At 68.1% G+C, this 55,373-nt stretch carries 61 protein-coding genes and 1 pseudogene (1 of these 62 cut by a window edge); 47 read left to right on the top strand and 15 right to left on the bottom strand.

Features of this window, described 5'->3' with window-relative positions:
• From ACFWU2_RS17260 to ACFWU2_RS17235, 6 genes are all read left to right on the top strand, one after another.
• Positions 1-606, top strand: the 3' portion of a protein-coding gene (locus ACFWU2_RS17260; protein ID WP_378608735.1) for an MFS transporter. It extends 576 nt beyond the left edge of the window; only the last 606 of its 1,182 coding nucleotides appear in the window; its start codon lies beyond the left edge, outside the window; the stop codon is at positions 604-606.
• A gap of 5 nt (positions 607-611) precedes the next feature.
• On the top strand, positions 612-1,442 hold the full coding sequence (locus ACFWU2_RS17255; RefSeq protein ID WP_378608336.1) for an alpha/beta fold hydrolase: 831 nt from the start codon (positions 612-614) through the stop codon (positions 1,440-1,442).
• An 82-nt stretch (positions 1,443-1,524) separates the two neighbouring features.
• Entirely contained in the window at positions 1,525-2,859 is a 1,335-nt protein-coding gene (mshA, locus tag ACFWU2_RS17250) for a D-inositol-3-phosphate glycosyltransferase (protein WP_378608333.1), read from the top strand.
• Positions 2,856-3,407 (top strand): YbjN domain-containing protein, encoded by a 552-nt coding sequence (locus ACFWU2_RS17245; protein WP_378608330.1) that lies wholly within the window; start codon positions 2,856-2,858, stop codon positions 3,405-3,407. Before mshA ends, ACFWU2_RS17245 begins: the two co-directional genes overlap by 4 nt.
• A 374-nt stretch (positions 3,408-3,781) precedes the next feature.
• The gene (locus ACFWU2_RS17240) at positions 3,782-4,111 is read left to right on the top strand and encodes a transglycosylase family protein (protein ID WP_378608328.1); all 330 of its coding nucleotides are present in this window, start codon (positions 3,782-3,784) and stop codon (positions 4,109-4,111) included.
• Between the two features lie 208 nt (positions 4,112-4,319).
• Positions 4,320-5,906: a 4-coumarate--CoA ligase family protein gene (locus ACFWU2_RS17235; RefSeq protein WP_378608325.1), complete on the top strand. Its 1,587-nt coding sequence runs from the start codon at positions 4,320-4,322 to the stop codon at positions 5,904-5,906.
• Positions 5,907-5,982: 76 nt separating this feature from the next.
• Here the strand turns inward: ACFWU2_RS17235 and ACFWU2_RS17230 are convergent, their stop codons facing one another.
• Complete coding sequence (locus tag ACFWU2_RS17230; protein ID WP_378608732.1) at positions 5,983-7,788, bottom strand: FAD-dependent oxidoreductase; 1,806 nt, start codon at positions 7,786-7,788, stop codon at positions 5,983-5,985.
• A gap of 141 nt (positions 7,789-7,929) precedes the next feature.
• On the opposite strand from ACFWU2_RS17230, the gene ACFWU2_RS17225 reads away from it, so the two are divergent.
• From ACFWU2_RS17225 to ACFWU2_RS17215, 3 genes are all read left to right on the top strand, one after another.
• Positions 7,930-8,679 carry a phosphoglyceromutase gene (locus ACFWU2_RS17225; protein ID WP_378608322.1) on the top strand — a complete coding sequence of 250 codons (750 nt, stop codon included), beginning with the start codon at positions 7,930-7,932 and terminating at the stop codon, positions 8,677-8,679.
• Between the two features lie 151 nt (positions 8,680-8,830).
• On the top strand, positions 8,831-10,009 hold the full coding sequence (locus tag ACFWU2_RS17220) for a sensor histidine kinase (protein ID WP_378608319.1): 1,179 nt from the start codon (positions 8,831-8,833) through the stop codon (positions 10,007-10,009).
• A 58-nt stretch (positions 10,010-10,067) separates the two neighbouring features.
• Positions 10,068-10,757, top strand: coding sequence for a response regulator transcription factor (locus tag ACFWU2_RS17215; RefSeq protein WP_169619400.1), 690 nt, complete (start codon positions 10,068-10,070; stop codon positions 10,755-10,757).
• An 18-nt stretch (positions 10,758-10,775) separates the two neighbouring features.
• Here ACFWU2_RS17215 and ACFWU2_RS17210 read toward each other — a convergent pair whose 3' ends face one another.
• Positions 10,776-11,576: a hypothetical protein gene (locus tag ACFWU2_RS17210; protein WP_378608730.1), complete on the bottom strand. Its 801-nt coding sequence runs from the start codon at positions 11,574-11,576 to the stop codon at positions 10,776-10,778.
• Positions 11,577-11,621: 45 nt separating this feature from the next.
• Here ACFWU2_RS17210 and ACFWU2_RS17205 point away from each other — a divergent pair, with 45 nt between their 5' ends.
• The 10 genes from ACFWU2_RS17205 (at position 11,622) to ACFWU2_RS17160 (ending at position 20,278) form a co-directional block, all read left to right on the top strand.
• Positions 11,622-12,575 carry a hypothetical protein gene (locus tag ACFWU2_RS17205; RefSeq protein WP_378608317.1) on the top strand — a complete coding sequence of 318 codons (954 nt, stop codon included), beginning with the start codon at positions 11,622-11,624 and terminating at the stop codon, positions 12,573-12,575.
• A complete protein-coding gene (locus ACFWU2_RS17200) occupies positions 12,572-13,825 on the top strand; it encodes a hypothetical protein (protein WP_378608314.1) in 1,254 nt (417 codons plus the stop codon). Before ACFWU2_RS17205 ends, ACFWU2_RS17200 begins: the two co-directional genes overlap by 4 nt.
• A gap of 7 nt (positions 13,826-13,832) precedes the next feature.
• Positions 13,833-14,789, top strand: coding sequence for a sugar phosphate isomerase/epimerase family protein (locus ACFWU2_RS17195; protein WP_378608312.1), 957 nt, complete (start codon positions 13,833-13,835; stop codon positions 14,787-14,789).
• Positions 14,790-14,881: 92 nt separating this feature from the next.
• Positions 14,882-15,574 (top strand): MerR family transcriptional regulator, encoded by a 693-nt coding sequence (locus ACFWU2_RS17190; RefSeq protein WP_378608309.1) that lies wholly within the window; start codon positions 14,882-14,884, stop codon positions 15,572-15,574.
• On the top strand, positions 15,571-16,413 hold the full coding sequence (locus ACFWU2_RS17185) for a thioesterase family protein (protein ID WP_378608307.1): 843 nt from the start codon (positions 15,571-15,573) through the stop codon (positions 16,411-16,413). Before ACFWU2_RS17190 ends, ACFWU2_RS17185 begins: the two co-directional genes overlap by 4 nt.
• Before the next feature lie 79 nt (positions 16,414-16,492).
• On the top strand, positions 16,493-17,329 hold the full coding sequence (gene proC / locus ACFWU2_RS17180) for a pyrroline-5-carboxylate reductase (RefSeq protein ID WP_169619412.1): 837 nt from the start codon (positions 16,493-16,495) through the stop codon (positions 17,327-17,329).
• 156 nt (positions 17,330-17,485) lie between these two features.
• Complete coding sequence (locus tag ACFWU2_RS17175; RefSeq protein WP_378608305.1) at positions 17,486-17,722, top strand: helix-turn-helix domain-containing protein; 237 nt, start codon at positions 17,486-17,488, stop codon at positions 17,720-17,722.
• Between the two features lie 198 nt (positions 17,723-17,920).
• On the top strand, positions 17,921-18,022 hold the full coding sequence (locus ACFWU2_RS17170) for a 30S ribosomal protein bS22 (protein WP_003402602.1): 102 nt from the start codon (positions 17,921-17,923) through the stop codon (positions 18,020-18,022).
• Positions 18,023-18,215: 193 nt separating this feature from the next.
• Entirely contained in the window at positions 18,216-19,289 is a 1,074-nt protein-coding gene (locus ACFWU2_RS17165) for an NAD-dependent epimerase/dehydratase family protein (RefSeq protein ID WP_378608303.1), read from the top strand.
• Positions 19,286-20,278 carry a lysophospholipid acyltransferase family protein gene (locus ACFWU2_RS17160; RefSeq protein ID WP_378608301.1) on the top strand — a complete coding sequence of 331 codons (993 nt, stop codon included), beginning with the start codon at positions 19,286-19,288 and terminating at the stop codon, positions 20,276-20,278. Before ACFWU2_RS17165 ends, ACFWU2_RS17160 begins: the two co-directional genes overlap by 4 nt.
• Before the next feature lie 31 nt (positions 20,279-20,309).
• On the opposite strand, the gene ACFWU2_RS17155 is transcribed toward ACFWU2_RS17160, so the two are convergent.
• A complete protein-coding gene (locus tag ACFWU2_RS17155) occupies positions 20,310-21,263 on the bottom strand; it encodes an HAD family hydrolase (RefSeq protein WP_378608299.1) in 954 nt (317 codons plus the stop codon).
• Between the two features lie 208 nt (positions 21,264-21,471).
• Between ACFWU2_RS17155 and ACFWU2_RS17150 the strand changes: the two genes are divergently transcribed.
• The 9 genes from ACFWU2_RS17150 (at position 21,472) to ACFWU2_RS17110 (ending at position 29,328) form a co-directional block, all read left to right on the top strand.
• Complete coding sequence (locus ACFWU2_RS17150; RefSeq protein WP_378608297.1) at positions 21,472-21,762, top strand: glutaredoxin family protein; 291 nt, start codon at positions 21,472-21,474, stop codon at positions 21,760-21,762.
• Between the two features lie 158 nt (positions 21,763-21,920).
• Positions 21,921-22,766: a redox-sensing transcriptional repressor Rex gene (locus ACFWU2_RS17145; protein ID WP_378608295.1), complete on the top strand. Its 846-nt coding sequence runs from the start codon at positions 21,921-21,923 to the stop codon at positions 22,764-22,766.
• Positions 22,763-24,187: a glutamyl-tRNA reductase gene (locus tag ACFWU2_RS17140; protein ID WP_378608293.1), complete on the top strand. Its 1,425-nt coding sequence runs from the start codon at positions 22,763-22,765 to the stop codon at positions 24,185-24,187. Before ACFWU2_RS17145 ends, ACFWU2_RS17140 begins: the two co-directional genes overlap by 4 nt.
• Positions 24,184-25,194 carry a hydroxymethylbilane synthase gene (gene hemC / locus ACFWU2_RS17135; protein WP_378608291.1) on the top strand — a complete coding sequence of 337 codons (1,011 nt, stop codon included), beginning with the start codon at positions 24,184-24,186 and terminating at the stop codon, positions 25,192-25,194. Before ACFWU2_RS17140 ends, hemC begins: the two co-directional genes overlap by 4 nt.
• A 63-nt stretch (positions 25,195-25,257) precedes the next feature.
• Positions 25,258-26,823 (top strand): uroporphyrinogen-III synthase, encoded by a 1,566-nt coding sequence (locus ACFWU2_RS17130; protein ID WP_378608289.1) that lies wholly within the window; start codon positions 25,258-25,260, stop codon positions 26,821-26,823.
• 44 nt (positions 26,824-26,867) lie between these two features.
• Positions 26,868-27,845: a porphobilinogen synthase gene (hemB, locus tag ACFWU2_RS17125; protein ID WP_169619428.1), complete on the top strand. Its 978-nt coding sequence runs from the start codon at positions 26,868-26,870 to the stop codon at positions 27,843-27,845.
• Entirely contained in the window at positions 27,842-28,375 is a 534-nt protein-coding gene (locus tag ACFWU2_RS17120) for a hypothetical protein (RefSeq protein ID WP_378608287.1), read from the top strand. Before hemB ends, ACFWU2_RS17120 begins: the two co-directional genes overlap by 4 nt.
• Before the next feature lie 213 nt (positions 28,376-28,588).
• Positions 28,589-29,080, top strand: a complete 492-nt coding sequence (locus ACFWU2_RS17115; protein WP_378608285.1) for a hypothetical protein — start codon at positions 28,589-28,591, stop codon at positions 29,078-29,080.
• 44 nt (positions 29,081-29,124) lie between these two features.
• Positions 29,125-29,328, top strand: coding sequence for a heavy-metal-associated domain-containing protein (locus ACFWU2_RS17110; RefSeq protein WP_378608283.1), 204 nt, complete (start codon positions 29,125-29,127; stop codon positions 29,326-29,328).
• Here ACFWU2_RS17110 and ACFWU2_RS17105 read toward each other — a convergent pair.
• Positions 29,310-31,256 (bottom strand): acyl-CoA dehydrogenase, encoded by a 1,947-nt coding sequence (locus tag ACFWU2_RS17105; protein ID WP_378608281.1) that lies wholly within the window; start codon positions 31,254-31,256, stop codon positions 29,310-29,312. The two genes, ACFWU2_RS17110 and ACFWU2_RS17105, sit on opposite strands and share 19 nt — an antisense overlap.
• Before the next feature lie 125 nt (positions 31,257-31,381).
• Here ACFWU2_RS17105 and hemL point away from each other — a divergent pair, with 125 nt between their 5' ends.
• From hemL to ACFWU2_RS17070, 7 genes and pseudogenes are all read left to right on the top strand, one after another.
• On the top strand, positions 31,382-32,707 hold the full coding sequence (hemL, locus tag ACFWU2_RS17100; RefSeq protein ID WP_378608279.1) for a glutamate-1-semialdehyde 2,1-aminomutase: 1,326 nt from the start codon (positions 31,382-31,384) through the stop codon (positions 32,705-32,707).
• A gap of 67 nt (positions 32,708-32,774) precedes the next feature.
• Complete coding sequence (locus ACFWU2_RS17095; protein ID WP_378608277.1) at positions 32,775-33,425, top strand: histidine phosphatase family protein; 651 nt, start codon at positions 32,775-32,777, stop codon at positions 33,423-33,425.
• A complete protein-coding gene (locus tag ACFWU2_RS17090) occupies positions 33,422-34,024 on the top strand; it encodes a TlpA disulfide reductase family protein (protein ID WP_378608275.1) in 603 nt (200 codons plus the stop codon). The genes ACFWU2_RS17095 and ACFWU2_RS17090 overlap by 4 nt, the downstream gene beginning before the upstream one ends.
• Before the next feature lie 33 nt (positions 34,025-34,057).
• Positions 34,058-34,894 carry a cytochrome c biogenesis CcdA family protein gene (locus ACFWU2_RS17085; protein WP_378608727.1) on the top strand — a complete coding sequence of 279 codons (837 nt, stop codon included), beginning with the start codon at positions 34,058-34,060 and terminating at the stop codon, positions 34,892-34,894.
• Positions 34,891-36,630 (top strand): cytochrome c biogenesis protein ResB, encoded by a 1,740-nt coding sequence (locus ACFWU2_RS17080; RefSeq protein ID WP_378608272.1) that lies wholly within the window; start codon positions 34,891-34,893, stop codon positions 36,628-36,630. The genes ACFWU2_RS17085 and ACFWU2_RS17080 overlap by 4 nt, the downstream gene beginning before the upstream one ends.
• Positions 36,627-37,598: a c-type cytochrome biogenesis protein CcsB gene (gene ccsB / locus ACFWU2_RS17075; RefSeq protein ID WP_378608270.1), complete on the top strand. Its 972-nt coding sequence runs from the start codon at positions 36,627-36,629 to the stop codon at positions 37,596-37,598. The genes ACFWU2_RS17080 and ccsB overlap by 4 nt, the downstream gene beginning before the upstream one ends.
• A 7-nt stretch (positions 37,599-37,605) precedes the next feature.
• Positions 37,606-38,634, top strand: a pseudogene (locus tag ACFWU2_RS17070) (MinD/ParA family protein); the annotation flags it as partial.
• A gap of 94 nt (positions 38,635-38,728) precedes the next feature.
• On the opposite strand, the gene ACFWU2_RS17065 reads toward ACFWU2_RS17070, so the two are convergent.
• Both ACFWU2_RS17065 and ACFWU2_RS17060 read right to left on the bottom strand, forming a co-directional pair.
• On the bottom strand, positions 38,729-38,938 hold the full coding sequence (locus tag ACFWU2_RS17065; protein WP_378608268.1) for a hypothetical protein: 210 nt from the start codon (positions 38,936-38,938) through the stop codon (positions 38,729-38,731).
• A 210-nt stretch (positions 38,939-39,148) separates the two neighbouring features.
• Complete coding sequence (locus tag ACFWU2_RS17060; protein ID WP_072704338.1) at positions 39,149-39,358, bottom strand: BldC family transcriptional regulator; 210 nt, start codon at positions 39,356-39,358, stop codon at positions 39,149-39,151.
• A 264-nt stretch (positions 39,359-39,622) separates the two neighbouring features.
• Here ACFWU2_RS17060 and ACFWU2_RS17055 point away from each other — a divergent pair, with 264 nt between their 5' ends.
• The 5 genes from ACFWU2_RS17055 to ACFWU2_RS17035 all read left to right on the top strand — a co-directional run bounded on the left by ACFWU2_RS17055 (position 39,623) and on the right by ACFWU2_RS17035 (position 42,372).
• The gene (locus ACFWU2_RS17055) at positions 39,623-39,958 is read left to right on the top strand and encodes a DUF4229 domain-containing protein (protein ID WP_378608724.1); all 336 of its coding nucleotides are present in this window, start codon (positions 39,623-39,625) and stop codon (positions 39,956-39,958) included.
• The gene (locus ACFWU2_RS17050; protein WP_378608265.1) at positions 39,955-41,067 is read left to right on the top strand and encodes a PLP-dependent cysteine synthase family protein; all 1,113 of its coding nucleotides are present in this window, start codon (positions 39,955-39,957) and stop codon (positions 41,065-41,067) included. Before ACFWU2_RS17055 ends, ACFWU2_RS17050 begins: the two co-directional genes overlap by 4 nt.
• A 69-nt stretch (positions 41,068-41,136) precedes the next feature.
• Positions 41,137-41,352, top strand: a complete 216-nt coding sequence (locus ACFWU2_RS17045) for a helix-turn-helix domain-containing protein (RefSeq protein ID WP_378608263.1) — start codon at positions 41,137-41,139, stop codon at positions 41,350-41,352.
• 5 nt (positions 41,353-41,357) lie between these two features.
• Positions 41,358-41,936: a Clp protease N-terminal domain-containing protein gene (locus tag ACFWU2_RS17040; RefSeq protein WP_378608261.1), complete on the top strand. Its 579-nt coding sequence runs from the start codon at positions 41,358-41,360 to the stop codon at positions 41,934-41,936.
• Positions 41,937-41,979: 43 nt separating this feature from the next.
• A complete protein-coding gene (locus ACFWU2_RS17035; protein ID WP_378608259.1) occupies positions 41,980-42,372 on the top strand; it encodes a phage holin family protein in 393 nt (130 codons plus the stop codon).
• 46 nt (positions 42,373-42,418) lie between these two features.
• On the opposite strand, the gene ACFWU2_RS17030 is transcribed toward ACFWU2_RS17035, so the two are convergent.
• The 6 genes from ACFWU2_RS17030 to ACFWU2_RS17005 form a co-directional block, all read right to left on the bottom strand.
• Positions 42,419-43,288: a 1,4-dihydroxy-2-naphthoate polyprenyltransferase gene (locus tag ACFWU2_RS17030; protein ID WP_378608257.1), complete on the bottom strand. Its 870-nt coding sequence runs from the start codon at positions 43,286-43,288 to the stop codon at positions 42,419-42,421.
• Positions 43,289-43,350: 62 nt separating this feature from the next.
• Positions 43,351-44,499 carry an o-succinylbenzoate--CoA ligase gene (menE, locus tag ACFWU2_RS17025; RefSeq protein ID WP_378608255.1) on the bottom strand — a complete coding sequence of 383 codons (1,149 nt, stop codon included), beginning with the start codon at positions 44,497-44,499 and terminating at the stop codon, positions 43,351-43,353.
• Positions 44,500-44,512: 13 nt separating this feature from the next.
• A complete protein-coding gene (locus ACFWU2_RS17020) occupies positions 44,513-44,812 on the bottom strand; it encodes a DUF3349 domain-containing protein (protein WP_169619460.1) in 300 nt (99 codons plus the stop codon).
• Positions 44,813-44,956: 144 nt separating this feature from the next.
• Positions 44,957-45,220 (bottom strand): hypothetical protein, encoded by a 264-nt coding sequence (locus tag ACFWU2_RS17015; protein WP_378608253.1) that lies wholly within the window; start codon positions 45,218-45,220, stop codon positions 44,957-44,959.
• Positions 45,217-46,398: an anion permease gene (locus ACFWU2_RS17010; protein ID WP_378608251.1), complete on the bottom strand. Its 1,182-nt coding sequence runs from the start codon at positions 46,396-46,398 to the stop codon at positions 45,217-45,219. Before ACFWU2_RS17010 ends, ACFWU2_RS17015 begins: the two co-directional genes overlap by 4 nt.
• Positions 46,399-46,517: 119 nt before the next feature.
• The gene (locus ACFWU2_RS17005; protein WP_378608249.1) at positions 46,518-46,934 is read right to left on the bottom strand and encodes a VOC family protein; all 417 of its coding nucleotides are present in this window, start codon (positions 46,932-46,934) and stop codon (positions 46,518-46,520) included.
• Between the two features lie 272 nt (positions 46,935-47,206).
• Between ACFWU2_RS17005 and ACFWU2_RS17000 the strand changes: the two genes are divergently transcribed.
• Entirely contained in the window at positions 47,207-47,485 is a 279-nt protein-coding gene (locus ACFWU2_RS17000; RefSeq protein WP_378608247.1) for a DUF4193 domain-containing protein, read from the top strand.
• A gap of 101 nt (positions 47,486-47,586) precedes the next feature.
• Here ACFWU2_RS17000 and ACFWU2_RS16995 read toward each other — a convergent pair whose 3' ends face one another.
• The gene (locus tag ACFWU2_RS16995) at positions 47,587-48,480 is read right to left on the bottom strand and encodes a 1,4-dihydroxy-2-naphthoyl-CoA synthase (RefSeq protein ID WP_378608245.1); all 894 of its coding nucleotides are present in this window, start codon (positions 48,478-48,480) and stop codon (positions 47,587-47,589) included.
• Between the two features lie 63 nt (positions 48,481-48,543).
• On the opposite strand from ACFWU2_RS16995, the gene ACFWU2_RS16990 reads away from it, so the two are divergent.
• The 3 genes from ACFWU2_RS16990 to ACFWU2_RS16980 all read left to right on the top strand — a co-directional run bounded on the left by ACFWU2_RS16990 (position 48,544) and on the right by ACFWU2_RS16980 (position 50,712).
• Positions 48,544-49,206: a PaaI family thioesterase gene (locus ACFWU2_RS16990; RefSeq protein WP_378608243.1), complete on the top strand. Its 663-nt coding sequence runs from the start codon at positions 48,544-48,546 to the stop codon at positions 49,204-49,206.
• Positions 49,203-50,186, top strand: a complete 984-nt coding sequence (locus ACFWU2_RS16985) for an o-succinylbenzoate synthase (protein WP_378608241.1) — start codon at positions 49,203-49,205, stop codon at positions 50,184-50,186. The genes ACFWU2_RS16990 and ACFWU2_RS16985 overlap by 4 nt, the downstream gene beginning before the upstream one ends.
• Positions 50,187-50,271: 85 nt before the next feature.
• The gene (locus ACFWU2_RS16980) at positions 50,272-50,712 is read left to right on the top strand and encodes a DUF6918 family protein (protein ID WP_378608722.1); all 441 of its coding nucleotides are present in this window, start codon (positions 50,272-50,274) and stop codon (positions 50,710-50,712) included.
• Positions 50,713-50,821: 109 nt separating this feature from the next.
• On the opposite strand, the gene ACFWU2_RS16975 is transcribed toward ACFWU2_RS16980, so the two are convergent.
• Positions 50,822-51,685, bottom strand: coding sequence for a siderophore-interacting protein (locus tag ACFWU2_RS16975; RefSeq protein WP_378608239.1), 864 nt, complete (start codon positions 51,683-51,685; stop codon positions 50,822-50,824).
• A gap of 72 nt (positions 51,686-51,757) precedes the next feature.
• The gene (locus ACFWU2_RS16970; protein WP_378608237.1) at positions 51,758-52,348 is read right to left on the bottom strand and encodes a flavin reductase family protein; all 591 of its coding nucleotides are present in this window, start codon (positions 52,346-52,348) and stop codon (positions 51,758-51,760) included.
• Between the two features lie 104 nt (positions 52,349-52,452).
• Here ACFWU2_RS16970 and menD point away from each other — a divergent pair, with 104 nt between their 5' ends.
• The 3 genes from menD to ACFWU2_RS16955 are packed head-to-tail and all read left to right on the top strand — an operon-like array spanning position 52,453 to position 55,273.
• Positions 52,453-54,072: a 2-succinyl-5-enolpyruvyl-6-hydroxy-3-cyclohexene-1-carboxylic-acid synthase gene (gene menD / locus ACFWU2_RS16965; protein WP_378608235.1), complete on the top strand. Its 1,620-nt coding sequence runs from the start codon at positions 52,453-52,455 to the stop codon at positions 54,070-54,072.
• Positions 54,069-54,521 carry a DUF3592 domain-containing protein gene (locus ACFWU2_RS16960; RefSeq protein WP_378608233.1) on the top strand — a complete coding sequence of 151 codons (453 nt, stop codon included), beginning with the start codon at positions 54,069-54,071 and terminating at the stop codon, positions 54,519-54,521. Before menD ends, ACFWU2_RS16960 begins: the two co-directional genes overlap by 4 nt.
• 53 nt (positions 54,522-54,574) lie before the next feature.
• Positions 54,575-55,273, top strand: a complete 699-nt coding sequence (locus tag ACFWU2_RS16955) for a demethylmenaquinone methyltransferase (RefSeq protein ID WP_378608231.1) — start codon at positions 54,575-54,577, stop codon at positions 55,271-55,273.
• Positions 55,274-55,373 lie beyond the last annotated feature (100 nt).

Below are 55,373 nucleotides of genomic sequence, written 5' to 3'. Positions count from 1 at the left end.
ACCGAACCGCCTGTGCACCGGCACCGGTCGGACACGCCCGGCGTCAAGCTGCTCCGCTTGCCCGCGTTGCTGGCGATCATCGCGATGATGGTCGCGATCGGTGTGGTCTTCGCTGTGATCGACGTCGTTGCGGTCGCGTTCACCGCCGAGCAGGATGCGCCCGGCGCCGCGACCTTTGTGATCGCGCTGTTCGCAACGGGCTCGGCCCTGAGCGGCCTTGTGTTCGGGTCTCGGGTGGCGCATTCCGCGCCGGCACGGCAGTTGCTGATCGCGACGGCGGCACTGTCCGTCCTGCTGTGGCCTCTGCTGCTCGCCGGCACGGTTCCCGTCCTCGCGGTGCTCTATCTGATGGCGGGCTGCGCGATCTCGCCGGCCATGATCGTCGCCACCTCCCTCACCCAGCAGATCGTGCCCGCGCGTCAGCTCACCGAGAGCATCACGTGGACCGTGGCGGGCCTCGGGGTCGGCGTGGCCCTGGGGTCGGCGGCGGTCGGCCAGGTGATCGATCACGTCGGCGTCACCGCGGGGTTCGGAGTCGGTATCGCCGCAGGTCTGATCGCTGTGGCCTGCGCCACGGGGATCTATCTGCGGGCCCGGATACAGTGACGCGCATGACAGTCCGCGAAGTTCTCAGCGCCGACGGCACCCCCCTCGTCTACCGCGCGTTCGGCCCCGCCGATGCGCCGCCGCTCGTGCTCCTGCACGGCTGGGCGCAGTCCTCGAAATGCTGGGGGGACGGCGTCCTCGACGCGCTCGCCCAGAACTTCCGGGTGATCGCCGTGGACCTTCGCGGCCACGGATACTCGGGGGCACCCGAGAGCGGCTACGACGACAGCAAGGCCTGGGCCGCCGACGTCGATGCGGTGTTCGCTGCGGAGGGCGTGTCCGAGCGCAACCCCGCCGTCCTGCTCGGGTGGTCTTACGGCGGCCTCGTGATCTGCGATTATCTCGCTGCGCACGGTTCCGCTGCCGTCGGTGCCGTCATCTTGGTCGGCGCGGTCACGAGCCTCGGCCGAGGCGAGAAAGGCGGGCGGGTCGGCCCCTCGATGCGTGCTGCGATTCCCGGCGCGATGTCGGAGGACCCGCACGAAGCGGTGAGCGTGCTGGGCTCGTTCGGGAACGCGCTGACCGGTACGGCCGAAGGCACGGGAGTTGCGTCGCAAGCCCTGTTGGGCGCGAGCCTGAGCACCCCGCCGCGCGTTCGCGCCGCACTGTTCGCCAGGACGGTGAGCAACGACGACCTGCTGTCGGACCTCGACGTGCCGGTGCTCGTGCTCCACGGTTCGGACGATTCGGTGGTCGATGTCTCCGCCGCACATCATGTCGCTTCGCTGGTGCCGCGCGTGACCACCTCCATCTGGGACGGAGTCGACCACGGACCGTTCGTCGAGGATCCGGACCGGTTCGTCGACGAGGTCACGCGGTTCGCGCAGTCCGGATAGCGGCAGTGCCCGGAGGGGCGCCGACGCCTCGTGTGCACGAGGTCGCTGCTCGCGTCGATCGGCCGCAGGGCAGTATGGAGGGGTGACCTCCCAGCCCAGCCGTCCGCAACGCGTGGCCGTGATCTCGGTTCACACCTCCCCGCTGGCGCAGCCCGGCACAGGGGACGCGGGAGGCATGAACGTATACGTTTTGCAGACCGCGATCCAGCTTGCGCGTCGCGGTATCGAGGTGGAGATCTTCACTCGGGCCACGTCGTCGTCGGATCCTGCCGTCCAGCAGGCCGCGCCCGGCGTTCTGGTCCGCAACATCGCGGCGGGGCCGTTCGAGGGCCTCGACAAACATGACCTGCCCACCCAGCTGTGCGCGTTCGCGGCGGGAGTGCTGCGTGAGGAAGCGCGTCACCCGCAGGGGTACTACGACCTCGTCCACTCCCACTACTGGCTCTCCGGTCAGGTGGGCTGGCTCGCGCGCGACCGGTGGGGCGTGCCGCTGGTCCACACGGCGCACACCTTGGCAGCGGTCAAGAACGCTTCCCTCGCCGCCGGCGACACCCCGGAGCCCGCAGCCCGCCAGATCGGCGAACAACAGGTTGTCGCCGAAGCCGACCGCATGGTCGCGAACACCGCCGACGAAGCGGCCCAGCTCGTGCGGATCTACGGGGCCGACCCGTCGCGGATCGACGTGGTGGCTCCGGGTGCCGATCTGTCGCGCTACCGACCCGGCGACCGTGACGCGGCCCGTGCGGAACTCGGGCTCGATCCTCGTGAGACCGTCGTGACCTTCGTCGGACGCATCCAGCCGCTCAAGGCGCCGGATGTGCTCCTCCGGGCGGCCGCGCGTGCCGTCGCCGACGCCCCGGATCTTCCGCTGCGGGTGCTCGTCGTCGGCGGACCGTCGGGTACCGGGCTGGAACGTCCGGATGCGCTGATCGAGCTCGCCTCCGAACTGGGCATCTCCTCTCGCGTCACCTTTCTGCCACCCCAGCCGGCCGACCGCCTCGCGCAGGTGTATCGAGCGTCGGATCTCGTTGCGGTGCCGAGCTATTCGGAATCCTTCGGCCTCGTGGCCATCGAAGCGCAGGCATGCGGCGTTCCGGTGCTCGCGGCGAACGTGGGCGGACTCGGCGTCGCGGTTCGCGACGGGCAGACAGGTGTGCTCGTCGACGGGCACCGCACCGACGACTGGGCCACGGCCCTACGGTCACTCGTGGGCGACCCCGGGCGGTTGCGAACTCTCGCGGCCGCAGCGCCGAAGCATGCTGAGGGCTTTTCGTGGGAACACACGGCAGAAGGATTGATCGACAGCTACCGGAAGGCAGGCATGAGACGCAACCGGGCGTTCGGGACGAGCGAGCACGCACTGCGACGGCAGCGCGGGCTGTGGAAGTTGCGGCGCACCGGGGGAGTCAAGGCATGACCGACCAGTTGATCGAACGCATCGAATCCACCTTGCGGGACCGGGAAATCGAGTTCTCCCGCAAAGAAGGCGGTCACGTCGTCGTCGACCTTCCGGGCGAGAACAAACTCAAGACCACGGTTCTGCTCTCGGCAGGCAACCACGGTGTGCGCGTCGAGGCGTTCGTCTGCCGCAAGCCCGACGAGAACTTCGAAGAAGTCTTCCGGTATCTGCTGCGCCGGAACCGCCGCCTCTACGGGGTGGCGTACACGCTCGACAAGGCGGGCGACATCTACCTCGTCGGGAGGATCGCCGAGCACGCCGTGACCCCCGACGAGCTCGACGCGGTACTCGGGCAGGTCCTCGAAGCCGCGGACTACGACTTCAACATCATCGTGGGTCTCGGTTTCGTCTCGTCGATCAAGCGGGAGTGGGAGTGGCGCGTCTCGCGCGGTGAACCATTGCGCAATCTGGAGCCTTTCCGGCACCTGATCGAGGAGCAGACCGGTACTCCCTTCGACCCCGCACCGCGCAACAACGAGGCCGGAACCGACTCCACCGAGCCGTGATCCATGCCCGGTTTGCGAGGCGTGCGATGGTCCGTTCTGTGACGCTGCTCACATAACAGCGGCTCGAGCTGCATCTCCGGGCGGCGCAGTTTTTCGCTCGACCTGGAAAGTTACCCTCCTGTGTCCGAATTTCCTGGACGCCCGTGCAGGAAAAGTGGTCCGTGACCGATAAGTGATCAGCGCTTACCGTCGTTGTTGGCCCGAAATCAACGGGCGTTTACGTACCGGCCCCGCCGCCGCTTTTGCCCCGCGGGTTGTTCGGATTCACAAGCTCAGGGCAGAGCGAGACACGCGATCACCGGAGCGGCACCGACCGACCGGATCGCCCGGCATATTCCGTCTCGCGAGCAACGCCAGGAGAGGATTCACTTCACATGGCCAAGTTCGACATCAAGCGCACCCTCGGTACCGTTGCTGCCACCGCAGCACTCGTCGCCACCCCCTTCGCCTTGGGCACCGGAACGGCGAACGCAGCCTCCGGTAACTGGGATGCCGTCGCGCAGTGCGAGAGCGGTGGAAACTGGGCGATCAACACCGGAAACGGCTACTACGGCGGTCTGCAGTTCTCGCAGAGCACCTGGGAGGCCTACGGAGGTACGGGCTACGCGCACAACGCGTCTCGCGAGGAGCAGATCCGGGTCGCGGAGAACGTGCTTGCGGGCCAGGGTCCGGGCGCATGGCCGACCTGCGGCCAGTACCTCTGATCCTCGGATCGAGAGCGCACAACCTCGGTTGTGACCAGCCCTGCACGCGAGATCGTTCGCGTGCAGGGCTTTTCGTCCTTTTACAGCCCTCGGCTCTTCCGGTGATCAGGGGCACGATCGTGCTGTGAGGTCCCTCACAGTCGTGCGGTATCGTTGCCCCGACCGTACGGCACCCGCGTGCCCTCGAGATCCGCTCGGAGGAGAACAGATGAGTTTCCGCAGCCCTTTTCCCGATGTCGAGATACCCGACCTGAGCGTCTACGACTTCCTCTTCGGGTCCATCGACGAGGCCGATCTCGATCGGCCGGCGCTGATCGACGGCCCGTCCGGGGCCGTGACCGACTATCGCACCCTCGTCGGCCAGGTTGACGGGGTCGCCGGCGCGCTCGCCGCCCGGGGTATCGCGGTCGGAGACGTCGTGGGTCTGCTCTCACCCAATGTTCCGGCGTTCGCGGCCGTATTCCACGGCATCCTGCGTGCCGGTGCGACCGCCACCACGATCAACGCGCTGTACACCGCCGCGGACATCGTCAAGCAACTCGAAGACTCCGAGGCCAAGGCTCTTGTGACGGTCTCGCCGCTCCTGCCGCAGGCCGCGGAAGCGGCGAAGGCTGTGGGAATCCCCGACGACATGCTCATCGTTCTCGATGGCGCAGAGGGGCATCCGTCGCTCAGGGACCTGCTCGCCGAGCGCGCTGCGGCTCCCGACGTGAGCTTCGACCCGGCGACGCATCTTGCGGTGCTGCCGTATTCCTCCGGCACCACCGGCCGCCCCAAGGGCGTGATGCTGACACATCGCAACCTCGTCGCCAATGTGTGCCAGATCAATCCGCGCATGGGAATCGGGGCGCAGGACAGGGTGCTGGCGGTGCTGCCGTTCTTCCATATCTACGGCATGACCGTGCTCCTCAATGCGGCCTTGTCGAATCGGGCAGCGCTGGTGACGATGCCGAAGTTCGACCTGGTCCAGTTCCTCGGTTTCATCGCCGAGCGCAAATGCACTTACGTGTTCATCGCCCCGCCGGTCGCGGTGGCGCTCGCGAAGCATCCGCTGGTGGATCAGTACGACCTTTCGAGTATCCACACCGTGTTCTCGGGCGCGGCGCCGCTCGACAAGGCACTGGGTGGTGCGGTCGCTGCGCGGCTCGGCTGCAACGTCCGGCAGGGTTACGGAATGTCCGAGATGAGCCCGGTGTCACACGCAATCCCGTTCTCGGACAACGACACCGAACTGGATTCTGTCGGACCGGCGGTTGCCAACATGGAATGCAAGATCGTCGATCCCGTAACCGGTGAGGAAGTCGAATACCCCACCGGCGAAGGAGTCTCCGAGCCGGGCGAACTGTGGTGCAAGGGCCCCAACATCATGGCCGGATACCTGAAGAACGACGAGGCGACCGCCGAGACTCTCGACGCGGACGGTTACCTGCACACCGGGGACATCGCGACCGTGGATGCGCAGGGAGCCGTCAGGATCGTCGACCGGCTGAAAGAACTCATCAAGTACAAGGGCTATCAGGTACCGCCCGCCGAACTCGAGGCGCTGCTGCTCACCCATCCGCAGATCGCGGATGCTGCCGTGATCGGTGTCACCGACGACGAGGGCGAAGAGATTCCGAAGGCGTTCGTTGTGCGGCAGCCCGATTCGTCCCTGACCGAGCAGGACGTGATCGAGTTCGTCGCCGAGCGCGTGTCTCCGCACAAGAAGGTCCGGCAGGTGCAGTTCATCGACCTGGTGCCGAAATCTGCTGCGGGCAAGATTCTCCGCAAGGATCTGCGCACCCCGTCCGCGTAGGGACCGGAACGGGACAGGATCCGGACGCGAGTGCGACCCGTCGCCTCCGCGTCCGGATCCTGTCCGACGACCTCCGTCACCCCGCGAGGATGTGCGGCAACCCGGCGTGAAAGCGGTCCGCATCGACGCGGCGGAACGGCTCGAGTTCCGGAGGTTCGTGCAGGCGGTGCATGGCCGGGGGCTGTGCCGTGGATCCCGAGGCGACGAGCATGGCCGAGACGGCGGCGCGCGCGGACTCGTTCGCGGACTCCATGGTGGCCAGGTCGATGTCGGTCCGCACGTAGTCGCCGGCGAGAAACAGGTTGGGAATCGCCGTGTGGGCGTCCGGCCTGTTCTTCCACGACCCGGCGGTGTTGATGAGCAGCGGCGTGTCGTTGGTGTTGCGTCCGCTCGCGGCGTTCCAGCGGACCCCCGGATCGAGAAACCACGAGACGAGGTCGTCGTCGCGGAGCACGGGTTCGCCGACGTCGTTGAGGCAGCGCTGCATCTGCACCCACGTCTCGCGGGCGATCTCTTCGGGGCTGCACTCCTTGGCGGTTTTCCCGTAGAGGATTCCGGGAGTGTCCCAGTCGGAGATGTCGACGGACAGGCAGTCGTGGGCGCTCCCGTCGCCGTATCGCGCGGCGAAATCCCCTCGCCAGAACTGCGCCTGGCTGATCGAGGTGAGTGCCCACGGGGTGCGGAGATAGGCCACGTGCCCCTGCGCGATCCGGGTGGGTGCACGCAGGAAGTACTGGATGCCGACCATCCAGTCCGTCGTGAGGTGGCGCATGAGTTCGAGGCGGGGATCGGCGTCGAGGATGGCCGGAGACCACAGCGGCACCGCGCGCTCGACCGGCATCGCCGCGACGAACCAGTCGGCGTCGGCGACGGCACGATTTCCCGAGGAGTGCGCAACCCGGGCCGCAGTGACCCTGCCGCCGGAAAGGTCGAACTGTTCTGCGCGCCAGCCCATTTCGAATTTCACTCCGCGCTCGCGCAGGAGCGCTGCCCACGGGTCGATCCAGGCTTCGTTCGTCGGTGCCGAGAGCAGACGGTCGAGGTGCCCGTAGGACGGTACGGTCCCCAGCGCGTTCCAGACGAACGCCTGGCCCATGATGCCGATCGTGCGGGTGGACACCGTCTGCGGTCGGGCCGCGACGAGTTGCCGCGTCAGCGCGGAGACGAGGATGTCGCGGTAGCCCTGCGACTTGCCGTCGGCTTCCAGGGTCTGCGACCAGGTCTGGTGTTCCCACTCGTCGTTGCGGCGTTCGAGGCAACTGGTCAGGAACATCACGAGTTTGCGTGAGAAGAGCGCGAGTTCGTGCGGGGGAATGGCACCGCCGAGGGAGAATGCGGCACCGAGCGACTGCTGCAGTGAGTCGAGATCGTAGACGTCGAGTCGCAGTGGGCTGATCGAAGCGGGTGCGGTGAGGTCCGGGCCTTCCGGCATCGACATCCGGAAGGCCGGCCCCGACACGAGGTTGTCGAAGACCCCGTTCGGGTTGCCGGGAAACGGGATTCGCCGCATCGTCTCCGGGATGTGCTGATAGAAGCCGGGGAAGAAGCGGAACCCGTGCTCTCCCGGCAGGTCGAGGCGGCCGCCGCTGCCGGTGCCGGGGGACGGGATGCTGCGCGCCTTGCCGCCCAGTGCCGTCGGTTCGTAGACGGTCACGTCGAATCCACGCTCGACGAGTTCGTGTGCGGCGGTGAGCCCGGCCATTCCGCCGCCGAGGATCGCGACGCGACGGCCGGTCGAATGGACCGCGGGCGCCCTCCGCACCGGATGGGTCGCCCCCGCAGGCGGTGGTCCGGCCCCGGCGGCGGACGGGAGCGCGGCGGCGGCGCCGAGTGCGCCCAATGCGGTGAGGACGGAGCGACGGGACAGGCGTGCGTCGGACATGGAACCCCCCAGTTCGGCGACGACGGCGACAGCCGTGCGGTGCGTTCCCGTGACGAGAATGGCAACGCACGTTGTCAAATATGGCCGATGATTGCCCCTCCCGTGGGCGAAATCGACGTCGCACCGTGTCAGGATTGGACCATGAGTATCGGAACACTGGTCCTGCTCCGCCACGGCGAGAGCGAATGGAACGCGATGAACCTCTTCACCGGCTGGGTGGACGTGCACCTCACCGACAAGGGCGTCGCCGAGGGCAAGCGTGCCGGCGCGCTGCTCGCGGAACAGGGTGTCCTGCCCGACATCGTCTACACGTCGCTGCTGCGCCGTGCGATCAGCACCGCGAACTTCGCCCTCGACGTTGCGGACCGGCACTGGATCCCCGTCGTCCGGGACTGGCGACTCAACGAGCGTCATTACGGCGCGTTGCAGGGCAAGAACAAGTCCGAGATCAAGGACGAGTTCGGTGAAGAGCAGTTCATGCTGTGGCGCCGCAGCTACGACACGCCGCCGCCGCCGATCGAGCCGGGCTCGAAGTACAGCCAGGACACCGACGTCCGGTACGCGAATCTCGACGAGGTTCCGCTGACCGAGTGCCTGAAGGATGTCGTCGAGCGGTTCATCCCGTACTGGGAGTCGACGATCTCGCAGGACCTGCTCGCCGGAAAGACGGTGCTGGTCACCGCGCACGGCAACTCGCTGCGTGCGCTCGTCAAGCACCTCGACGGTATTTCCGATCAGGACATCGCGGGCCTGAACATCCCCACCGGCATCCCGCTCCGCTACGACCTGGACGAGAACCTCCGCCCCCTCAACCCGGGTGGTACCTACCTCGACCCCGAGGCCGCCGCTGCCGGTGCCGCGGCAGTCGCCAACCAGGGCGCGAAGAAATAATGCCGGCGCCGTGCCCGCGCGAAACCTCTCGTGCGGGCACGGTGAACGGTGGACGAACAACCGGACAATGCCCGCAAAAAAGGGTGTGACGTGCAATGAACGTCACTGACCCGGTGTCGTCCGCCGTGCCGGTGTCACTACGATTCTCATCGTGAGTGTTACGCAGGCGGTCCTGCTGGCAATCGTTGCCGCGGTCCTCGGCGCCGTTCTCGCCCTGGCGGTGTCGCGATCGACCCGGCGGCGCCGCGCCGCCGAGCGCGACGACGCGGGTCCCACCATGGCGGATGTTCTCGATCGCGTGGTCTACGGGTCCGCGACCGGTATCGCCGTCGTGGACAAATTCCACGACGTGATCCTGTTCAATCCCCGCGCAGAAGAACTCGGGCTCGTCCGCAACCGCCTCATCGAAGATCGCGCATGGGCGGTGGCCACCCGGGTCCTCGAGACGGGTGCGCCCCTCGAACTCGACCTCGGTCCCAAAACTCCCCACGGCCGCGACCACATCGCAGTGCGCTGCGCGGCACGGATACTCCTCGACGACGACCCCCGGTTCGTCGTCCTCTACGCATACGACGACTCCGAGCACGTGCGCATGGAAGCGACCCGCCGTGACTTCGTCGCCAACGTGAGCCACGAGCTGAAGACGCCGGTCGGGGCGATGGGACTCCTGGCCGAGGCTCTGCTCGAATCCGCCGACGACCCGGACAGTGTCCGGCATTTCGGCCGGCGGGTACAGAGCGAGGCGATCCGCCTCGGCAACCTGGTCACCGAACTGATCGCCCTGTCGAAGCTGCAGGGCGCCGAGAAACTCCCGGACCTCGAGGTCGTCGATGTCGACACGGTCATCGAGGAGTCTCTCGCGCGCACCCGTCTGACCGCAGAGAACGCCGACATCGACATCACCACCGACAAGCCCTCCGGATACGAGGTGCTCGGCGACCGGACTCTCCTCGTCACCGCGCTGACCAATCTCATCGCGAATGCGATCGCCTACTCGCCGCCGGGCTCGCCCGTGTCGGTGAGCCGTTCGCTGCGCGACGGGAAGGTCGCCATCGCGGTCACCGACCGCGGAATCGGCATCGAGAAGGACTACCAGGAGCGCGTGTTCGAACGATTCTTCCGGGTCGACAAGGCCCGGTCGCGCGCCACAGGCGGCACCGGTCTGGGTCTCGCGATCGTCAAGCACGTCGCCGCGAACCACAACGGCGAGATCACCCTGTGGAGCAAGCCCGGCACGGGGTCGACCTTCACCCTGCTCATCCCCGCCCACGTGGAGGGGGACGACGACGAGGATTCGATGGCGGACCGAGAAAGTGGAGTCGGCCAGTGACGTACAACGCCACCCGGGAACCCGGGTGGCCCCAACGGAACGTACGGAGGACCAGGCAGTGACGCGTGTGCTGATCGTCGAGGACGAGGAATCGCTGGCGGATCCACTCGCCTTCCTGCTGCGCAAGGAAGGATTCGAGGCGACGATCGTGGGCGACGGGCCTTCCGCACTCGCGGAATTCGATCGCGCGGGGGCGGACATCGTCCTGCTGGACCTGATGCTGCCCGGCATGAGCGGCACGGACGTGTGCAAGCAATTGCGCAGTCGCTCCGGCGTCCCGGTGATCATGGTGACCGCTCGCGACAGCGAAATCGACAAGGTCGTCGGTCTCGAACTCGGAGCCGACGACTACGTCACCAAGCCGTATTCGGCCCGCGAGTTGATCGCCCGGATCAGAGCGGTCCTGCGGCGGGGCGCCGAGGCCGAGGTCGAGAGTGGACAGCCCGACGGAGTGCTCGAGGCAGGACCGGTGCGCATGGACGTCGACCGCCACGTCGTGCAGGTCAACGGCGAGCCGATATCGTTGCCGCTCAAGGAATTCGACCTCCTCGAATACCTGTTGCGAAACTCGGGCAGGGTGCTCACCCGGGGGCAGCTCATCGACCGGGTGTGGGGCGCCGACTACGTAGGCGACACCAAGACGCTCGACGTCCACGTCAAGCGTCTGCGGTCGAAGATCGAAGCCGACCCTGCGCGGCCCCAGCACCTGCTCACGGTTCGCGGACTCGGCTACAAGCTTGAGGAGTGACGAGCACCCCGCACGCCGTCAGGAATGGTTGTGCGCGGCGGTCGTCGCGGGGTGGACTGCGACGAGTCCCAGACCCTGACGTCGCCGGCACAGACGTGCCAGCTCGTCGTAGGCGGCCGCACCGAGGAGTTCGGTGAGCTCGGGCGCATAGGACTGCCACACCGGACGTTCGCCGACGTGGGCGTCGGGGGAGCCGGAGCAGTACCAGTCGAGGTCGTGCCCGCCCTCGCCCCAGCCACGCCGGTCGTACTCGGTGATGACGGTCCGCAGGACGTCGGTTCCGTCGGGACGCTCGATCCAGTCCTGGGTGCGCCGGATCGGGAGCTGCCAGCACACGTCCGGCTTCATCTCGAGCGGTTCGATCCCGCGCCGCAGGGCCATCTTGTGCAACGCGCACCCGACTCCACCCTCGAAGCCGGGCCGGTTGAGGAAGATGCACGCGCCCTTGTACCGGCGAGTCCGGAGCGCAGGTTCGTCCTCGAGTTCGTCCTCTTCGAGGAAGCCCTTCTTGCCGAGCCCTTTGTCCATGAACTGCCAGTCGTCGGGCGTGAGATGTTTCACTGCCTTCACCAGCTTGACGCGGTCGTCCTCGTCGGACATGAACGCGCCGTGCGAGCAGCACCCGTCGTCCGGGCGCTCGGCGATGATCCCCTGGCAGGCAGGTGTGCCGAAGACGCACGTCCATCGGGACAGCAACCAGGTCATGTCTGCTGCGATGAGGTGGTCGTCGTTGTCGGGGTCGTAGAACTCGACCCACTCCCGCGGGAAATCGAGGGGAACCTCCGGGGCCGGATCGAGCTTGCGTAGGGCGCCGGGCATACCTGCTGTCACAGGTCTCGACGGTAGACCCAGTAACGTGTTGATGTGCGCTTAGGGGTACTCGACGTCGGAAGCAATACCGTTCACCTACTAGTGGTGGACGCCCATCGTGGCGGCCATCCCACACCCATGAGTTCGACCAAGGCGACACTGCAGTTGTCGGAGAACATGAACGACCAAGGCGACATCACCACCCGGGGTGCCGATCGGCTGGTGGAGACGGTCGCCGAGTTCGCAAGCATCGCCCGGACCTCGGGGTGCGGCGAGCTCATGGCGTTCGCCACCTCGGCGGTGCGCGACGCCGGAAACTCCGACGACGTGCTGGACCGCGTGCGCGGCGAAACCGGGGTTTCTCTCGACGTGCTGTCGGGCGAACAAGAAGCGCGGCTCACCTTTCTCGCGGTGCGGCGCTGGTACGGGTGGAGCGCCGGCCGCATCCTGAACCTCGACATCGGCGGCGGCTCGCTCGAGCTGTCGTTCGGTGGGGACGAGGACCCGGACGTGGCGTATTCGCTCCAGATGGGCGCCGGGCGCCTCACCCGTGACTGGTTCCGCGAGGATCCGCCCGGCAAGCGACGGATCGCCGCGCTCCGCGACTGGCTCGACGCCGAACTCGTCCAGCCCACCAAGCACCTGCGCCACGCCGGCGATCCCGACCTGTGCGTCGGCACCTCGAAGACGTTCCGGACGCTCGCGCGGCTCACCGGGGCTGCGCCGTCGTCGGCGGGTATGCGGGTGCAGCGCACACTGACCGCGAGCGGCCTACGGCAGCTCATCGCGTTCATCTCCCGGATGACCACAGCCGACCGCGCCGAACTCGAGGGTGTGAGCGCGGATCGGTCCCAGCAACTCGTCGCGGGAGCGCTGGTCGCCGAGGCCAGCATGAGAGCACTCGGCGTGGAAACATTGCAGATCTGCCCGTGGGCATTGCGCGAAGGCCTGATTCTGCGGAAGCTCGATACCGACATGGGGGGCGAACTGGTGGTGACTGCCGGATGACCGAGAATCGGAGAAACGACACGGGGCAGGTCTCCGTTGCCGAACTGCTGGCCCGTAACGGCCAGAAGGTGAACTCGCGTAGTGGTGGACGCCGTCGGCGTGGCACGAGCGGCGGAATCTCCGTCGCCGAGTTGACCGGCGAAATCCCCATCACGCGGGCCGACGACTCCGCGTCCGCCGGGACACGATCGGCCGACCCGGCTCCACAGGTGCCGAAGGTCGAGCCGGTGGCGCCGTCCGTCCCCCGGGTGGAATTCGTCGTTCCCGAAACTCCGCGCGTCGAGCCCGTCCTGCCGGTCACTCCCCAGGTGGAAGTGCCCGAACTCGTCACCCCCGCACCGCCGTCGGCGACGGAGCTGACCACCGTGACCGCGCGCCCCGAATTCGGCTCGCCCACCGTGACACCCAAGAGTGGCGTCGGAGCCAAGCCCACCATTGCTTCCCGTTCGACCTCCGCCCCGCGAGGCGCGACGTCCGGCTCCCGCGGCTCGGCGCCGTCGGCAGCCGCGGTGCGGGAAGCGCCGAAGGTCGAGTCGCCTACAGAAGTGATCCGGCCTGCCGCACTTCCGCGCCGTGCCCGCGCGCACCTGGGCATCTCGGCACCGGACACCCAGAGTGCGCCCGTGCCGACGCCGAGGGGTGGGGACGTCGCCGAGCCGCGACTGCTCTCCGGTCCCGCCAGCGACCTGCAAGGCACCGGCACCGAGGACGAGAACGACCCGACCGACACCTACGGCTTCGCCGAGCCGGTCGGGGACGCGCGCAAGGGCGCGCCGGCCTCCGCGACCGGCGAGGGTGCCGACGCTCCCGCGCGTGGCAAGCGTCGCCGGAAGAACACCGACGACGGCACCGAAAAGGCATCCCCCCGAAAGGTTGCCCCGGCGAACCCGTCCGACGCGGACGAGCGGGCACGTGAGCGCACCTCCCGGGACGACCGGACGGACGACGACGCCTCACGGGACGGTGCAGACGACGAGTCCGGCGGCAGCAGCCTCAAGCAATGGGCCCTGCTGATCACGGAAAGCGTTGCTGCGGTCGCCGCCGGAGCACTGTTGTTCAAGGGTTTCGAGAAGCTCTGGGACATGATGCCGTGGGTGGCATTCGGGCTCGCGTTGGTGGTGATCGTGGGTCTGGTCGCGCTGGTGCGGATTCTGCGCCGGACCGACGACATCGCCAGCCAGCTCATCGCTCTGGCGGTGGGCGCGTTCGTTGCGTTCGGACCGCTTCTGTTCCTGATGCCCAACGGGTGATGATCCGATGATGACGGCGAACGGCATACGGGTAGGGCTGTCGACCGCGTCGGTGTATCCGGAGAACACGGAAGCGGCCTTCCGATTCGCGGCGGACCTCGGATACGACGGTGTCGAACTCATGGTGTGGGCCGACCCCGTCAGCCAGGACCTCGGTGCAGTCGAGCGACTGGTGCGCAAGTACGGAGTGCCGGTCCTGGCGGTCCATGCGCCGTGCCTGCTCATCTCCCAGCGAGTCTGGGGTGCCGACCCGGTTGCGAAGCTGGAGCGATCGGTGCGGGCCGCGGAGATCCTCGGCGCGGCCACGGTGGTGATCCATCCACCGTTCCGCTGGCAGCGTCGATACGCGGACGGTTTCCCGGACCAGGTCGCGGCGCTCGAGGACAGCAGTCACGTGTCCGTCGCGGTGGAGAACATGTTCCCGATGCGTGCCGACGTCCTGCTCGGCGGTCGTGAGCGTGGAGCCGAACGGCTCCGGCGCCGGGGACCGGGCCGGGCGGTGTCGACTTTCCGGCCGTCACTCGATCCGACGGACACCGGATTCCCGCATTACACGCTCGACCTGTCGCACACCGCGACGGCCGGAATGGATCCGATGGCGTTGGCCGACCGGATGGGCGACGGGCTGACCCACCTGCACCTCGCGGACGGCCGCGGATCGCCGGTGGACGAGCACCTCGTCCCGGGGGACGGCACCCAGCCGTGCGCGGACATGTGCCGTCGACTCGCGGACAGCGATTTCGCCGGGCAGGTCGTGCTCGAGGTGAGCACACAGAGTGCGCGCACCCGGGCGGAACGCTCGGCCATGCTCGCGCGGTCTCTCGAGTTCGCGCGCCGGCACCTCGCCCGGCCGGCACGTCGCGCACTGACCTCGGGTCCGGAGCGCCCGCGTCCCACGGAGGTCGCCCGGATTCCTGCGCAGTCGGACGGCGCCGACACCGGCGACCCGCAGGGCGACGCCTGACACGACTTCCCACCCGCTGTCGGGTAGTGCTGTCCGACGATATTGGATAGCTGTAGTATCCGTTATCGACCGAGGCCGAAGGGGGTCGATGCATGCGCATCTCGGAACTCGCCTCGCGCGCCCGCGTGCCGCTCCCCACGGTGAAGTACTACCTGCGCGAAGGGTTGCTCATGCCCGGCCGGGCGACCAGCGCGACGCAGGCTCAATACGACGACCGGCACGTCCGGCGACTCGGTCTCGTCCGCGCCCTCGCCGCCCAGGGCCTTCCGCTCGACAGGATCAAGACGATCGTCGCGCTCGCGGACCACCCCGGAGACGATCTGTTCGAGGCGCTCGGCAAGGCGATCGCCACGCTCCCGCCCTACGTCCACGAGGAACCCGGAACCGCCGGCGGCCCGACCCGTGGCGAGGATCCCGAGTATCCCCGCGCCCGGCGTGTGCTCGAGCGTCTCGGTCAGCTCTACGACCCCCGGTTCGCCGCCGTCGCGCAGCTCGAACATGCGCTTGCGGCTCTCGACGCCGCCGGGCTCCCGATGTCCGGTCGCCGCATCGATGCGTACGGCGAGCACATCCGCGAGGTCGCGCGTTTCGAGGTCGGAGCCCTGCCCACGACCTCGCCCCACGAGACCGTGGAGGTCGCGGTGCTCGGCACCGCGCTGTACGAGCCCGTCCTCACGGCGATGCGCCGTCTCGCCCATCAGCACCTTGCGGCGGGACTCTTCGTGCCTCCGCACGAGACCCCGAGTAGAACCACCGGCAAGTCGAACACCGAGGAGAACCCGTGAGCACGGCCCATTCCCACCCTTTCCGCGACCTGGTCACCGTCACCGCGACGGGAGAGAACGCATGGCAGGCGCATATCGACCCCCTGTGGACGATCGGGCCCAAGGTGCACGGTGGCTGCATGCTCGCGGTGTGTGCCGCCGCTGCACGCCGGGAAATTCTCGCCGCGGGTGCGGATACGGCCGTGCAACCGCTCGCCGTCAGCGCCTCGTTCGTCTCGGCACCCGATCCGGGCGAGGTGGACCTCACCACGACCCTGCGCAAGAACGGCCGGCAGGTCGGGGTCGTCGACGTCGAACTCGCGCAGGGCGGCCGTGTCGCGGTCCGTGCGAGCGTGACCCTCGGTGTCCCGGACGGCGGTGAGCCGCTCCACACCGTGCCCCATCGCACGAGTTCGCTGCCGGTGGAGCCGGTCGCTGACGCGGTGGTCGTGACCCCCGACCATCCGATGGGCCAGATCGTCAAGTTCGCCGGGCTCGCGAATCTGCATATCGACGGGTCGACAGCACATTTCCTGTCCGGGAAGGAGGGGGAGCCGTCGGTGTCGATGTGGACGCGCCCCGGTCCGGACGACGAGACCGATATCGACACCGCCGTGCTGTTCGCACTCATGGCAGGCGACATCTCCGCACCCGTCACGATGAACCGGGGCATGTTCGGCTGGGCACCCACCGTGCAGCTCACCGCATACCTGCGCCGCGTGCCCGCCCCCGGATGGCTGCGGGTGACGGCGGAGAGCAGCGTGCTGGGCAACAAGTGGTTCGAGGAAGACCACACCGTGGTCGACTCCACGGGCGCGGTCGTCGTGCAGTCACGTCAGCTCGCAATGATCCCGCGCTGAGGCAGCGCCACAAGGCGGTGGTTGCCGCCACACGACCTGCGATACCGGACGGGTGGCGCGTCGTGGCAGGCTGTCACCTATGACGAGAATTGCTGTGATCGGTGGCGGAAAGATCGGCGAGGCCCTGATCTCCGGACTGCTGCACAACGGCTTTGCGACGAAGGATCTCGTCGTGGCCGAGAAGTACCCGGAACGTGCACAGGAACTGGCCGCGGAGTACTCGATCCGCGTCACCGACAGCACATCCGACGCAGCCGAGGGTGCGGACGTCGTGGTCGTGGCCGTCAAACCCAACGACGTCGACGCGGTGGTCACGGCGTTGTCGTCGGCCGACCTCGACAGTGAGAACGAACAGATCCTTGTCTCCCTCGCTGCCGGAGTCACCACGGCGCGTTACGAGAAGAAGCTTCCGGCGGGCTTCCCCGTCGTCCGGGTGATGCCCAATACGCCGATGCTCGTCGGGCAGGGCGCGAGCGTTCTGGCCGCGGGCCGGCACGCTCGGCCGCAGCACCTCGACACCGTCCGGGAACTCCTCTCCACGGTGGGCACCGTGTCGGTGGTGCCGGAAGCACAGATCGACGCCGTCACCGCTGTCTCGGGTTCGGGTCCCGCCTACTTCTTCCTCGTGGCCGAAGCCATGATCGACGCGGGTGTCGCGGTCGGGCTCACGCGCGCGGTCGCCACCGAACTCGTCGTCCAGACGATGACGGGCTCGGCGGCCATGCTCGCGCAGTCGGGGGAGAACGCCGCAGACCTGCGTGCGGCGGTCACCTCACCCGGCGGGACCACCGCGGCCGCTGTCCGGGAACTCGAACGCGGGGGCGTCCGCAACGCCTTCTACGAGGCGATCGACGCCGCGCGTGCCCGCTCGCAACAGATCGGCAGTGCGCCCGAACCGGGGCCGGGCACCGCGTAAACCCTTCATTATGGGGTGTACCGGATTCGGAGTCCGGGAAAATACCGGTCGTCATCGTCGCACAGGAACCATTCGTCACGCTAAGCTCGAAACAGCACGTGCGTGTCTGTTCCGCCGGAGGGGAAGCCGGCGGCGCGGACGTGCCGGAGGTGTGTAATGGCTACAGGAAACACACCGTCGAAGGGGCAACCCCAAGACGGACAATCGGTTCTCGCCGGTACCCAATTCCTGACGGTCGCCGAAGTGGCGGCGTTGATGAGGGTGTCGAAGATGACCGTCTACAGGCTGGTTCACAGTGGTGAACTGCCCGCGGTGCGCGTCGGACGCTCGTTCCGAGTGCATGCGAAGGCGGTTCACGACTACCTGGAGACATCGTATTTCGACGTCGGGTGACGGATCGTCGAAGGCAGTCGCGTCACGGAGCGGACCTCGGTTTCACCAAGGCGTACCCGCCCCGGTACGATTGCTTTTCGTCGTACCGGCGGCCGGTGTCGTGAGGCGCTGAACTCAACGAGGGCCAGCGTCGACATACATCAGGCGTACGTCACCGGCGTGCGTAGGAACGCTATAAGAAACGTGAGGGATGCCCACATGGGTTCTGTGATCAAGAAGCGCCGCAAGCGCATGTCCAAGAAGAAGCACCGCAAGTTGCTCCGTCGCACACGCGTGCAGCGTCGCAAACTCGGCAAGTAAATCTCTGAGCTTGCGGATGCCCGCCCCCTTCACGGTGGCGGGCATCGCTTGTATCCGCGTCCGGTCGTCGGACCGCGGACGGCGGCATCGTCTCGCGTTTGATGCGCGCATGCCGAACGCGCCGTATTGTTGCCGCATACCGTGAGGACCGCGACAGCGTAAGAGCTCGCTGGTGTCACAGGCAGGGGTGGATGTGAGTTCGCAGGGGCGGGAAGCAGAGCAATCTCGTGTGGTGCTCGTCACCGGTGCGAGCAGGTTCCTGGGCGGCTACCTCGTCACACGGCTGGCGCAGAATCCCGAAATCGAACGGGTGATCGCAGTCGATACGCAGTCGCCCACCAAAGACATGCACCGGCGGATGGGCCGCGCCGAATTCGTTCTCGCCGACATCCGGAACCCACTCCTCGGCAAAGTTATCCGCAACATGGACGTCGATACGGTCGTGCATGCGTCGGCTGTCACCAAAGCTCCCAAGGCCGGCAGTCGCACGGCGATGAAGGACATGAACATCCTCGGCGCCATGCAACTCTTCGCCGTCTGCCAGAAAGCGCCGTCGGTGCGCAAGGTGGTGCTGCGGTCGTCCTCGGTCGTCTACGGGTCGAGCGCCAAGGACCCGGCGAAGTTCACGGAAGAGATGAGCGCCCGCCGCCGGCCCACCGGCCCCTTCGCCCGCGACATGATCGAAATCGAGGGCTACCTGCGCGGCTTGGCCCGCCGCCGCAGCGACATCGCGACGACGATCCTGCGGCTCGCCCCGACCGTCGGGAGCCGGTTGCCCGGTTCCGTGTCGAGCTATCTGACCTCGCCGCTGGTCCCCAGCGTGCTCGGCCGCGACGCGCGGCTGCAACTTCTCCACGAGGAAGACGCCCTCGGCGCCCTCGAGCGTGCCGTCGTCGGCAGGAGTCCGTCCGGAACCTACAACGTCGCCGGCGACGGGGTCGTCATGATGTCGCAGGCCGTCCGCCGGGCGGGTGGCGTGACGGTGCCGATGCCCTACGCGCTGTTCCGCACCGCGGGGCACGCGCTCATGGGTTCGGTGATGAAGTCGTTCACGAAGGAAGAACTCGACTATTTCCACTTCGGTTGCGGTCTCGACACCACGCGCATGCGCACCGAACTGGGCTTCGAACCGCGTTGGACGACGCGCGACGCGCTCGACGACTTCGCGCGGGGCATCGGTCTCACCCGGGTGATGAAAACCGAATGGGTGGACAAAGCCGAGTCGATGGTGCTGTCCGCTCTGGGAGAGCGAACGGAGGTTCGATGACACAGGTCGCCAAGGTGATCCCGCTGCACGCCGGTTCGCGTCGTCCGGCGGGCGGAGGCACGCACCGCACCGTGACGCCGGGTCCTCCCGAGGGGAAGGCGAGCGAGGCGAAGCAGCCCCTCGATACCGGTGGACTGCTCGACGACTTCCGTGATGCCCTCATCGCCCAGGTCATCGGTACGGCCGAATTCGTGCGGCGGCGCATGACCGGCGATTACGAGGTCGACGATTTCGGCTTCGACCCGCATTTCGCCGACAACGTGGTCCAGCCCGTCCTGCGTCCGCTGTTCGAGAAGTGGTTCCGGGTCGAGGTGCGCGGTGCCGAGAACATTCCCACCGACGGGCGCGCGCTCGTCGTCGCCAACCACGCCGGGACGTTGCCTCTCGACGCGCTCATGACCTCGGTTGCGGTGCGGGAATGTGCGGGACGGCCGTTGCGTATGCTCGCCGCCGATCTCGCGTTCGACCTGCCGGTGGTCGGGACGGTCGCGCGCAAAGCCGGCCACACCCTCGCGTGCCACCCCGACGCGGAACGGCTGCTGCGCGAGGACCAGGTGGTCGCGGTGTTCCCGGAGGGTTACAAGGGGCTCGGGAAACCGTTCAAGGAGCGCTACAAGCTGCAACGATTCGGCCGCGGCGGGTTCGTGTCGGCGGCGCTCAAGACCCACGCTCCGATCGTGCCGTGCTCGATCGTGGGCTCGGAGGAGATCTACCCGAACCTGGCGGACCTGTCGTCGCTCGCGCGGTTGCTGGGCCTGCCGTATTTTCCGGTCACGCCGCTGTTTCCGGCGCTCGGTCCGCTCGGGATCATTCCGCTGCCGTCCAAGTGGTACATCGAATTCGGCACACCGATCGACACCGATGTGTACGACGAGGTGGCAGCCGACGACCCGATGGTGCTGTTCGAGGTCACCGACCATGTTCGGGAAACCATCCAGCAGACGCTCTACAAACTGCTTACGCGTCGCCGCAACGTCTTCCTCGGTTAGAGCCCTGCTCCGGTCCGTCCCCGTGCGACCGTCAGTTGCGGTCGCGGCGACGCCCGACCATGACGGCGACCGCACCGCCGGCCGCTCCGAGGCCCAGCGCGGTGGGCACCCCCACCTTCGCGGCTTTGCGGCCCGTCCGGAAATCCCGGATCTCCCATCCCCGCGTCCGCGCGACCTGCCGGAGATCGGGGTCGGGGTTGATCGCCACAGCGGTACCCACGACCGACAGCATCGGCAGGTCGTTGTGGCTGTCGGAGTACGCGGTGCACCGTTTGAGGTTGAGGCCTTCACCGATGGCAAGTGCGCGCACGGCGTGCGCTTTGCCGAGACCGTGCAGGATGTCGCCGACGAGCCGGCCGGTGAACCTGCCGTCCTCGGCTTCCGCGACGGTGCCGAGCGCACCGGTCAGACCGAGCCGTTTCGCGATGACATCCGCGAGCTGGACCGGTGTCGCGGTGACCAGCCAGACCTGCTGACCGGCGTCGAGGTGCATCTGCGCGAGCGCGCGGGTGCCGGCCCAGATCTTGTCGGCGATGATCTCGTCGTAGATCTCTTCGCCGAGTCGCCGTAGTTCCTCGGTGGACCGCCCCTGTACGAAGGACAACGCCTTGTCGCGGCCGATGGCGACGTCGTGAGCGTTCTCCTTGCCGGTGACGCGGAACTTGACCTGCTGCCAAGCGAACTCGAACAGGTCGGACTTCCGGAAGTAGTCGCGCGCGACGAGTCCGCGCGCGAAGTGGATGATCGACGCGCCCTGCACCATGGTGTTGTCGACGTCGAAGAAGGCGGCCGCGGTGAGATCCCGGGCCGGTGGGGCAGCGTCGAGATCGGGTTCGGGTTCGGTCCGTGACTCCTGCATCGCGAGGGCGGCATCGGCACTCGCCGCGCCCGCGAGGTTGGCGCGAACCTCTTCTTCGCTAGGGCCGAACTTCCGCGACAGCAGTCGCCGGCCGGGCCTGATGATCCGCGCCCATGTTTCGCCCATGCCCCACCCGTAGGGAAACGAACCTGCTGGCACTCGCACCTCCGGTGTCGCGACGACCGGGTCCTCACACCCGCCCCTGATCACGGGTGACCCGCGCCCAGCGTAGCCCGAACGCGACGCGCACCCGAGGATGCGCACCCGAGGAGGGAACAACACGGTGGTGAGGGTGTGACGTTCATCTCGACGGCCGATAGCGCACAGTGGACGCATGACCGATGATCGTTCTCGCGCCCCCGACGCGTCCGCACTCCGTCACGACGTCACGCTTCTCGTCCGTGCCGGGTGTGCTGCGTGCGAGCCTGCGCACCGGCAGCTCGAGCAGCTCTGTGAAGAGTTCGGGTTGCAGGTCACCTGCATCGATGTGGATGAAGCTGCCGCAAGGGATCCCGAATTGCGTGCCGAATTCGGTGACCGTCTGCCCGTCGTCCTGCTGGACGGGCGGGAGCACAGTTATTGGGAGGTGGACGAGGCGCGGCTGCGTGCCGATCTGGCCCGCTGAGTGGACCCTCGTCGGCCGTGACGCAGGTGAGAAGCACATTCGGGGGCCTTCGAGCAACTTTGTGCATGGCTTCACAAGCGGTTACCGTGGGGTGAACGAAATCCCCGGATCACCGTGAGGCCAGACGTGTGTCCACAGGCCGGACGAGGAGCCACAACGTGACGCAGTTGCACCCACCGCAGGGCGAGGACGCCCGCGGTACCGCCGACTCCGGCGGGGGTGCCGCTCCCGTTGTCCCGGTGAGGGATATCCCCCAGGCTACTGTGACGCGTCTCGCGACCTATCTGCGGGTCCTCGGAGCGCTCGTCGAAGCGGGCACTCTGATCGTGTCGAGCGAGGAACTCGCGTCCGCCGCCGGGGTCGGTTCGGCCAAACTGCGCAAGGATCTGTCGTTCCTCGGACCGAACGGGGTGCGAGGGGTCGGATACGACGTCCTGCGCCTGCAATCGCGTATCGAAAACGCTCTGGGCCTCGACCGCGGACACCGTGTCGTGCTGGTCGGAGTCGGCAACCTGGGCCGTGCGCTCGCCCGGTACCCGGGCTTCGATCGCCGCGGGTTCACCATGGCGGGCCTGTTCGACGCCGATCCCGCGATCGTCGGAACCCGCGTCGGCGACCTCATCGTCCGGCACGTCGACGCGCTCGAAGAGGACGCCCGCGAACTCGGTGCCACCATCGCAGTCGTCGCGACTCCCGAAGACGTCGCCCAGCACGTGTGCGACCTGCTCGTGCGGTCGGGCGTCCGGAGCGTCCTGAGCTTCGCCCCGATCGAACTGGATGTGCCCGACCACGTCGAGGTGCGCCGGGTCGACCTCGCCGTGGAGATGCAGGTGCTGTCGTTCAACAGCACCCGCCACGACGAACTCGTCAGGACCGCAGACGGCGCCCGAGCGTCCGGTCTCGCGCGAGTGTCCACGCAGAGTTCCGCTCGGCGAACCCAAACAGGTAAGGCGGGCCCACTGGGTCCGGCCGTAACCAGAAACGGATCGGTGATCGCGCCGTGAGTGTTCTCCTCGTCGGGATTTCGCACCGGAGTGCTCCGGTCTCGATTCTCGAGAAGGTGGCGGTCGCAGATACCGACCGCCCCAAGCTCACCGACAAGATGATGGCGTCCGGCCGCATCTCCGAGGCCATGATCGTCTCGACCTGCAACAGGGTCGAGGTGTACACGGTCGTCGATGCGTTCCACGGCGCCCTGTCGACGGTCGGTGAGTTGCTCGCCGAACATTCGGGGCTCGACCTGGCCGAACTCCAGAAGCACGCCTACGTCCGGTACAGCGAAGCCGCAGCCGAGCACCTGTTCTCCGTGGCGAGCGGACTCGACTCGATGGTGGTCGGCGAACAGCAGATCCTCGGGCAGATCCGCGCGGCATACGCGTCGGCCGACGCTCAGCAGGCTGCCGGCCGGACCCTGCACGAACTCGCGCAGCAGGCGCTGCGTGTCGGCAAGCGCGTGCACTCCGAGACCGGGATCGACTCCGCGGGCGCCTCGGTGGTGTCGGTGGCTCTCGACAAGGCCTCGGCATTCCTCGGAGGTGACGGGCTTCGCGGCCGCACCGCAGCGGTGATCGGTGCCGGTGCGATGGGCGGTCTCGCCGTCGCGCACCTCACCCGTTCCGGCGTCGGCACGATCGTGCTGGCCAACCGCACCCGCGAGCGCGCCGAGCGTCTTGCCGAGACGGCCCGTGCCAACGGCGTCGAGGCCGACGTCGTTGCGTTCGACGATCTCGCCTCCGCACTGTCGCGCGTCGACGTTGCCGTGACCTGCACCGGCGCAGTCGGCACCGTGGTCACCCTCGCCGACGCGCACCGCGCCCTCGCACAGCCCGGACGCGGCGAGCGGCCCCTGGCGATCTGCGATCTCGGTCTGCCGCGCGACGTGGAACCGGCTGTGGCCGGTCTGCCCGGCGTGACCGTGTTCGACATGGAGTCACTGCAACGCGATCCTGCCGCCGGTGCCGCGTCCTCCGACGCGGAGGCCGCCCGCGCGATCGTCGCGTCGGAACTGTCGCAGTACCTCACGGCGCAGCGACTCGCCGAAGTTACCCCCACGGTCACGGCGCTGCGTCAGCGCGCAGCCGAGGTCGTCGAGGGCGAACTGATGCGCCTGGAGTCACGCCTGCCCGACCTCGAGGACGCGCAGCGCGACGAAGTCGCACGCACCGTACGGCGAGTGGTGGACAAACTGCTGCACGCGCCGACCGTGCGGGTGAAACAACTCGCCTCGACCCCGGGCGGCGACCAGTACGCGGAAGCCCTGCGCGAGCTGTTCGAGCTGCGTCCGGGCGCGGTCGACGCGGTCGCCACCCCGACCAAAGAACTTGGGTCGCTGACCGACCCGACCATGGCGACGGACTTGTCCGCCGCTCTCGATCCTGCGGTCACCACTGAGCTGCAGGCCCCACGAAAGGACGGCAAGGCATGAGCACCGAAGCCGCTTCGGCAACCCGGATCGACGCACCCGGGCAGCTCCGCACCTTGCGGATCGGCACCCGCGGCAGTGTGCTCGCCACCACCCAAGCCGGAACGGTGCGCGACGCGCTGGTGGCTGCCGGGCATCCCGCGGAACTCGTCATCATCACGACGAAGGGTGACGTCACGCCGGGGCCCGTCCAGCGGATCGGCGTCGGTGTGTTCACCGCCGAACTCCGTGAGGCGCTGCTCAACGGCGAGGTCGACATCGCAGTCCACTCGTACAAGGACCTGCCCACCTTCCAGGACCCGAAACTCGTCGTCGCGGCAGTACCGCCGCGGGAGGATCCGCGCGACGCGCTCGTCGCCCGCGACGGCCTTGTGCTCGGTGAGCTGCCGTCGGGCTCGAAGGTCGGGACCTCCGCGCCCCGCCGCCGCGCCCAGCTCGCCGCGCTCGGACTGGGTCTCGAGCTCGAGCCGCTGCGCGGCAACATCGACACCCGCATCGGCAAGGTCGACTCCGGCGAACTCGACGCGATCGTGATCGCGCGCGCCGGACTGTCGCGCATCGGCCGGCTCGACCGGGTCACCGAGGCGCTCGAACCGGTACAGATGCTGCCCGCACCGTCGCAGGGAGCTCTCGCGGTGGAATGCCGCTCCGACGACGCCGAGACGATCGCGTTGGTCGCGCCCCTCGACGACACCGCCAGTCGCGCCGCTGTGGTCGCGGAGCGGTCCTTGCTCGCCGAACTGGAAGCCGGCTGCACGGCTCCCGTCGGGGCGCTCGCCGAAGTCGTCGAGTCGATCGACGAGGACGGGCGCGTCTTCGAGGAGCTGTCGGTGCGAGGCTGTGCCGCGGCGCTCGACGGTTCGGACGTGCTGCGCGCGAGCGCGGTCGGCGCCCCCGAGCGTGCCGAGGAACTCGGCCGTGCGGTGGCCCGCGAACTGCTCGAACTCGGTGCCCGGGGGCTGATGACCGCCGACGGCATACTTCCCGAACAGGCCACGGCGGATGATTGACGTGGCCGTGTTGTTCCCCCTTTTTTCCCTTACCGCAGATTTGACCGCACTGGAGAATGACCGATGAGCCGAGTCCGTAAGAACACCCCCGGACGGATCCTGTTCGTGGGATCGGGACCGGGCGATCCGGCACTGCTCACCGTGCGCGCGCACGACGTGCTCACGGGTGCCACCATCGCTTTCACCGACCCCGATGTCGACAAGGGCGTCGTCGCGCTCGTCGGGACCGATCACGGCACCGACCCCGAGACGGGGGAGCCCGTCGCCGAGGTCCGGCCCGCCCTGGGCGAGCCCGCCGAGGTGGCGAAGACTCTCGTCGCGGAAGCCAAGGCCGGACGCGACGTCGTGCGCCTGGTCGCAGGCGATCCGCTCACGACCGACTCGGTGATCGCCGAGGTCAATGCCGTCGCCCGCACCCAGGTCGTCTTCGAGGTTCTGCCGGGCCTGCCCGCCGGATCGTCGGTGCCGAGCTACGCGGGCATGGCCCTCGGCTCGTGTCACACCGAGGTCGACGTGCGCGGCGAGGTCGACTGGGCCGCGCTGGCCGCGGCTCCCGGACCGCTCGTCCTGCACGCCACGTCGGGACATCTGGCCGAGACCGCGAGCGCACTCGTCGAGCACGGACTCGCCCCCCAGACTCCCGCTGCGATCACGGTGCGCGGCACCACGCGTCAGCAGCGCACCGTCGAAGCGACCCTCGCGACGCTCAACGACGCGGGTTCCGAACTCGTCGGATCGCTCGTCGTGACCGTCGGCAAGGTGGTCTCGCAGCGCAACAAGATGTCGTGGTGGGAGTCGCGCGCACTGTACGGCTGGACCGTGCTGGTGCCCCGCACCAAGGAACAGGCCGGGGAGATGAGCGATCGTCTCGTCACCCACGGCGCCATTCCGATGGAGGTGCCGACGATCGCGGTCGAGCCGCCGCGCAGCCCGGCGCAGATGGAACGCGCGGTCAAGGGTCTCGTCGACGGCCGCTACCAGTGGGTGGTGTTCACCTCCACCAACGCGGTACGCGCCGTGTGGGAGAAGTTCGAGGCGTTCGGTCTCGACGCTCGTGCGTTCTCGGGCGTGAAGATCGCGTGCGTCGGTCAGGCCACCGCCGACAAGGTGCGCTCGTTCGGCATCATCCCCGAACTGGTTCCGAGCGGAGAGCAGTCCAGCGAGGGTCTGCTCGCCGAGTTCGCGCCGTACGACGACGTGTTCGATCCCGTCAACCGGGTGCTGTTGCCGCGGGCCGACATCGCAACCGAGACACTCGCCGAGGGTCTGCGTGAACGCGGCTGGGAGATCGACGACGTCACGGCCTACCGAACCGTCCGGGCGGCGCCGCCGCCGGCGTCGACCCGCGAGATGATCAAGACCGGCGGGTTCGACGCGGTGTGCTTCACCTCGTCGTCCACGGTCCGCAACCTCGTGGGTATTGCCGGAAAGCCGCACGCGCGCACCATCGTTGCGTGCATCGGACCGAAGACGGCCGAGACCGCGATCGAGTTCGGCCTGCGCGTGGACGTGCAGCCCGAAACCGCTCAGGTGGGACCGCTCGTCGAGGCCCTGGCCGAGCATGCGGCCCGGTTGCGCGCCGAAGGTGCGCTGCCTCCGCCGCGGAAGAAGTCCCGCGCCCGCCGCTGATCCCCGTACGGCGTGGTGTCTCTCCTGGAAGGTGATGTCGTCCAATGTTTCCCGAGATTCGTCCGCGCCGGTTGCGCAGCACGCCGGCGATGCGTCGGCTGGTTGCCGAAACCTCCCTCGAACCGCGGCATCTCGTGTTGCCGATGTTCGTCGCCGACGGCATATCGGAGCCTCGCGAGATCACGTCGATGCCGGGTGTGTACCAGCACACCGGCGAGTCGCTGATCGCCGCGGCGTCCGCCGCGGTCGAGGCGGGTGTCGGCGGGCTGATGCTCTTCGGCGTGCCTCGCGCCGAGGACAAGGACGCTCGCGGGTCGGGTGCGACCGACGAGAACGGCGTCCTCAATCGCGCTCTCAGGTCGCTGCGCAGCGAACTCGGCGACTCGACGGTGCTGATGGCCGACACATGCCTCGACGAGTTCACCGACCACGGACATTGCGGAGTGCTCACCGACTCGGGCGTCGTCGACAACGACGCGACGCTCGAGCGGTACGCCGACATGGCCGTGATCCAGGCGGAGTCGGGCGCTCATCTGCTCGGACCGAGCGGGATGATGGACGGCCAGGTCGCGGCGATCCGCGCGGCGCTCGACGACGCGGGCTACACGGACGTGGGCCAGCTCGCCTACGCCGCGAAGTACGCGTCCGCGTTCTACGGCCCGTTCCGCGAGGCCGTCGGCTCGTCCCTCGACGGGGATCGCCGGACGTACCAGCAGGACCCGGCGAATCGTCGCGAATCGCTCCACGAGGTGGACCTCGACCTCGCCGAAGGCGCCGACATGGTCATGGTCAAGCCGGCGATGTCGTACCTCGACGTGCTCCGGGAAGTCGCGGACCGCTCGCCGGTGCCCGTGGCCGCCTACCAGATCTCGGGTGAGTATTCGATGATCTCCGCGGCGGCCGCCAACGGCTGGATCGACCGCGACGCCGCGATCCTCGAATCGTTGATCGGAATCCGGCGGGCGGGTGCGGACATCGTGCTCACCTACTGGGCCGCAGAGGTCGCGGGCCGGCTGTCGTGAGCTTTCCCGTACCCCCGCCGATGTCCGCCGGGCCGTCCGAGCGGCCCGTACCTGCGGATGTCACGACGGCGTACCAACTGTGGTGTGGAGTACTCGGCCTCGCTGTCGTGACGCTCGTCGCGAGCCTGGTCGACATGGTGGCCAGGCGCACCGAACTGGTCGATCTCATGACCGAGATGGCCCAGGATCCGGCGTTCGAGGGCGTCACCAGCGAACAATTGGAGTCCGCGGTACCGGTGCTGGTCGGGTTCACCGCCGCGCTCGGTCTCGCGCTCATCGGTGTCCTGTACTTGGTGGTCAGGCAGTTGCGGCGTGCCAAGAACTGGGCCCGAATGCTGCTGACCCTGCTCGGGGTGTTCATGTCCCTGTCGACCCTGCCGACGGTGTTCGGTGTGGGGGTCGGCGGCGGCACTCTCGGCTGGATACTCGGTTTCGTGGGCATCGTGCAAGCGGTGCTCACGGTGGGCGCGATCGTTCTGATGCACCGGAAGGACTCGAACCGGTACTTCCTCCGGCTTCCGCAGAATTAGAGCGCGTCACCGGGTTCAGATCCGCGTGCGGGGATAGTACGGTGAGCGCTGGCATCCACGGCCGGACACGGCCGTTCCCGTCGACCTCGAGGACGTCATGCAGGTGGAACCGAGGCCCTATGGGCGTCGTCGCGAACTGGTTCTGATCGCCCTTATCGCCGTGCTCGGCCTGGTGACCACGCTGCTGATCGTGATACCCGGAGCGCTTACCGCTTGAGCGGCACATCTCCCACCGGTGATATCGCCGTGCCGCTGTTCCACGAACCGGGTGGTCGTTGGCGCACGGTGGCCTACGGTCCGGTGCTGTGCGCGGTGGGGCTCGTCGTCGAGATCGCGACCGGCCCGGTCGTGCACTGGATCGCGCTGCCGGTGATCGCGCTCCTGCTCGCCGGATTCGCCTATCCGATGGTCATCGCTGCCCGGCGGCACGTGAGCGTCGAGCTCACGCCGACCGTGCTGCGGCAGGGCACCGAAGAACTGCCGGTGGACGACATCGAGGCGGTGCTGCCGCCGTCGGCCGACCCGTGGAAGCCGGATCGGTGGGAATCGGCCCGCACCCTCGGCGAACTCTCGGGCGTGCCCCGGGGTCGCACCGCGGTCGGCCTGCGGCTGCGCGGCGGAGCGCTCGTCCGGGCCTGGGCGAAGGACGCGGACGGACTGCGGGCGCGACTCGAGGAGCTCGTTCGTGCCGCAGGTACCCCCTAGGGGTATATTTGCGGGCGTCCCCCCGAGAAAGGAACCACACCACCATGCAGACCACCTACCGCGTCGAGGGCATGACCTGCGGGCACTGCGTCGCCGCCGTGGAAGAAGAAGTCGGCGCGCTCGACGGAGTGACCGCTGCGAAGGCCGACCTCGAGACCGGACAGCTCGTCGTCGACAGCGGCAGCGAACCGGATCGGGCTGCGGTCGCCGCCGCCGTCGACGAAGCGGGCTACACGCTCGCGCCCTGAAGCGGAGTGACCGCGCCTTCCCGGTCGAGCATCGCCGAGCCGAGCAGGTACTCCGGCACACCCAGGCCTTCGGCGAGCGTCAGGGCATGCGGACGCAGGGTGCGGCAACGCTCGTTGATCCCGCGCCCCACCGCCTTGGCGCGCTCCACCGACAACTGCCGGTGCTCCATGAACCAGGCCTTGTCCGCGTCGATCACGGTGAGCGCGTAGAGGTCGCACAGCTCGGAGAGCAGGCCGCACGCCGTTTCGTCCTTACAGTCGTCGATCGCCGCGACGAACGCTTCCAGCACCACGCGGTCGATATGCGCCTGGGCGGCGTGCAGGACGTGATCCTGCACGAAGTTGAACGCGTCGAACGCGTTCTCCTCGCGGTTCATGGCGGCTTGGAGGCGTCGCGCCGCAGTCGAGATCAGGTACTGCTCGCGCTCCTCGAACATCGTCATCTGCGTACCCCTGTTGAAGAGGCTGCCGTCCTCCTCGTTGTCCTGCCGGGTGTCGACGAAGGTCTGGATGATCTGCTGCGCGGCGGTGCGCTTCTTGACCACGTCGGAGATCGTCGTCGCCGCGAAGCGCATCCAGTCCACGGGGCTCATGCCCTGCACCTCGTCGGCGTACGACGTGAGCAGTTCCTTCGCCACGAGCTGGGTGAGGACGTGGTTGTCACCCTCGAACGTGGTGAACACGTCCACGTCCCCGCGCAGCGCGGTCAGCCGGTTCTCCGCCATGTAGCCCGCCCCGCCGCAGGCTTCGCGGCACTCCTGGATCGCCTGCGACGCGTGCCAGGTATTGGCCACCTTCAGTCCTGCGGCACGACCCTCGAGTTCGCGCTGCTCCTGTGGGTCGAGGTCCTCCAGCGACACGGACTGGAGACGGTTCATGGTGCTGAGCAACTCGTTCTGCGCGAATCCGAGTGCATATGCCCGCGCGATGAGCGGGAGCAGCCGGCGCTGGTGGACGAGGTAGTCCATGATCGGCACCTCCGCCTCGCGGCCCGGCGCGTCGAACTGCCGGCGCTTCTCCGCGTACTTCGTCGCGATGGTCAGCGCGACCCGCGCTGCCGCGCCCGCCGACCCACCGACCGTGATGCGGCCGCGCACCAGCGTGCCGACCATCGTGAAGAACCGGCGGCTCGGATTGTCGATATCGGACACATACGTGCCGTCCGGTTCGACGTCCGAGTACTTGTTGAGCAGGTTCTCGCGGGGGATCCGCACCGAGTCGAACATGATCCGGCCGTTGTCGACGCCGGGCAAGCCGCCCTTGTAACCGCAGTCCGAGGTGGTCACCCCGGGCAGGTCGTGGCCGTCCTCGCCGCGGATGGGAACGACGAAGCAATGCACGCCGTGCGACTCGCCGCCGGTGATCAACTGCGCGAACACCGCCGCGACCTTTGCGTGCTGCGCCGCGCCGCCGATGTAGTCCTTCCGGGACGACGGAGTGGGCGAGTGGATGACGAATTCCTGGGTTTCGGGGTCGTACGTGGCGGTCGTCTCCAGCGCCTGGACGTCGCTGCCGTGCCCGGTCTCCGTCATCGCGAAGCATCCGAGCAGATCGAGGTCGATCAGCGGACGGATGTACTCCTTGTGGTGACGCTCGGTCCCGAGGTTCTCGATCGCCCCGCCGAACAGCCCCCACTGCACCCCGGCTTTGACCATGAGCGACAGATCCGACATCGCGAGCATTTCGATCGACGCCACCGCCGCGCCGGGGTCACCGGTGCCGCCCGACTCGACGGAGAAACCGGACGCCGCGTAACCGCGCTCCGCGAGGATCTTCATCTGCTTCAGGGTGATCGCGCGGGCCTCCTCGAGGTCCGGCGTGTAATGCGGCGCGAACGCGGGATCGGCCAGATCGGTGCGGGCGCGGTGACGGGCGTCGTGCCACGCTCCGTCGAGTGCGGTGCGGAGGTGTTCGGCTGTGGTCGGCATGGCTCGACCATAAGGTGATCCGCCCCGGAAAAGGCACCCTTTCCCTACCGTCCGGGAGAAGAAACACACCAGGTTTGGCGCACTGCTTTTTTGGCAAATCCGGCGAAACTGGGACACTGGAAGTCGTGACTGCGACTCCCGATGCTTCGCCCGACCGCGACACCCGATCCGCCGCACTCTTCCGACGGGCATCGAAGGTCACTCCCGGTGGTGTGAACTCTCCGGTCCGTGCCTTCGGATCGGTCGGCGGCACGCCTCGCTTCATCGCCTCGGGCTCGGGGTGCACCCTCACCGACGTCGACGGAAATACCTACGTCGACCTGGTGTGTTCCTGGGGGCCGATGATTCTCGGGCACGCGCATCCCGCTGTCGTCGACGCGGTGCGCACGACCGCCACGTCGGGCCTGTCGTTCGGCGCGCCCACGGACGGCGAGGTCGAACTCGCCGAAGAAATCGTCGCTCGGATCGCTCCCGTCGAGCAGGTACGGCTCGTCAACTCCGGCACCGAAGCGACCATGAGCGCGGTGCGTCTGGCCCGTGGATTCACCGGCCGGTCGAAGATTGTGAAGTTCTCCGGCTGTTATCACGGTCACGTGGACGCGTTGCTCGCGGATGCCGGATCGGGGCTCGCCACCTTCGGGCTGCCCACCTCCCCGGGAGTGACCGGGGCGCAGGCGGGCGACACGCTGGTGGTGCCCTACAACGACCTCGACGCCGTACGCGCGGCGTTCGAGGCGAATCCCGGCGAGATCGCCGCGGTCATTACCGAGGCCGCCGCCGGGAACATGGGCACGGTGCCGCCGGTGCCTGGGTTCAACGAGGGACTGAAAGCGCTCACCCGCGAGCACGGCGCGCTGCTGATCATGGACGAGGTCATGACCGGCTTCCGTGCGAGTGCCACGGGTTGGTACGGCATCGACGGGGTCGCCGGTGACCTGATGACGTTCGGCAAGGTGATGAGCGGCGGGTTGCCCGCCGCCGCGTTCGGCGGTCGCGCCGACGTGATGGCGCACCTCGCCCCCGCGGGTGCGGTGTACCAGGCCGGCACCCTGTCCGGTAACCCCGTGGCCGTCGCTGCCGGGCTCGCGAGCCTGCGCGCCGCCGACGCCGAGGTCTACGCCGCGCTCGACCGCAATGCCGCGACGCTCGGCCGCCTTCTCGGCGAGTCCCTGAGCGCCGAGGGCGTGCCGCACCGCATCCAGAACGCCGGCACCATGCTCAGCGTTTTCTTCACCGAGGACCCGGTCACGAATTACGACCAGGCCAAGGCCGCCCAGACCTGGCGTTTCCCGGCGTTCTTCCACGCGTTGCTCGACCACGGCGTGTACGCGCCGCCGAGCGCGTTCGAGACCTGGTTCGTGTCCGCCGCGCTGGACGACGCCGCGTTCTCGCGGATCGCCGATGCACTTCCGCACGCGGCCCGCGCAGCCGCGGCCGCGACCGCACCCTGACCTGCTCCGTAGATGACCCGCCCGTCCTGATCCGTTCGCTCCGCCCATCACCCCGAGGAATACTCACGTGACCGAAGCCGCCCCGTCCGAGACCCGCACCATCGTGCACGTGCTCCGGCACGGTGAGGTGCACAATCCCGAGGGCATCCTGTACGGCCGCCTCCCCGGATTCCAGCTGTCGGCGACCGGCGAAGCGCAAGCCCGGGCCGTTGCGGCTTCCCTCGCCGACCACGACATCGCGCACGTCGTCGCCTCGCCGCTCGAGCGCGCACAGCAGACCGCAGCGCCCATCGCGCAGAAGCACGGCCTCACCATCCGCACAGACGAGAACCTGATCGAAGCCGCCAACGACTTCGAGGGCCTCAAGGTGTCGGTGGGCGACGGCGCGCTGGGTCGGCCTCGGCACTGGTGGAAACTGCGCGACCCGTTCACGCCGTCGTGGGGCGAGCCGTACCTGCAGATCGCGCATCGCATGCTCGCCGCGGTCAACGCCGCGCGAGTCGCCGCGGCCGGTCGCGAGGCCGTCTGCGTGAGCCACCAGCTCCCGGTGTGGACGCTGCGCCGCTTCCTCGAGGGCGAGCGGCTGTGGCACGACCCGCGCCACCGTCAGTGCAGCCTCGCGTCGCTCACTTCGCTCGTCTACGAAGGCGACACCCTGGTCGACCTCGTGTACTCCGAGCCGGCCGGTGCCTCCGACCCGAACGTCCACGGCGCATGAGAAAAGTGTTCGGGGTGGTGTGCGCGGTACTGCTGAGTGCCGGGCTGCTCACCTCGTGTGCGACCGGAGACGATGCCGTCGCGACCGGCGGTACGTTCGACTTCGTGTCGCCCGGTGGGCAGACCCGCATCTTCTACGATCCGCCCGCCGAGCGCGGCACCCTCGGTGAGCTGAGCGGTGACGACCTCATGAACGAAGGCACCACGATTTCCCTCGAGGACTTCGCGGGACAGGTCGTCGTGCTCAACGTCTGGGGCCAGTGGTGTGCACCCTGCCGTAGCGAGGCCGACGATCTCGAAGAGGTCTACGAGCAAACCAAGGACCTGGGAGTCCAGTTCCTCGGCATCAACGTTCGCGACAACCAGCGCGACAAGGCGCAGGACTTCGTCGTGTCGCAGCAGATCGGCTACCCGTCGATCTACGACCCGTCGATGCGGTCGCTCCTGGCGCTCGGACGCAACTATCCGACGTCGGTCGTGCCCACCACCGTGGTCCTCGACCGCGACCACCGCGTCGCCGCCGTCTTCCTCACCGAACTGCTCGCGAGCGACCTGCAACCGGTCGTGGAACGCGTCGCAGCCGAAGCGGACGAAGGGTAGATCGTGAGCGGGCCAGCGGGCGCGGGAATGCTGATGTCGGGGACTGCGGATGCGGTGCTGGCCTCCGGAGTCGGCGACACCTTCCAGAACACGGCGCTCTCCGGTCCGCTGCTGCTCGCCATCGGCGCGTGCATGCTTGCGGGCCTCGTCTCGTTCGCCTCCCCGTGTGTTGTTCCCCTCGTCCCCGGATACCTGTCGTATCTTGCGGGCGTCGTCGGCGCCGAGGCACCGGCCGTCACCGCGGATCAGGCCGGAGCGCGCACCACCAAGGTCCGTGACGACGGCCGTCTGCGCGTCGCCGGTGCGGCCGCGCTGTTCGTCGCGGGATTCACCGTCGTCTTCGTGCTCGCGACGGCGTCGGTCTTCGGGGCGATCTCGGCGCTCGCCGTCAATCGAGAACTGCTCATGCGCATCGGCGGCGTCGTCACGATCGTCATGGGACTGGTGTTCCTCGGGCTCATTCCGGCGCTGCAACGCGATACGCGTCCCGAGCCCCGGCGCTTGTCGAGCCTGGCCGGTGCTCCGCTGCTGGGCGCGGTCTTCGCGCTCGGCTGGACGCCGTGCCTCGGCCCCACGCTGGCCGGCGTCATCTCGCTCGCGGCCGGTACCGAAGGCACCACCGCTGCGCGCGGAGTGACCCTCATCGTGGCCTACTGTCTCGGCCTGGGCCTGCCGTTCATCGTGCTCGCGCTCGGCTCCGCCAAAGCGCTGCGCGGGGTCGGCTGGTTGCGTACGCACGCGCGTACCGTGCAAATCGTCGGCGGCGTCCTGCTCATGGTCGTCGGAATCGCTCTCGTCACCGGGGCATGGGACCTGTTCGTGTCCTGGGTTCGGGACGCCTTCATCTCGGAAGTGATCTTGCCAGTATGACCGCCACAGACACGCCCGCTCCCGCGCCGCAGCCGGCACCGCCGCGCCAGAGCCCCGTCGGGAGGGCGTTCGCTCTCGTACGCAACACCTGGCGTGGCCTGACCTCCATGCGCACGGCACTGGTGCTGTTGTTCCTGCTCGCGCTCGCCGCCATCCCGGGCGCCCTGCTGCCGCAGCGCAGCCTCAACGCCGGCAAGGTCGACGAGTACATCAGCGCCCGTCCGACCCTCGGCCCGCTCATGGACAGGCTCGAACTCTTCGACGTGTTCGGCAGTTTCTGGTTCACCGCGATCTACGTCCTGCTGTTCGTCTCGCTCGTCGGCTGCATCCTGCCTCGCTGCGTCGCGCACTACCGCGCGCTGCGCACCCCGCCGGTGCCGGCGCCCCGCAACTTCGCGCGCCTGCCGCACCACGTCGAAACCACCGTGGACGATGCGCCCGACGCGGTGCTCGACCGGGTACGCGGTCAGTTGCGTGGGTGGAAGGTCGAGCGTCGCGAGGGCGGACCTCGCGCTCGTGACGGCGAGCTGACCCTTTCGGCCGAGAAGGGCTACCTGCGGGAAGTGGGAAACCTGGTCTTCCACATCTCGCTCGTCGCGTTGCTCGCAGCCGTCGCGATCGGCAAATTGCTCGGTTACGAGGGACAGCGCATCGTGGTCGCGAACGGTGAAGAATTCTGCACGACGTCACCCGCGGCGTTCGACTCGTTCATCGCCGGCGTGAACCTCGACGGCACCGGCCTGAACCCGATGTGCCTGCGCGTCAACGATTTCTCGGCCGACTACCTCGACACCGGCCAGGCCGAGATGTTCACGTCGAACATCGAGTACCAGTACGGCGACGACCTCGCGACCGATACCTGGCGCGACGCCCAGTTGAAGGTCAACCACCCACTGCGCGTCGGCAGCGACCGCGTGTACCTGCAGGGACACGGTTACGCGCCCACGTTCACGGTCACCTGGCCGAACGGCGAGACCCGCACCGAGACGCTGCAGTGGGCGCCCGAGGACGCGACGACCTTCCTCAGCAGTGGCGCGATGCGATTCGACCCGCCCGGTGACATGTTCACCGAGCAGGACGAGCGTCGGAAGAACCAGATCGCGATCGAGGGTCTGTTCGCCCCGACGGCTTCCTTCCACGGGACGCTGCTGTCGTCGGTGTTCCCCGCGATGCTCGACCCCGCGGTCGCCATCGACGTCTACAAGGGTGAAGCCGGCCTCGACACCGGCAGTCCCCAGTCGTTGTTCTCGCTCAACAAGGAACTCATCAACCAGGGCCGCCTCGTCAAGCAGGACCGCGTGAACCTCATGCCGGGGGAGAGCGTCACGCTGGCGGACGGCACGCAGGTGCGTTTCGACGGTGCCGTCGACTTCGTGAACCTGCAGGTCTCGCACGACCCGGCGCAGCAGTGGGTGCTGGTCGCGGCGATCACGATGATGGCGGGTCTGCTGGTCTCCCTCGTCGTGAAACGACGCAGGGTCTGGGTGCGGGTGTATCCGGCCGGTACAGTGACAGACGGTAAACGACGAACCGTAGTAGAGGTCGGTGGGCTCGCGCGTACCGATCAAGCCGGGTGGGGCGACGAGTTCGACCATCTGGTCGAGCGACTTCTCGGACATTCCCCCACACACGACGGCACTGCACCCGACGGCACTGCACACGACGACACTGCACACGACGGCACTGCACACGACGACATCGCCTCCGCCCCGGCGGCACAGGAGAAAAAGGCATGACACTCAACGACACCCTCGCGCAATACAGCGACTGGGCTTTCGAGTCGGCGTTCGCGGTGCTGGTACTGGCACTGATCCTGCTGGTCGCCGAGTACGCGACCCACCGCGCCGACGCCGTCGCCGAGCGCGAGCGTGTGCTGGTCGCTTCCGGCAGCAGCGCTCCGGCCGAAGGACCGGGCCGGGTCACCGAGACGAACGGCCGGACGCTGTCGCAGCGCTTCGGCAACATGGGGCGCGCGCTGGTGGTGGTCGTCGCCGGTCTGCAGATCGCGTCCATCGTGCTGCGCGGATTCGCCACGGAGCGGTTCCCGCTCGGCAACATGTACGAGTTCGTGGCGATGGCGTGCACCGCGGCGATCGTCTTCGGCCTGGTGATGCTCCGCAAACCGTCGTACCGCATCATGTGGGTCTACGTGCTGGTTCCGGTGCTCATCCTCATGTTCCTGGCGGCGACCGTGCTCTACGCAGACGCCGCGCCCGTCGTGCCCGCGCTGCGGTCGTTCTGGCTTCCCATCCACGTCACCATCATCAGTGTCGGCAGCGGCATCTTCCTCGTCTCGGGTGTCGCAAGCCTGTTGTTCCTGCTGCGCATCCGTTACCCGAAGGGCGAAGCGTCGAGCGGGTTCTTCGCGGCGATGGCACAGCGTCTTCCGGACGCCCAGATCCTCGACCGGCTCGCCTACCGCACCACGATCATCGGTTTCCCGTTGTTCGGCGCCGGCATCATTCTCGGGGCGATCTGGGCGGAAGCGGCGTGGGGCCGGTTCTGGGGCTGGGACCCGAAGGAAACGGTCTCGTTCATCACCTGGGTCATCTACGCCGCGTACCTCCACGCTCGCGCTACGTCGGGCTGGCGCAACACCCGCGCGGCCTGGATCAACGTCGCCGGCTTCGTAGCGATGCTGTTCAACCTGTTCATCATCAACATGGTCGTCTCGGGCCTGCACTCGTACGCCGGACTGAACTGACCCCTGCTATCGTCTCGCCGTCGCAGGCGAACAGCGGGGGGAGAACGCGATGGGGGACGGAACTCGGCTACCGGGGGCGGGGCAGCCGACGGCGCGAGACCTCGACTCGTCGCTTCTCGTCCGCCCGGTGGCCTCGCCGCCGCGCCGGGGATGGCGCCGTGCGTTGTTCCACGCGAGCGGTGGCCTGCTGACGATCGGTGACAGCGCACGGGAGCAACGCCGTCGCGACCTCATCGAAAAAGTGCGCACGCCGTCGCACGGGTGTTCCCGGATCGCGCTGCTGAGTCTCAAGGGCGGGGTCGGCAAAACGACCACGACGGTCACTCTCGGATCGACCTTCGCGGCGCTCCGCGGTGACCGGGTCGTCGCTGTCGACGCGAACCCGGACCGGGGAACCCTCAGCCAGAAGATCGCCGCCGAGACCACCGCAACGGTCCGGACTCTCCTGCGTGACGAGCAGCGGCTCGATACCTACGCAGACGTGCGGGAGTACATGTCGCAGAACTCGCATCGACTCGAAGTGCTCGCGTCGGACACCGACCCGGCGGTCTCGGAAGCGTTCAGCGGGGAGGATTACGAGCGCACTCTGGCCGTGCTCGAGCGCTTCTACAGCATTGTTCTCACGGACTGCGGAACCGGACTCATGCATTCGGCGATGCGCTCGATCCTGGGAAATGCGGACACTCTTATCGTCATCAGTTCGGGGTCGGTAGACGGCGCGCAGAGCGCATCGGCGACGCTCGACTGGCTCGAGGCGCACGGATACCGGGATCTCGTCTCGGAATCCCTCGCGGTGGTCAACGCGGTACGGCCGCGCTCCGGAAAGGTCGATCTCGACCGGCTCGTGGGGCATTTCGCGCAGCGTTGCCGCGCCGTGCACGTCCTGCCGTTCGATCCGCATCTGGAAGAGGGCGCGGAAATCGATCTCGGCCGATTGCAGGAAGGTACGCGACGGGCCCTGCTGGGCCTGGCTGCGGACGTCGCCGCGGGTTTCGCCGCGTCGGGAACGGGTTCCGGGCGCAGCCGGAAGCCGTGAATTCGGTGTTCGTGAATTCGGTGTTCGTGACGTGTTTCGAGTACCTGTTGTTCGCAGGACCGTCAATGCACCGGTGTTCCAGCGACCGGGGATGTCACTTCCCGGTTTCGCCGTTGTCCGGGTCGGGTCGCGCCGTGTCGTCCGGCGGGCGGCGTCGCACTTCGCGGTCGACCTTCCAGAGGAACTCGGGGTCGTCGTCGGGACCGACGACCCGGGTGGGCGGCCTTCCGGAATTGGGCCCATATGCCTTCCACAGCAAAACGGCCAGTGTCACCGCGCCGATGAGGGCCAACAGGTAGAGCACTACGCACCTCCTAGCCGTGGACGGCACCGTCGGGGGGATCCGGTGCCGGTGTCCTACGTTCCCACAGTCTATGCGCCCCGGAGTTGTGCCCGTTGGGACGGGTGTGACCGATAACGGGCCGTGTCCGGGTGGTGGTGCGTTCACCGCAGGCGTGGGCAGCGGTCGGGTCCGCTGCAGAGCGTGAACCTGCGGAGTTTCAGCGGCGCGTGATCAGCGTGTGGCTTCGGTCGTCAGGGACCGAAGGAGCGTGAGCACTTCGGACTCGCGGAAGCGACGGTGGCCCCCGGGCGTCCGGAGTGAACCCAGCCGACCCGCATGAGCCCACCGCGTGACCGTCTTGGGATCCACATGGAACAGGGCTGCCACCTGTCCCGGAGTGAGCAGGGATTCTTTGGCGCCGTTGAAAGTGGGTGCACTCATCTTGAAATCCTCCCGGTTGGATTGCCTTGATCGAGGTATTCGATCGTGTTGTCCAGTGACATGGTTGCACCGGAACCCCTGGTTGCTCGAACGGTCAGCCGTTGGTAAAGCGGAAGTAATAGACAAAACGGACGAGCGCCCAGGCCTCAGGGGGTCGGTGTCCCGTGCCCGTACCGCGCCGACAGTTACCCTGGAAGGGTGAACGACGAACGCCGGAACGACTCCCCGGAACAAGACTCCTCCTCGGATAGCCGCTCCGGGGGCATTTCACACACACCGCCCGGAGACCGCGCAAAGGGCGCTGTGCGGGCTTCCGGCACGGGCACCCTCGTTCGCGACGTGGCGCTGTACTCGCTTGCGCGGCTCGGCCTCGTCGTCGTGCTCGCCCTGCTGATCATGTACGTGCCGCGCATCTTCGGTGTCGAGATCCCGCTGCTGGTGGCCGCGCTGTTCGCAGTGCTGATCGCGCTCCCGGTCTCGCTGGTGCTGTTCAAAACGCTTCGCCGTCGCGTCAACGAGGGCATCGCTGCCGTCGACGAGCGCCGCCGGACCGATCGCGCAGCTCTGGAGAACCGGTTGCGCGGTGAGGGCCGCCGGTGACCGATGCGGACGCCGCGGTCGTCGACCGCAGCGCGCCGCGTGACTGGGTCGACAATGCCGTCCGGCTGATCGAAGCGGACGCGCAGCGCAGCGCCGACACCCACTTGCTGAGATACCCCCTTCCTGTCGAATGGGGCGTCCAGCTGTATCTGAAGGACGAGTCGACGCACATCACCGGCAGTCTCAAGCACCGTCTCGCACGGTCGCTGTTCCTGTACGGCTTGTGCAACGGGTGGATCACCCGGGACACCCCGATCGTCGAAGCGTCGTCGGGGTCCACCGCGGTCAGCGAGGCGTATTTCGCGAAGCTTCTCGGTCTCACCTTCGTCGCGGTCGTGCCACGCACGACGTCTCCGGCCAAGGTCGCGCTGATCGAGGCGCACGGTGGCCGCTGCCACTACACCGACCGGCCGTCCGAGATGTACAGCGAGGCGCGGCGTCTCGCCGACGAACTCGGTGGGTGCTTCATGGACCAGTTCACGAACGCCGAGCGGGTGACCGACTGGCGCGGGAACAACAACATCGCCGAGAGCATCTACTCCCAGATGCGGCTCGAGCAGCACCCGGTGCCGGACTGGATCGTGGTCGGTGCGGGCACCGGAGGAACGAGCGCGACGCTGGGCCGTTACATCCGGTACCGCCGTCACCGGACGCGTCTCTCGGTGGTCGATCCGGAGAACTCGGCGTTCTTCGGCGGCTACGAGACCGGTTCCGCCGACTACGCCACGGGAATGCCGTCCCGTATCGAAGGAATCGGCCGGCCGCGGGTGGAACCGTCGTTCGTCCCGGAGGTCGTGGACCGCATGATCCGGGTTCCGGACGCGGCATCGATCGCCGCGATGCGGCACGCGAGCGATGCACTCGGTCGACGCGTCGGCGGATCGACGGGGACCAATCTGTGGGGTGCGTTCGGGCTGGTGGCGGACATGCTCGCCGACGGCCGTCAGGGGAGCGTGGTGACGCTGCTGTGCGACGGCGGCGAACGGTACAGCGGCACGTACTTCTCCGACGATTGGCTCGCGGCCGAGTCGATCGACCTGGCGGAGCCGACGGCCGTGCTCGAGAAATTCGCCGCGACCGGATTGTGGAGTCCCGGCATACCCGACTGACCTCCTGTCGAGCCTCCTGTTTGTCAACTTCTATTGACGTCGCTAAGGTTGTCAACCTACATTGACATCATGACCGAAACCACCGACTTGGCAGCATCTGCTGCGAGTCCCGACCCGGCAGTGGGCCTTCGAGCCGTCCGCGCGCTACGGCGACTGCTCGAGCGACTCGAGACGGTCCAGGTTGAGAACGCACGGAATCAGGGCTGGTCCTGGCAGGCCATCGCCGACGAACTCGAAGTGAGCAGACAGGCCGTCCACCAGAAGCACAACCGGAAGCGCAGGTGATCGTCGTGTTCGAAAAGTTCGCAGACAGTGCCCGGTCTGCGGTGGTCGCCGCGCAATCCGAGGCGAAACGACTCGAGGCGCAACGGATTCACCCGTCGCACCTGCTGCTCGGAGTCCTCGTCAGCGCAGACGAGCCTCTGCGCGCCCTGCTCGCCGACGCGGATCTCACGGTCGACGGCCTCCGGGCCGACTGCGCCGCACAGGCATCCGGCGATGCGCTCGGTGCCGAGGATGCTGCCGCACTCGACACGATCGGCATCGACCTGGACGCGGTGAAGTCGCGGCTCGAGGAGACGTTCGGCGAAGGTGTTCTCGACCGCGATCCCTCCGGGCAGGGGGGCGCAGGACGCGCGAACCTGTGGGGGCGGCTCGGTCACATCCCGTTCGACAAAGACGCGAAGAAGGTGCTCGAACTCTCGCTCAGAGAGGCCCTTGCCCGCCACGAGCGAGTCATTCGTGCCGAGCATGTCCTGCTCGGTGTGCTCCGAGGCGGCGACCCGTCGGCCACCGCGCTGGTCGAGGCGCACGTACACCGCGACGAACTGCGACGACGCCTCGTCGAGCATCTCGACGAGGCAGCCTGAAACCTCTGCGACTCCGTCGCACGCGATGTGCCACAGTGACTGCATGATTTCACTTGTACTGCGGTTGATCATCAACGCCATCGGCCTGTGGCTCGCCGCCCAATTGGTGTCCGGCATCGATGTCACGGAACGCGGAGGCGGGTCCCAGACGGACCTCGGAGCGATCATCACGCTGCTCGTCCTCGCGGTGATCTTCACCGCGGTGAACGCACTGGTCAAGCCGATTGTGAAGATGCTGTCGCTGCCCTTGGTGATCCTGACCCTCGGGCTGTTCACCCTCGTCGTCAACGCGCTGATGCTCTGGCTGACCGCGTGGCTCAGCGGATTCACCGACTACGGACTGACCATCGCCGGATTCTGGGCGGCTTTCTGGGGCGCGATCATCATCTCGCTCGTCAACTTCGTACTCGGCCTGGCCGTACCCGACCGCGACTGACGGTGCCCGTTCCGGGCGGCGGTTCTCTGCCGCCCGGAGCGAGGGCTCAGCCGAAGGCCAGCGCCAGACCTGTCGCGGCCGCCCACACCAGCATCGCCAAGCCCGAGTCGCGCAGGGCCGGTACGAGGTCGAGCCCCGAGGCTCCGGACCGGACCGGCGCGTTCGCGCGCACGGCGAACGGGGCCGCGAGCAACCCGGCCGCCGCCCACGGCGTCGCCGCGACGAGAGCCACCGACAACACGAACGGCACCGTGACGAGAACGAGGTGCAAGGTGCGGGTCCGGCCGTCCCCCAGACGGACGGCGAGGGTGCGTTTTCCGGTGACGGTGTCGGTCGGGATGTCGCGGAGATTGTTCGACACCAAGACGGCGCTCGAGAACGATCCGACCGCCACCGCGCACGCGAGCCCTGTCCAGTCGACGCGGCCCGCCTGCACGAATTGCGTGCCGAGTACCGCAACAAGACCGAAGAATACGAACACGGCAACTTCGCCGAGACCGTTGTAGCCGTACGGGGTGCGGCCGCCGGTGTAGAACCACGCGCCGGCGATGCACAGCGCCCCGACGACGATCAGCCACCATGCACTCGTCAGCGCCAGTGCGATGCCGGCTACCGCGCCGATTCCGAAGCAGGCGAACGCCGCACGTTTGACCAGTGCGGGGGCAACGAGCCCTGATCCGACGAGTCGCACCGGGCCGACACGGTCGTCGTCCGTCCCGCGGACACCGTCGGAGTAGTCGTTCGCGAAGTTCACGCCGATCACGAATGCGAGCGCCACGACGAGCGCGAGGAGCGCCTTCCACCACACCGCCTCACCGAGCGCTGCGGCCGCCCCCGTGCCCGCGAGGACGGGAGCGATCGCGTTGGGGAGTGTGCGCGGACGTGCGCCTTCGATCCAGTGACCAGCGGTTGCCATGCTTCGATCTTCGCACCTTCGCTACGCCGGTTCTCACGCCCCGTCGTGTGGCTGCGAAGACGCTACGAAAAGCGGGCGACGAGCGCGCGACGATCGACCTTGCCCGGACCCCGCACAGGCAGCGACTCGACGACGTGCAGTTCCCGCGGCGCCGCGGTGACGTCGAGTGACGCCGCGGCGTGCTCGCGCAGTGCGTCCAGCGTGGGAACCGCGCCGTCCTCGGCCACGACGATCGCGGCGACCCGCTGCCCCAGCCGCTCGTCGGGAAGGCCGATCACGGCGACCTCCCGGACCGCTGGGTGCTCGGCCAGCACCGCTTCGACGACCTGCGGCACCACTGTCAGGCCGCCGGTCGAAATGGCTTCGTCGAGCCGGCCCAGGATGCGGAGCACACCGTCGTCGAGTACTCCGGCGTCGTCGGTGCGGAACCATCCCGCCTCCGCGAACGCCGGATGATCGGGGAGCCCGCGGTATCCGGAAGCGAGGGTCGCCCCGCCGAGCCGGACCCGCGAATCGTCGCCGACCCGCACCCGCACCCCGGGGAGCGGGACGCCGTCGTACACGCAGCCGCCGCACGTCTCGCTCATCCCGTAGGTGCGCACGATCTTCAGCCCGGCATCGAGTGCGCGGCGCAGCACCGGCGCGGGAGTGGCGGCCCCGCCGAGCAGGATGCCGTCGAGATCGGCGAGCGCCGCCCGCGCACCGGAGTGGTCGAGCGCCTTGACCAGTTGGGTCGGAACGAGCGAGGTGTAGCGGCGGGGGCCGGGCATCGTGGCGACCGCGTCGGGGAGGAGGCCGGGATCGAATCCGCGCGAGACGTCGACGACGGTGGGCTCGGTTCCGGACAGGACACTGCGGAGAAGCACCTGCATCCCGGCGATGTGATGGGCGGGCAGAGCGAGCAACCACGAACCGGTGCCACCGAGGCGAGCGTGTGTGGCGTCGCCGCTCGCTCGCAGCGCGTCCACGGTGAGTTGAGCGCCCTTCGGCACTCCCGTCGTGCCCGACGTGGCCACCACGAGACCGACCCGCTCGTCGATCGGATCGCCGGGCCGCAGCGCGTCGGTGAGGCGCCGGGTCTCGCGTTCGTCTCCGGCAGGAACCGGCAGCAGCGGGGGAGTGTTTCCGTCGAGCAGCCGTTGCAGCGTCGGGACGAGCGTGCGGACGGCATCCCCCGAGGGGACGGCGAGGGTGGTCAGCAGGGCGGTCATGCGCAGGAGGCGGTCACAGATCGTGGTCCGTCCGGTCCCAGTTGCCGGTGCCCAGGTGCCGGTGCACCCGATCGATGTCGCGGTCGGACGGCATCTCGTTCGTGATCTTGGTGATGAGAACGGCGATGTCGGTCTTGTCGATCGGGAGGTCCCCGTCGTCGACGAGCCTGCCGGCCACCTGATCGACCTCTTCCTCGGACAGCCGTCGGGACAGCAGCGCGAAAAGCGGCACGTAGTCCTGCTCGGGAACCCCGTCCGGGTAGCCCGCACGGAGCCACTCCACGATGGAGGTGAGGATCGGCGGAAGAATCATCTGGACCTGCTCGGCACGCGGCCGCACAGCACACGGGACCGGACACGATGTGTGAGGACCGGGTTCGAGGTCACTGCACTCCTTCCAGCCGAAACCTGCGATGTGGGGATGCGATGTCGGAAAACGCGGTGCCGGAACCTGATGTCAGAAAACGTGGATACCGAAGGTGCCCGACAGGAAGTCTGCAGTCAGGAGCAGGATTCCGCAGAACACCGCGATGGCGACGACAGCGAAGCACACGACGGCTCCGGCGATGCCGAGGGGCTGCAGCGCACTCTCGCTCGACGAACGACCGGCGTGCAGGGAGCGGACGCCGAGTGCGAAGAGCGAGGGCAGACCCGCTCCGAGGAACAAGCCGACGAGCACGACCTGCCACAGGGAATCCAAGGTGTGGGTCAGCAGGTTCACGGGCGGCCTTCCTGGACGACGGGTTCCGGGGTGCTTGCGGCGGGGACCAGCGAGCCGTCCCACTCTGCCGTCACGTTGGAGGCATCGACCGGCTCCTTGCGCGACCGCAGCCACATGAAGAGCGACAGTCCGCACAGGAGGGTGAAGACGAAGAGGACGCCTCCCAGGCCACCGATCATGTGTGCGAGCGCCCAGCACAGTGCGCCGACGAGCGCGGCGCTCGGGAGCGTGATCAGCCATGCGACGACCATGCGGCCGGCGACACCCCAGCGCACTTCGGCGCCCTTGGTGCCGAGTCCGGTGCCGAGGATCGAGCCGGTCGCGACGTGCGTGGTGGACAGCGGAAGCCCGAAGTGGCTCGAGGTCAGAATGATTGCCGCCGACGACGACTCCGCGGCGAGTCCCTGGGTCGGTGCGATTTCGACGAGGCCCTTGCCGAGGGTCCGGATGATGCGCCAGCCGCCGAGGTAGGTGCCCAGTGCGATGGCGACCGCGCAGGCGAACTTCACCCAGAAAGGCATCTCGGTGTCCGCGGTGATGCTGCCGTGAGCGACGAGGGCCAGGAAGATCACGCCCATCGTCTTCTGGGCGTCGTTGGTGCCGTGCGCCAGCGAGAGCAGCGACGCGGTACCGATCTGTCCCAGCCGGAATCCGCGGTCGCGACGCTCTTCGGAGATGTCGCGGGTCAGGCGGCGCATCGACCACGTGCCGACGGTGGCGACGAGGGCTGCGATGACGGGAGCGAGCAGAGCGGGTAGGAGCACCTTGCCGAGAACGCCGTCCCACACCACGCCGTTGACGCCGATGGAGGCGAGCGCCGCACCCACCAGGCCGCCGAACAGGGCGTGCGAGGAACTGGACGGAAGGCCGAACAGCCAGGTCGCGATGTTCCACAGGATGCCGCCGACAAGGCCGGCGAAGACGATCAGCAGAAGGTCCTCACCGCCGACGGTACCGAGGTCGACGACACCTTTGGCGACGGTGGCCGCGACTTCGACGGACAGGAACGCACCGATCAGGTTGAGGACCGCCGACAGTGCGACGGCCACCTTCGGCTTCAACGCTCCGGTGGCGATGGACGTGGCCATTGCGTTGCCGGTGTCGTGGAAGCCGTTCGTGAAATCGAATGCGAGGGCAGTGACGACCACTACCAGTAGGACAACGAACTCTGCGGTCACGTCTTCCCATTCTGGGGTAGCGGGCACGGGAAAGTACAGCGACGCTCAGGTGAACGCGGACACCCTGCGGGCCTCCACGTGCAGGGAGCGCCGCCGCCGGTTCCCTGCTGTGGTGAAGATCACTGGTCGGAGGGGTTTAACCGACCTGTGGAGGGGGTTCGGACGTCGCGCCGGAGCGGATGATCGTCAGGGATCTGCACGAGCACGATGGGGACTCCGTCCGGATCCGCGACCCACAACTCGTGCAGGCCCCACGGCTCCCGACGCGCTTCACGCACGATCGGCACACCCGCGAGGGCGAGTTCGGCCTCGCACTCGTACACGTCGCGGACCTGGAGCCACAGAGCGCCCTGGAACGTCTGATCCGTGTCGCCACGTCCGTGGGCCGCGATCTCGATCAGTGACTGACCGGCGAAGAAGACGGTGCCGGCGGGGTACTCCCGCGCGATCGCAAGACCGAGCTTTCCGCCGTAGAACTCCAGCGCCGCGTCGTAGTCGCGAGGCCGCAGAATCGTGCGACTGCTCAATATCTCCACGTCGAGGCCTTCCGGTGATGGTGCTTCGTCTTCGCGCCGATCGATCTCACGCCGACCGTCTCCGCCGATCGTACGGCCGGCCCGGCGGCGCCATTTATCGGCCGTGGCGCGGAGTGTGCCCGAGAGCACACCGTTCGGCGGTAACGCGGGGGGCGTGTTTGGCGAACCGACACACGGGACATCATGTCCGGCAGGTGCAGCGCAGTGCCTATACGGCTCGGCAGAGCAAGCCGCACGCCACGACCGTTACCGGGACGACCAGGAGAACAGCCATGAAGACCGACTACGACGCCCCTCGCACCACCGACGTCCTCGGTGCCGAAACTGCTCTGGACGAACTTGCGCTGACGCCGACCCAGAAGGCCGACGCGGACGAGGCCGAGATCCTCGAGTCGCTGGATCTGCCCGGGGCCGACCTGTCGGGCGAGGAACTGACCGTCCGCGTCCTGCCCAAGCAGTCCGACGAGTTCACCTGCATGAGCTGCTTCCTCGTCCAGCACTACAGCCGGAAGGCTCCCGGTTCGGCGGATCACTGTCGCGACTGCGCCTGACTGCGCACCGGGCCCTGGCAACCGACGCGAGGCGGGCACCCCGAACAGGGGTGCCCGCCTCGCGTTTGTGGTCGGTGGTACCGGGTGCCGGTAGCTGGGTGTCAGTAGTACCAGGGGTACGGAGACCAATCCGGATCGCGCTTCTCGAGGAAACTGTCCCGGCCCTCGACCGCCTCGTCCGTCATGTATGCCAGGCGGGTGGCCTCGCCCGCGAACAACTGCTGGCCCACGAGACCGTCGTCGGAGAGGTTGAACGCATACTTGAGCATGCGCTGCGCCTGCGGCGACTTGCCGTTGATCTTCTCGGCCCATTCCAGCGCGACGGTTTCGAGTTCGTCGTGGGCGACCACCCGGTTGACCGCGCCCATGTGATGCATGTCGTCGGCGGAGTAGGTGTCGCCGAGGAAAAAGATCTCGCGGGCGAACTTCTGCCCGACCATCTTCGCGAGATACGCGCTGCCGTAGCCGCCGTCGAAGCTACCGACGTCGGCGTCCGTCTGCTTGAAACGGGCGTGCTCACGCGACGCGAGGGTCAGATCGCACGTGACGTGCAGGCTGTGGCCACCGCCCGCGGCCCAGCCGTTGACGAGCGCGATCACCACCTTGGGCATGAACCGGATCAGGCGCTGCACCTCGAGGATGTGGAGCCGGCCCGCGCGGGCCTTGTCCACCGTGTCCGCGGTGTCGCCGCTCGCGTACTGGTATCCGCTGCGCCCACGGATGCGCTGGTCTCCGCCGGAGCAGAACGCCCATCCACCGTCTTTGGGGCTCGGGCCGTTGCCGGTCAGCAGCACGACGCCCACATCCGACGTCATCCGCGCGTGATCGAGTGCGCGGTAGAGCTCGTCGACGGTGTGCGGCCGGAAGGCGTTGCGCACCTCCGGCCTGTCGAACGCGACACGGACCGTGCCCTGCGTGACATGACGGTGGTAGGTGATGTCGGTGAGGTTCTCGAACCCGGGAACCGGGCGCCACAACTGGGAATCGAAGGTCACGTCGTCACCTTAGAGCCCCGGGCCGCCGTACGACGGGACCGTGGGCCGGATAACGTGCATCACATGAGCGAGCAGACCGGCGCAGGTACCGAAGAGGTCAGCGGCAAAGACGCAGGCGACGACTACGAGCACCACGGAGGTTTCCCCGTCTACGAGCCGGTGAAGGCGGGTCCGAACTACGCCACCTTCATCGACACGTTCCGGCGCCTGCAGGACCTCATGGTCTCGACCCATGCACCGGACGACGTGATCGACCGGGCGATCGCGCAGACCGAAGCGCTCGTCGACCTTCTCGAGCCCTACGAGGTTCCCGAAGGGCGGTCACCGGCCGGCTTCAACGTCGAGCTTCCCGGCCGCGGCAGTGCCCTGCTGCTGCCTTGGAAGATCGAGAAGTTCGGTGAGGACGGCGTCCGCGAGCGCGGCATGTTCCGCCGTTTTCATCTCGGGGGAAACGGCGCCGCCCACGGCGGGACGCTGCCGCTGCTGTTCGACGACCTGTTCGGCATGGTCATCCACGCCAACGGACGGCCCATCGCACGCACCGGATATCTCCACGTCAACTACCGCAAGATCACGCCGATCGAGACGGAACTCGTGGTCGACGGATGGGTCGACCGGGTCGAGGGCCGAAAGGCGTTCTGCAAGGCCGAGCTGCGCGACCTCGACGGCAATCTCCTCGCCGATTCGGAGGCCCTGATGATCCAGCTTCTGCCCGGGCAGCAGTGACCGATCCGGCCCTGCCGTCCGCCGACGAGCTCCTCGCGAGCGCCGTCGTCGTGTCGCTGCCCATGCGCGTCCGCTTCCGGGGCATCACCCGGCGTGAGGTGCTGCTGGTGCGCGGACCCGTCGGCTGGGGTGAGTTCGGGGCGTTCCCGGAATACGAAGACGACGAGGCCGCGCACTGGCTGCGTTCGGCGATCGAATCCGCGTGGGTCGGTCATCCTCCGGCGATCCGGTCCGTGGTCCCGGTCAATGCGACTGTGCCCGCCGTCGATCCGGACCGCGTTCCCGAGGTGCTCGCACGGTTTCCCGGTGCACAGACCGCGAAGGTGAAAGTCGCCGAACCGGGCCAGGATCTCGCGCAGGATCTCGCCCGTGTCCGCGCGGTCCGCGAGTCGGTGCCTCGCGTCCGCGTCGATGCCAACGGCGGCTGGACGGTCGACGAGGCTGTCACCGCACTGACCGCACTCACCGTCGATGCGCCGCTCGAATACGCGGAACAGCCCTGTGCGACCGTGCCCGAACTGGTCGCCGTCCGGAAGCGGTTGCCCGAGGTGCGCGTCGCGGCGGACGAGAGCATCCGCAGAGCGGAGGACCCGATGCGCGTCGTGCGTGCCGGCGGTGCCGATGTCGCGGTCGTCAAGGTTGCTCCACTCGGCGGTGTGCGACCGCTGCTCGCTCTGGCCGACGAACTTGCAGGTCACGGGGTCGAAGTGGTGGTCTCGAGCGCACTCGATTCGGCGGTCGGAATGAGCGCCGGGCTCGCGGCCGCGGCCGCGCTCCCTCAACTGCCGTTCGCTTGCGGACTCGGTACCGGGGGCTTTTTCACCGCCGACGTCGCGCCTGCGCGACGCATGTCCGGAGGCGTACTTCCGGTCGCAGCGGTGGCCCCGGAAGCCGACATGCTCGACGCTGTTCGGGCCACACCGGACCGGGCCCAGTGGTGGTTCGATCGGCTGCGACGGTGCCGGGAATTGCTCGGCTGACGCCGAGTAGGTACCCGATGAAGAGTCGTATATCGTTCCCCCAGTCCCAACAGTCACAAGTGTCACATTTACGGAGGCAGTGAAAGTGGTTGCAGCTCTGCACGATGCTCTGCTCGGACCCGAAAAGTTTCCGGCGGTCAAGGCCGACGTCGAAACTCTGATCGACGCAGAAGTGTCGGACAAGAAGGGTGCCTCGGGCCTCGCCCTCAAGGGCGGCTACGCAGCAGTGAAGAAGGTCGGACCGTCCGTCGTGCCCGGCGCGATCGAGAGCCTGCTGCCCGACTTCGTCGAGCGGCTCCAGCCGTTCTGGACCGAGTACGCCGGTGCCGGTTCGTTCGCCGATTTCCTCGTTGCTCGCGGTGACGCGGTCGCCGACGCACTGCTCGGTGTGACCGACGAGAAGATCGCCGGGTCGTCCAAGACCGCTGTCAAGAAGGTCTACGACTCGCTGCGCCCCTCGGCCAAGAAGCACGTCATCGAGGCCCTGCCTCGTCTGGGCGACCTCGTCCAGAAGCACGCGGCCTGACAAGCCCGCTACTGCGGACTGATCCCACGAACGTCGCGGTGACCGCCGGCTCACGCCGGTCGGCACCGCGACGTTCCGGTTTCGCGGGTCCCGTCGGTAACGGGTGCCGTCAGTAGACGGGCTCGCCGTATTTCCAGTAGCCCGTGAACGTCACCGACGACCTGTCCCAGCCCCGGTCACGCACGAGGTGACGCCGTACCCCCGTGGCGAGATCGGATTCGCCCGCCACGAACGCGCAGGCCGGGCCCGTCGGTAAGGTCGCGGCGCGCACCGCCTCGGCCGCGAGTACACCCGGCCGTGCCGTGGGGTCGGTACGGATGAGGGGGCGCACTCGCACGTTCGGGCCGGTCCCGAGGTGCTGCGCCGCGAGATCGTCGGGATGCGGAACCTCCGCGAACACGTCCACCGCGGCCGACGGATCGCGGGAGAGAACGGACTCGAGGATGCCGGCCACCGCGGGCAGAGCGCTCTCGTCGGCCACGAGCAACTGCCAGTGCGCGTTCTCGTCGGGTACGTAACCGATTCCTTCGTCGAGCACACCGATTTCTTCACCGGCCGAGACGGTGTTCGCCCACGCCGACGCCGGTCCGAGGTCTCCGTGCGACGCGAAGTCGATGTCGATTTCCGCCGTGTCGCCGAACGTTCCGGCGCCGGCCGTGCGGAAGCGCCGGAACGTGTAGTTCCGCAGCACGGGCCGCTCGTTCTCCGGGATCACCTGATATTTGGGCCACCACCGGTCGTCGGTCGCCGAGGGCAGCGTGAAACCGGGTCGGCCGGGGACGGGAAAGAACATCCGGAACCAATGGTCGAAGCCCATCGGACCGATGGTCGACACCCCATCGCCGCCGATGGTGACGCGGACGAACGTCGGACTGATCCGTGCGGTGGCCAGCACGCGAGCGCGCACGACCTCGCGCCTCGCGGGTTTGACGAACTTCGGCGCCTTGCGCGCTGCCTTGGTGCGTTCGGCCATGACCACCCTTCCGGAGCCGCCCCGTACTGAGCCGACCCTAACCTGCGGGGGCGGTGTCCGGCGACGCAGGGCTCAGCAGGTCGGACGCTCGAGGGATCGAACCGGGGGCGTCAATCCCCACTCGGTGCGGCCCAGCCTGCTCGCGGGCGCGAGCGCCGCGAAGTCCGGCGCTCCGTCCTCGCCCAGCACCTCGCGCCGCACCGTCACCGCGACCACATCGCCCATGACGACGAACGAGTCGCCCACCTCGATCACCCGGCGCAACGTGCACTCGATCGACGCGGGCGATTGCGCGACGCGGGGAGGGCGCACCCGCTCGCTCGGCTCCGCCCGCAACCCGACTTCCGTGAACTCGTCGACCTCGTGCGGAAAGTTCGCCGAGGAGGCGTTGACCTGCTCCATCAGCGGAACCGTCGCGACATTCACCACGAATTCGCCCGTCTCCTCGATGTTGCGAAGACTGTCCTTGCGGCCCACCGAGGTGAACTGCACGACCGGGGGCGCCGTGCTCGCGACCGTGAAGAAACTGTACGGAGCCACGTTGGCGACCCCGTCGCCCGACACCGTCGAGACCCAGGCGATGGGACGGGGCACGATCGTGGCGGTGAGCAGCCCGTAGAAACGTCCGGGACTCAGATCGGCGGGATCGAAGACGGTGCGCATCCCCCCATTGTGGTGGTTGCCGGGCCGCGGATCGCTGCCCGGCCGCACCCGGCGCGGCGCGGGGGAGAACCCGGGCACCTGCCGCCCCCACTACCCTGGATGTCGTGAACCCGTCCACAGCCCAGGCCACCGCAGTCGTCGACGAACTCGCCCGAGGTGGGGTGCGGGACGTCGTGCTGTGCCCGGGCTCGCGCAATGCCCCCCTCGCGTTCGCGTTGCAGGCGGCAGATGCTGCAGGGCGGCTCCGTCTGCACATGCGGATCGACGAACGGACCGCCGGCTTTCTCGCGATCGGCCTGGCCCTGTCGTCGAAGCGGCCCGTGCCCGTGGTGATGACGTCCGGGACAGCGGTGGCGAACCTCGCCCCGGCCGTCCTCGAGGCGAACTATGCGCGCGTGCCGCTCGTCGTCCTGAGCGCCAATCGCCCCTACGAACTGCTCGGATCGGGTGCGAACCAGACCGTCGAGCAACTCGGTCTGTTCGGTACGCAGGTCCGCGCGACTATCAGCCTGGGCCTGGCGGAGAGCGCCGACCAGAACAGCGCGTGGCGATCGGCCGTCAGTCGTGTGCTTGCCGCAGCGCGCGGCACCCGGTCGGGGAACGCCGGTCCCGTGCACTTCGACATTCCGCTGCGTGAGCCCCTCGTTCCCGCGGCGGACCAGAAGGGATCCGCGCCCGAAGGCCGTCCGGACGGGGCAGCGTGGACCACCACCGCCAACGCGACACTGGACGTACCGGTCGAGATCGACCTCACGCCGGATACGGTCGTCATCTCCGGGCACGGCTCCGCGCTGCGGCCCGAACTCGCGGGCCTGCCCACCGTCGCCGAACCGACCGCGCCGCTGCACGGTGTACCGCTGCATCCGATGGCGCTGCCGCACCTGAAGCCGCGGCAGGCGATCATCACGGGCCGGCCGACCCTGCACCGTCCCGTGTCGAACCTGCTGGCAGACCCGGCGGTGGCGGTCTACGCCCTCACCACCGGCCCGCGCTGGCCCGATGTGTCGGGCAACGTTCTCGCGACCGGCACCCGCGCGGTGATCTCCGGACATCCGGACGAGGCATGGCTCGAGCGGTGCCGACAGCTTTCCGCGCACACCGACAAAGCCGTGCGTGCGCAATTGGATTCCCACCCGAAAGCCACCGGACTCCACGTCGCCGCAGTGGTCACCGACGCGATGCGTGACGGTGACCAGTTGCTGCTCGGTGCGTCCAACCCCGTGCGCGACGCGGCGCTGGTCAGTTACCCGAGACCCGGCGTGAGTGTGTTGTCCAACCGAGGCGTCGCCGGTATCGACGGGACGGTCTCGACCGCGGTCGGCGCCGCGCTCGCCTATACCGCCGGCCGCACCGTGGCGCTGCTCGGCGACCTCACGTTCCTGCACGACGCGGCGGGACTGCTCATCGGACCCTCGGAGCCACGCCCGCGCAATCTCACGATCGTCGTGGCGAACGACGACGGCGGCGGCATCTTCGAGCTGCTCGAACAGGGCGATCCGCACTATGCCGGCGTCTTCGAACGAGTCTTCGGCACGCCGCACGGAATGGACCTCGGGGCGTTGTGCGCCGCGTATCGCGTTCCGCACGAGAGTGTGGATCTGCAGGGCCTGGCGGCCTCCCTCGCCGATACCGCTCCGCCGTCCGGGGGGATCCGGGTTGTCGAGGTGACCACCGACCGGGCTGGACTGCGTGAACTCCATGCGGCGGTGCGGGCTCAGCTGTGACCGGAACCGAACGCGCGCGACGCATCGTCCTCACCGTCGCCATCGCGCTGTCCGCATTGGCGGTCGCCCTGTTTCTCGGTGCTCTGCGCAACGACCGGACCATCGAGAGCGACATGGGCACCGCAACCGCCGAGGTGTTGTCGGCCGGATCGCTCCGATCCGCCGTCGCCTTCGTCACGCCCGACGGCGTCACGCACAACCCCGAACTCGGCGTGCTGTACCCGACGGGTCTGGCCACCGGCCAGCGCATCGCGGTCGAGTACGCGCGCAGTGATCCCGAACTGGTGAGGGTCACCGGTCGCGATGCCCGGGTGGCACTGATCCCCGCCGGTTCGGTGATTGTGGTCACGTGGCTGATCGCGGTGCCGGTCCTCGTCTACCTGCGGCGCCGTGACGCCGCGGACACCGATCCCTCCGTGGGCAAGGACGCGGTACGCGCGATGTCCTGACGACGAGGTCCTCCTCGGGGTTCGCGGGCCCGTCGGCGGGTAACGTTTCGGCCGTGGCAAAAACTCACGGATCGCGCGCGTCCCTCGACAAGGATCCGCGCGAGGTCGCGTCCATGTTCGACGGTGTCGCGGCGCGCTACGACCTGACCAATACCGTTCTGTCGTTCGGCCAGGACCGCGGATGGCGCCGTGCCACGCGTGCCGCGCTGGACCTGAAGCCCGGCGAGCGGGTTCTCGATCTCGCGGCCGGCACCGGCGTCTCGACGGTCGAACTCGGCCGCTCCGGAGCATGGGTCGTGGCCACCGACTTCTCCACCGGCATGTTGAACGCCGGCGCGTTCCGCCAGGTACCCATGGTGGCGGGCGACGCGATGCGTCTGCCTTTCGCCGACGCCGTCTTCGACGCCGCGACGATTTCCTTCGGTCTGCGCAACGTCGCCGATCCCGATGCCGGCCTCCGCGAGATCGCGCGGGTCGTCAAGCCCGGCGGGCGGTTGGTGGTGTGCGAATTCTCCACTCCCGTGCGGGAGCCGCTGCGCACGGTCTACATGGAATACCTGATGCGTGCGCTTCCGCGCGTCGCGCGCGCCGTGAGCAGCAATCCCGACGCGTACGTGTACCTGGCCGAGTCGATCCGGGCGTGGCCGGCGCAGGAACAACTCGCTGTGCGTATCGGGGAGGCGGGCTGGCGCGACGTGAAGTGGCGGAATCTGACGGGCGGGATCGCGGCGCTGCACAGCGCGGTGCGCTAGGGCTGCACAGCGCGGTGCGCTAGGGCTGCACAGCGCGGTGCGCTAGGGCTGCACAGCGCGGTGCGCTAGGGCTGCACAGCGCGGTGCGCTAGGGCTGCAC

This window comes from Rhodococcus sp. NPDC058639 (assembly GCF_042717545.1).
GTDB lineage: Bacteria > Actinomycetota > Actinomycetes > Mycobacteriales > Mycobacteriaceae > Rhodococcus.
The sequence above is the reverse complement of the archived record's forward strand: the minus strand, read 5'-3'. Positions and strand labels throughout refer to the sequence as shown.

Excerpts from the sequence above, each read along its gene's own strand:
- ACFWU2_RS17255 (WP_378608336.1), top strand. The coding sequence starts at position 612 with ATGACAGTCCGCGAAGTTCTCAGCGCCGACGGCACCCCCCTCGTCTAC.
- ACFWU2_RS17245 (WP_378608330.1), top strand. The coding sequence starts at position 2,856 with ATGACCGACCAGTTGATCGAACGCATCGAATCCACCTTGCGGGACCGG.
- ACFWU2_RS17240 (WP_378608328.1), top strand. The coding sequence starts at position 3,782 with ATGGCCAAGTTCGACATCAAGCGCACCCTCGGTACCGTTGCTGCCACC.
- ACFWU2_RS17235 (WP_378608325.1), top strand. The coding sequence starts at position 4,320 with ATGAGTTTCCGCAGCCCTTTTCCCGATGTCGAGATACCCGACCTGAGC.
- ACFWU2_RS17230 (WP_378608732.1), bottom strand. The coding sequence starts at position 7,788 with ATGTCCGACGCACGCCTGTCCCGTCGCTCCGTCCTCACCGCATTGGGC.
- ACFWU2_RS17225 (WP_378608322.1), top strand. The coding sequence starts at position 7,930 with ATGAGTATCGGAACACTGGTCCTGCTCCGCCACGGCGAGAGCGAATGG.
- ACFWU2_RS17210 (WP_378608730.1), bottom strand. The coding sequence starts at position 11,576 with ATGCCCGGCGCCCTACGCAAGCTCGATCCGGCCCCGGAGGTTCCCCTC.
- ACFWU2_RS17200 (WP_378608314.1), top strand. The coding sequence starts at position 12,572 with ATGACCGAGAATCGGAGAAACGACACGGGGCAGGTCTCCGTTGCCGAA.
- ACFWU2_RS17195 (WP_378608312.1), top strand. The coding sequence starts at position 13,833 with ATGATGACGGCGAACGGCATACGGGTAGGGCTGTCGACCGCGTCGGTG.
- ACFWU2_RS17190 (WP_378608309.1), top strand. The coding sequence starts at position 14,882 with ATGCGCATCTCGGAACTCGCCTCGCGCGCCCGCGTGCCGCTCCCCACG.
- proC (WP_169619412.1), top strand. The coding sequence starts at position 16,493 with ATGACGAGAATTGCTGTGATCGGTGGCGGAAAGATCGGCGAGGCCCTG.
- ACFWU2_RS17175 (WP_378608305.1), top strand. The coding sequence starts at position 17,486 with ATGGCTACAGGAAACACACCGTCGAAGGGGCAACCCCAAGACGGACAA.
- ACFWU2_RS17170 (WP_003402602.1), top strand. The coding sequence starts at position 17,921 with ATGGGTTCTGTGATCAAGAAGCGCCGCAAGCGCATGTCCAAGAAGAAG.
- ACFWU2_RS17160 (WP_378608301.1), top strand. The coding sequence starts at position 19,286 with ATGACACAGGTCGCCAAGGTGATCCCGCTGCACGCCGGTTCGCGTCGT.
- ACFWU2_RS17155 (WP_378608299.1), bottom strand. The coding sequence starts at position 21,263 with ATGGGCGAAACATGGGCGCGGATCATCAGGCCCGGCCGGCGACTGCTG.
- ACFWU2_RS17150 (WP_378608297.1), top strand. The coding sequence starts at position 21,472 with ATGACCGATGATCGTTCTCGCGCCCCCGACGCGTCCGCACTCCGTCAC.
- hemC (WP_378608291.1), top strand. The coding sequence starts at position 24,184 with ATGAGCACCGAAGCCGCTTCGGCAACCCGGATCGACGCACCCGGGCAG.
- ACFWU2_RS17130 (WP_378608289.1), top strand. The coding sequence starts at position 25,258 with ATGAGCCGAGTCCGTAAGAACACCCCCGGACGGATCCTGTTCGTGGGA.
- hemB (WP_169619428.1), top strand. The coding sequence starts at position 26,868 with ATGTTTCCCGAGATTCGTCCGCGCCGGTTGCGCAGCACGCCGGCGATG.
- ACFWU2_RS17110 (WP_378608283.1), top strand. The coding sequence starts at position 29,125 with ATGCAGACCACCTACCGCGTCGAGGGCATGACCTGCGGGCACTGCGTC.
- ACFWU2_RS17105 (WP_378608281.1), bottom strand. The coding sequence starts at position 31,256 with ATGCCGACCACAGCCGAACACCTCCGCACCGCACTCGACGGAGCGTGG.
- ACFWU2_RS17090 (WP_378608275.1), top strand. The coding sequence starts at position 33,422 with ATGAGAAAAGTGTTCGGGGTGGTGTGCGCGGTACTGCTGAGTGCCGGG.
- ACFWU2_RS17085 (WP_378608727.1), top strand. The coding sequence starts at position 34,058 with ATGTCGGGGACTGCGGATGCGGTGCTGGCCTCCGGAGTCGGCGACACC.
- ACFWU2_RS17080 (WP_378608272.1), top strand. The coding sequence starts at position 34,891 with ATGACCGCCACAGACACGCCCGCTCCCGCGCCGCAGCCGGCACCGCCG.
- ccsB (WP_378608270.1), top strand. The coding sequence starts at position 36,627 with ATGACACTCAACGACACCCTCGCGCAATACAGCGACTGGGCTTTCGAG.
- ACFWU2_RS17060 (WP_072704338.1), bottom strand. The coding sequence starts at position 39,358 with ATGAGTGCACCCACTTTCAACGGCGCCAAAGAATCCCTGCTCACTCCG.
- ACFWU2_RS17045 (WP_378608263.1), top strand. The coding sequence starts at position 41,137 with ATGACCGAAACCACCGACTTGGCAGCATCTGCTGCGAGTCCCGACCCG.
- ACFWU2_RS17035 (WP_378608259.1), top strand. The coding sequence starts at position 41,980 with ATGATTTCACTTGTACTGCGGTTGATCATCAACGCCATCGGCCTGTGG.
- ACFWU2_RS17030 (WP_378608257.1), bottom strand. The coding sequence starts at position 43,288 with ATGGCAACCGCTGGTCACTGGATCGAAGGCGCACGTCCGCGCACACTC.
- menE (WP_378608255.1), bottom strand. The coding sequence starts at position 44,499 with ATGACCGCCCTGCTGACCACCCTCGCCGTCCCCTCGGGGGATGCCGTC.
- ACFWU2_RS17020 (WP_169619460.1), bottom strand. The coding sequence starts at position 44,812 with ATGATTCTTCCGCCGATCCTCACCTCCATCGTGGAGTGGCTCCGTGCG.
- ACFWU2_RS17000 (WP_378608247.1), top strand. The coding sequence starts at position 47,207 with ATGAAGACCGACTACGACGCCCCTCGCACCACCGACGTCCTCGGTGCC.
- ACFWU2_RS16990 (WP_378608243.1), top strand. The coding sequence starts at position 48,544 with ATGAGCGAGCAGACCGGCGCAGGTACCGAAGAGGTCAGCGGCAAAGAC.
- ACFWU2_RS16975 (WP_378608239.1), bottom strand. The coding sequence starts at position 51,685 with ATGGCCGAACGCACCAAGGCAGCGCGCAAGGCGCCGAAGTTCGTCAAA.
- ACFWU2_RS16970 (WP_378608237.1), bottom strand. The coding sequence starts at position 52,348 with ATGCGCACCGTCTTCGATCCCGCCGATCTGAGTCCCGGACGTTTCTAC.